Below are 57671 nucleotides of genomic sequence, written 5' to 3'. Positions count from 1 at the left end.
ATTGAAGCATACGTGTCTATTATGGCAAATGACTATACAGATGGATTGGCCTTAAAAGCCATTGATCTAGTATTTAAATATTTACCAAGAGCATATAAAAATGGAAATGATGAAGAAGCACGTGAGAAAATGCATAATGCTTCTGCAATTGCAGGTATGGCTTTTGCAAATGCATTTCTTGGTATTAATCATAGTTTGGCGCATAAGCTTGGACCAGAATTTCACATTCCACATGGACGCGCTAACGCAATCTTAATGCCGCATGTAATTCGCTATAATGCTATTAAGCCGAGAAAACATGCATTGTTCCCAAAATATGAGCATTTTGTGGCAGATGAACGTTATGCATATATTGCAAGAACATTGGGGTTGCCAGCAAGTACAGTAGAAGAAGGGGTAGAATCTCTGGTACAAGCAATTATCAGCCTTGGAAAAGAATTGAATATTAATATGAGTATTGCAGGACAAGGAGTAAAACAAGAAGCATTTGAAAATGTTGTGGATGTCTTATCGGAAAGAGCATTTGAAGATCAATGTACACCAGCAAATCCGAAACTCCCATTGATTTCAGAATTAAAAGAAGTCTATAAACAAGCATATAAAGGTGTGTAATAAGTTAAGTAGGTATAACTTTTTAAGTTCATAGATTTTGTATTTGATATTTGTAAATATATTGTATATGGGTGTTAAGGGGAATATATATTATAAACAGCATTGTTTTAAATAGAACATCTAACAAAAATGCTGCCTAGATGACCTGTATGAAGGTAAGATGGGAGTGTACAAAGCTATGTCTAATTATAAGAAGTTAAATCAAGTAATTGAAAAAAAAGAGGAATTAATATCGCTTGTTAAGCAGTATGGATTCACTCATGAAAAGGTAATTTGTTATAGTAGAGAATTAGATTTATTACTAGATGACTTGATGAAATCTAATAGAAATAATAAATAAATAAAATTTATATAAAAAAAATATAAAATATAAATTTTTAAGATATTTTTAAAATAAAAAGCACTCTCCTACTTATAGGTGAGTGCTTTTTTATCTTAATTTGATTTATTTGGTGAGGGATTTTTAATTGCTAAAAACTTATGCGTGATAAATCTCACAACATAAATGAACATATAATTTTACAATATAGTATGTAAGTTGATGGGAGGCTTTCGTTTTGACAAATCGTGATTATAATAAAAACCCATTTATTGTAATATGGGAGTTAACAAGAGCATGTGAATTAAAATGTCTACATTGTCGTGCCGAAGCTCAGCATTATCGCGATCCTTTTGAGTTAACATTAGAAGAAGGAAAAAAACTAATTGATGATATATATGAAATGGATAATCCGATGCTAGTTTTTACTGGTGGGGATCCATTAATGCGTTCGGATATATATGATATTGCTGAATACGCAGTGAAGAAAGGTATTCGGGTTTCCATGACACCCAGTGCTACTCCAAAGGTTACTAAAGAAGCGATTAAAAAAGCAAAAGATGTTGGGATTGCTAGATGGGCATTTAGTATAGATGGACCAACAGCTGAAGTACACGATCATTTTAGAGGAACAGAGGGATCATTTAAATTAACAATGGATGCAATTCATCATTTAAATGAATTAAAAATCCCTATTCAAATTAATACAGTTGTGTCTAATTATAATTTGAGTGTACTTAAAGATATCGCAAATTTAGTAGAAGAATTAGGTTGTGTGTTGTGGAGTGTATTTTTCTTAGTCCCAACAGGACGTGGTAAAGAGAAAGATATGATTTCACCAATTCAACATGAAAGAGTGTTCCGCTGGCTATATCAGCTTAGTAAAACTGTTTCTTTTGATATAAAAACCACAGCTGCTCAGCACTATAGACGCGTTGTTCTTCAAGAAAAAATGAAGGGAATTAAAAAGATAGATCAAATTATTCAATATAGAGATGTACTGATGGAAGGGATGACGGACGGAGTTAATGAATTTGGACGCGCTCCAAAAGGAGTAAATGATGGAAATGGAGTTGTATTTATTTCTCATATTGGAGATGTATACCCAAGTGGGCTATTGCCGATTAAAACCGGGAATATTAAATCAACACCGATAGCTGAAATTTATCGAAACTCTCCTGTTTTTCAAAGTCTTCGTAATCCAGACAATTATAAAGGCAAATGCGGTGTTTGTGAGTTTCGATATGTTTGTGGGGGATCTCGTTCTAGGGCATTTGCGATGACGGGGGATTACATGGAAAGCGAACCTTTTTGTGTATATGTTCCAAGAGCATTGCAAAAAAAGTGTAAGAATTGAGCATATCCCTCTTTTATAACCTGTTTTTATAAATTGTCTTATTGTATATTTCCAGTATTTATGAGCAGATACTTTCCGCTCATAAATACTGGGTTAGTGATGACTAATAATTGAAAAAAAGCAAGGGAATTATACTTATTTTAGGCGTATAATACGTTGATTTGAGCTTCCGCGAAATGGAAGAGTCAAATCTCTTTTTTGGATTTCAAATCTTCCATCAACTAAAACATCTCCATAATGTAACAGCTCAATCATATCTTTGTTTTGTGAGTTTTGTATCTCTTCTAGTGTATAGCCAGTGTAAATCCAAAGATTTTTGTTTAAACTTTTTACAGCCTTTGCAACTTCTTTGACCTCGATAGCTTGAAAAAATGGGTCACCACCTGAAAATGTTACATCAGTTAGAGGATTTGTGGAAATTTCTTTTATAATTTCTTTCACACTCATCTCGGTACCATTATAAAGATTCCATGATTTGGGGTTATGGCAACCTAAACAATGATGCGGACAACCGGCAAAAAACACAACTGTCCGTAATCCTTCACCATCTACTACACTATCATGAATAATATTCATTACCTTCATTTATGTTTCACACGATCTGCTTCTTCACTACGCTTTGCATTGTTCCATTTTGACATGTCCCCTACAAGATATCCAGTAATACGGCGAATTCTTTCAATATGATGATCTTCTATATTTCCACAGCTAGGGCACTCATTTTCAATCACTCCATTATAGTCACAACATTTACAACGATCCACTGGGTGATTAATTGAACCATATCCTACTTCATACTGTGCCATTGCTTGAACAATTTGTTTTAAAGCCATTTGATTATGCGCTGCCGCCCCATCTAGTTCAATATACGTAATATGACCACCGTTACAAAGAGCATGAAACGGTCCTTCTAAACGTATTTTATTAATTGCTTGAATAGGATAATAAACTGGAATATGAAATGAATTTGTATAGTAATCATGATCGGTTACACCTGTAATAGTTCCAAACTCAGCACAATCCTTTTTGATAAACTTCCCTGATAGTCCCTCGGCAGGAGTTGCAATTAAAGTGAAATTCAAGCAATGTTCTTCTGTTGCTTGGTCCATCTTATTTCTCATAAAGGTAACAATTTCTTTTCCAAGTTGCCATGAATCTTTATCTTCCCCATGGTGTTTTCCTGTTAAGGCAACCAAGCATTCCGCAAGTCCAATAAAACCAAGGCTCAATGTTCCTTGCTTTAAAATCTCAGTAACTGAGTCTTCCGGTTGGAGTTTTTCTCCATTGCGCCAAATCCCTTGTGAATATAGGAATTGAAAGTCTCTTGCCTTTTTTGTGCATTGATATGAATATCTTTCTAGCAATTGACGAATGCCAAGTTTGATATAATGATTTAACGATTCGAAAAATCCCTCTTTTGAATCATTCATTAAAGCCAATTTTACTAGATTAATAGAGGTAAATGATAGATTTCCCCTGCCAATTGCTGTCTCCTCACCATGAATATTAGACATCACACGAGTACGACAACCCATATAACATACTTCACTTTCTGGGTGCCCATTATAATACGCTGCATTAAATGGCGCATCTAAAAATGAAAAGTTAGGGAACAATCGCTTTGCTGTTGTTTCTAATGCAAGTTCAAATAAATCATAATTTGGATCTTTTTCTTCAAAATTCACACCTTTTTTTAACTTGAAAATTTGAATGGGGAAAATAGGAGTTTCACTTTTTCCTAATCCCGCTTGTGTTGCCTGTAGTAATTGTTTAATTAATAGCCTTCCTTCCTTTGATGTATCTGTTCCGTAATTAATTGAAATAAACGGAACTTGTCCACCACCACGGCTATGCATACTATTGGAATTATGAATAAATGCTTCACATGCTTGATATGTATCGTTTTCTGTTTCTTTCCATGCAAACACTTCGATTTGTTCCTTTGTTAGCGGATAGTCTTTTAACTTTTTCTTATTTTTTTCAAATGTTTTCCTCACATATGGTGCTAAATCTATATCAAACATGGCAAGAGATTGCCCACCATGCTGCATATTTTGATTAGCTTGAAGAATAATAGACGAGAGTGCTAATGCACTTTTAATATCTTGTGGTTGTCTCATATGGCCATGTCCAGTGTGGAACCCTTTTTTTAGCAATTGTGCTAAAGGAATTTGTGAACAAGTGGTTGTTCCTGTTGCATAAAAATCTAAATCGTGTGGGTATAAAATATTTTGATTAATAGCTTGTTTTACTTGTTTAGAAAGCAAATGTTCCTTTACATAAAGTTTTGCGCTCTCTGATGCAAATGTTCCCATCATTCCCATTGGAGATCGACCATCAACATTTGCATTTTCTTGCATTAAGTCTTGATCGTTACTGTTTATAATTTTATCAAAAGTTGTCCATAAAGTATTTTTTTGCTGTTTTACATTGTCTGAGTTGTTCATAAAATTCACTCCTGCTCAATATATAGTATCTAACATCGATAAATAATACTATATACAGTGCGTTTCTGCAATGGTACTAATAAATGAAGTATGTAATCTTTTCTGTTTAGAAGAGACTAAATCTAGAAGTATATCGTATTACCTTGCTCATAAAAAATAAAAAGATATAGAATGATTCAATTATTTATAGATAAAAATTCTTTTGTTTTAGGTTCAAAGAGTGAGGATATGAATAGAGAGTAAAAACACACTGAACAATGTTTTATTTTATCATTTTAGCCAAGAAGACTCCTTCCTCAAGGAGCGTGAAGGGTCACAGCACAGTGAGTAGATGGGAGATGAATTGTTCGACATATAGAAAGTGTTACTCCACTATCTATCGAATATACGTTCGGTGTATAATGGTCATATACCGAAATGGAGGTGAATGAAATGATGATTAATAAAGCCTATAAGTTTCGTATCTATCCAAATCAAGCACAAGCAATTCTAATCAACAAAACGATTGGTTGTTCTCGCTTTGTATTCAATCATTTCCTATCCTTATGGGATCACGCATACAAAGAGACAGGAAAAGGCTTGACCTATGGTACATGCTCTGCCAAACTACCTGCCATGAAGAAAGAGTTTGTTTGGCTAAAAGAAGTGGATAGTATTGCGATTCAGTCGTCTGTCCGCAACCTTGCGGATGCCTATACACGCTTTTTCAAAAAACAAAACAGCGCCCCGCGCTTTAAATCTAAGAAAAACAACGTACAATCTTATACCACAAAACAAACAAATGAAAACATTGCTGTTATAGAAAACAAAATTAAATTGCCAAAACTAGGGCTTGTTCGATTTGCCAAAAGTAGTGAAGTAAAGGGACGTATTGTAAATGCTACAGTTAGACGGAACCCTTCTGGTAGATATTTTGTGTCATTGTTAGTTGAAACAGAAGTACAAGAACTTCCGAAAACAAATTCTTACATTGGAATAGATGTAGGACTAAAAGATTTCGCTATTTTGTCAGATGGAAGACCCTATAAAAATCCGAAGTTTTTCCGATCATTAGAAGCTAAGTTGGCGAAAGCACAGCGTGTTCTTTCTAGAAGAATGAAAGGATCTTCTCGCTGGAATAAGCAACGAGTAAAGGTAGCTAGAATTCATGAATACATTTCAAATGCTAGAAAAGATTACTTAGACAAAATCTCAACTGAAATCATCAAAAACCACGATGTTATCGGTATTGAGAATTTGCAAGTATCGAATATGTTAAAGAATCATAAGTTAGCAAAAGCAATTAGTGAAGTGTCTTGGTCGCAATTTCGATACATGTTAGAATACAAAGCAAAATGGTACGGCAAACAAGTCATTGTCGTATCGAAAACATTTGCTTCCAGCCAATTATGTTCTTGTTGTGGATATCAGAACAAAGACGTTAAAAATCTAAACCTACGTGAATGGGACTGTCCTTCTTGTCGTACACACCATGATAGGGATATTAACGCAAGTATCAATATAAAAAATGAAGCGATAAGGCTTCTAACCGCAAGGACTGCGGGGTTAGCCTAATCAACTAGAGTTCGATAGAACTCTTTACTTAGGAATCCCTCACTTCTAAACGAAGTGAAAGTGGGGGTAGTTCAAAAAATAAAAGGTATAAAAATAAAATGCAGTGATTTCACTCACAGTATTTTTTTAAAACATGGTTTATCTTATAAGAGAAGAGTGAGTATGAGAAATTCATTATATTTTACTATTTGGGATGGGTATTCCCTAAATTGGTGGAGTATGATTACCAGTGGGGGGGATTCTCTCACTGGTAAAGTTTTTTATCTATAAATTTAATGATATACATGCTAATTCTTATCATTCTTACGTAACATTTTGATAAAAAATTAAATGTGAGGTGCGGAAGAATGAAGTTAATTATTCCAAAGCAGCATGGAGCCTGGGGAATGCTGCTTATTCCATTTGTTTTAGGTATTTTAACTGGTAAATGGACATGGTATCATATACCTCTTTTTTTAGCGTGGTTTTTTGTGTATTTAGCTACATATCCCTTATTAATGTATGTAAAACAGCCGCGAAAGAAGTATTATTTGTATTATTTTTTTCTGTACTTTGGTGAGGCTTGTATATGTACAGCTATTGCTCTTAGTTATGAATGGCGTATAGTTTACTTTTCTATTATTATGCTCCCGTTTTTTTGTATAAACATTTATTTTTCTAGCAAAAAAAATGAACGAGCCTTATTAAATGATGTATGTGCAATTCTTTTGTTTTGTATAGGGGGCATTATAAGTTATTACTTCACAATGAAAACAGTCGATAAAAATATATTGATAATAGCGACTATAACATTTTTATATTTTATAGGAAGTACGTTTTATGTAAAAACAATGATACGTGAAAAAAAGAATCCAACGTATCGCATTCTGTCATGGTGGTACCATCTATTACTTGTGATTGTTACACTTATTTTATCACCAACGATTACCATTATTTTTATCCCAAGTTTGATACGGTCTATAGTACTGTATGGAAGGAATATTTCAATCTTAAAAGTGGGGATTTTAGAGAGTATAAATGCTATTTACGTTTTTATTACAACAATAATAGTATTTAAATATTTTGTCTCGTAAAGACTAATAATGATTCATATTGTTTATGTTATATTCATATATTAATTTGTTTGGATTAATTGTTGTATTAATGTTTTCTCCAATCCTGGATGTAGAAAGGAATGTATAAATAATGACTTTTTACCAAAAATTAATGCCGTATTATGATGAAATTTTTCCAGAAAATGAAAAACAATTGAATTTTATTGCTTCATATTTACAAGAGGGGGACTCCGTAATTGATGTAGGTGCGGCAACAGGGAATGTGGCTAATGCATTAGTTGAAAAAGGAATGATTGTAACTGCGATGGAACCAGAGAAGAAAATGGCTGATAAAATTTCTGAGAAGGCTATAGCCCATAAGGGAAGACTTTTTGTAAATACACTTAGAATGCAGCAAATAGACGATGTGCCTGGGATATTTGATGGTATTTATTGTATTGGAAATACGTTGGTTCATTTGGACAATGTACAGGAAATTACTGATTTCATTCAACGTTCTTTTAAAAAACTTAAGAAAAATGGAAAGTTCATAGTTCAAATTGTAAACTATGAAAAAGTATTAAATCAAAAAAATTTCATATTTCCAGTAATTACGAAAGAACATTTCTCATTCAAACGAGATTATGCAATAGTGAGAAAAAAGGTACTATTTACTGTAACATTAAATACAAATGGTGAAGAATTCTCAAATAGTATAGAGTTATATCCAATTACAAAAAAACAATTACTTCCCATATTAATAGATTGTGGATTTGAGTCAGTAGAAACTTACGCTAATTTTGATAAAAAAATATATTCACTTGATGGTCCGGCATTAGTAATTGTAGCAACAAAATAAATTTTAAAAACACCTGAGTAGAAAGCTGTTACTCAGGTGTTTTTTTATTAATTTTTTTAAAATGTGATTCTAGTCCTCTTTTAATTATAAAAAAGTTTATATAATTCAGTGGTAAATCGAATCTGATTGAGGAGGAATTGAGTTATATGGGCAAAGAAATTCAGTTAACTAAAGATATATATTGGGTAGGAAAAGTTGATAATAGAGAAGTTCCATTTCATCGTTTAATCTTAGCAAAAGGAACAACTTATAACGCGTACTTGCTAAAAACGGAAAAACCAACAGTGATCGATACAGTTGATATAGAGTTTGGAAGAGAATTTGTAGAATCATTAAGTAAATTAATTGATCCACAAGAAATTCAGTATATCGTAGTGAATCATACAGAACCCGACCATTCAGGGGGATTGGCAGCATTAGCATCAAGAGCTACTAATGCAACGATTGTATGTACAGAAATTGCAGTACCAGAAATACAAGAGATGTATAAACTGCATAATCGAAAGTTTTTAGTAGTAAAAGACGGTGATACATTAGATATTGGTGGAAAAACATTGAAATTTAAAGAAACGCCATACCTTCATACTGAAGAAACAATGATTACCTACTGTGTAGAGGATAAAATTTTATTTCCTTGTGATATTTTTAGTACTCATATAGCAAATGACGAGATTTTCAGTGATAAAGCGAATGTAGATATTACGGAAGACTTTATTGGTTATTATAATGCCATTATCCATCCACATAGAAGATATGTAAGAACATTAATAGAAGCTCTAAAAGATTTGGATGTACAAATGATTGCACCATCTCATGGCTACATTTTACGTCAGGATATACAGAAGTATATTAAATTATATGCGGATATGAGTAGAGATACGAATCAAGATAAGAAAGTAACAATTGTATATACAACAATTAAAAATAATACAAAAAAAGTGGCAAATATTATTAAAGAAACTTTAGAAGCAGATAATATTCATGTAACAGTATTTAACGCTGATAAATCAAAAAAATTAGAGGTTTTAAAGAGTATCCAAGAAGCAGATGCAGTCTTCATAGGATCTTCAACTAGATATGCAGATATAATTGGTAATTTAGAAGACATTTTAAAAGAAATCACAGAAATGAACCTAGAAGGGAAAATTGCAGCTTCATTCGGTTCATATGGTTGGAGTGGAGAGGCAATTGAAGTGATACAAGATTACCTCAATGAAACAAATATGAATGTACAAAGCACATCAAAAGTTATCAAATCTACAGGTATGACTCATGTTGAATTTCCTATTCGGATTAGATTCTCTCCAAGAGATGAGGAGAAAGTAAAAAAAATCCAACATGCAACAACATTTGTTACAGATTTATTATTGAGTTCTATTTAATAGAAAAATGGAGGTGAAAACATGGAAAAGAATTTTGTTATTATTGGGAGTGGTGTAGCGGCTGTAAATGCCGCTAAAACTATTAGAGAGTATGATAAAGGATCAAATATATTTATTTTTGGTGAGGAGCCATCACTACCTTATAAAAGAATTAAATTATCAAAGGATCTGTATTCAGATTTACACAGTGAAAAAGTGTTAATTAAAAAGAAAAAGTGGTATCAAGATAATCACATATCAGTTTTTATAAACACAAAGGTGGTAAAAATTAATACAGATGAGCAATTTATTGTTACATCCAATGAAGCGGTATTTTCTTATCATAAACTATTAATTTGTACAGGAGCGAATAATAGAAGATTAGAGATAAATGGAATTAATAAAAAAAATATTTTTACTATTAGAGACATGAAAGAAGCAGATGAGCTTAAAGGTCATTTAGAGGACAAAGAAAGTGTTGTGACCATTGGTGGGGGTGTACAAGGGTTAGAAACAGCATGGTCTATTCTGAAAGCTGGTAAAAAGGTATCCATTGTAGAAGTAGCTCCTTTATTAATGAGAAGACAATTAGATACAAAATCTTCGCTTCTCTTGAAACGAAGAATTGAAAAGGAAGGAGTAAAGGTGTATTTAAATACTTCTATTGATTCTATTCTCGGGAAAGAATCTGTAACTGGCATAAAGATGAACGACAATTCTCAAATTAATTGTGATAGTATTGTTTACTCAATTGGCGTTACTCCGAATACTAAACTTGTACATGATACGGCTATTAAATTAAATAGAGGAATTGTTGTGGATGAGGAGATGAGAACAAATATAGACTCCGTATACGCCGCGGGAGATGTTGCAGAAGTAAATAATGAAATTGAAGGCTTATGGGGGACTGCCTTGGAACAAGGCAGAGTAGCAGGTAGTAATATGGTCTCTAAAACTGCTATTTATAAAAAAGAAATTCCAACCACTATTTTTAACGCATTCAATGTATCTTTATTTTCAATTGGAGTTGTTAATGAAGAGCAATGTGATACAACAATTGTTGAAGAAGACGGTAAGGAGAAGTATACAAGGTTATTTATTAAGGATAATAAAATAGTCGGTGTGATTTCATTAGAAGGAGTTGCTGCATCTATTTCTTACAAATCTGCGATTGAAAAGCATGTGTCGTTAGAAGGAATAGATTTATTAAATACAAACATAAGTGAAATAATGAACAAGTTAAAAGAAAAAATATAAATCTGTACAAAAAGGAGAGGAAATCATGAAAAAATACATTTGTTTACCATGTGGATATATATATAACCCAGAGGTAGGGGATCCAGATGAGGATATAGAACCAGGAACAAGTTTCGAAGATTTACCAGAGGACTGGGTTTGTCCTGTGTGCGGAGAAGATAAAAATCATTTTGCACCACTAGATGAATAAGAAGGAAAAAACAATGAGAATACTGCACAGTATTCTCATTGTTTTTTATATTTTTGAATGTGATTCTGGTCACAGAAATATTCTTAAAAAAATTCTATAATAATTATGTAGCAGATACTTATACCGATTCAGCCATTCTCGGTACACTCTATATGGCCCTGACACCACCCTTTCTCCTCAGGGCCATATTTTTCTATGCCATATCAAAATATGTTTATGAAGATAGTGTATATCACTGTCTTCATAAACATATAGTTGTGATTTGGGTCACTGCAATATTTGATAAAAATGTCTATAATAACCTTGGATATCAGTATATTTTTAATTCTATAGTTAAAGTAAGGTGAGAAAGTATGGACGATAATCATAAAAAATCAAGAGAGCTTTGCCCAAGAAAAGTACTAATTTTTAAGACCCTTTCCGAAGAGGAAATTAGTAATATAGCTTCAATGACAAAACATAGGAAGTTTAAAAAGGGTCAGCCATTAATTCTTGAGGGAGATAAATCAGATACATTATTTATTATTAATAGTGGACAAGTAAAGCTATGTACATTAACTCTTCAAGGGAAAGAGCAAATATTGCATATACTAACAAGTGGTGAATCCTTTTGTGAATTAAATATATTTAATTATGATGAAAAAAGTAATTTTAGTGCGTATGCTATAGAAGATACTCATATCTGTATGCTAAAAAAAGAAAATATGGATTATATAATGGAACGAAATCCAAGTATTGCATTAAAGTTGTTAAAAGTTGTCACAAAACGTTTAGCTAAGATAGAGAATTTAGTGCAAAATTTAGCGACAAACAATCCTGAAGTTAGAATTGCTCATATACTATTGGAGTTTTGTGATAAATATGGCAAAAGTACAGAGGATGGAATACTTATTAACTTGCCATTGACACGAGAGGAATTGGCAAATTATGCGGGGGTAACAAGAGAGACTATTAGTCGTAAATTGAATAAGTTTGAAAGTTTAGGGCTCATGGCCTCTGTTGGAAATAAGAAAATAATAATAAAAAATCAGTTAGCTATTAGAAGACTTATCAGTTTCTGACAAAAGACCCCTTTCTCAGAATATAAAAGAGGAGTTATTACAAATTAGTAAGTATTTTAATTATATGAATTCTTAAAATTATTATATATGAGTAAATCACAAAAAGGGAATATGTGTTACCAATCGGTTTAATTGATAAGGTATGGATTTTTTGAGCCGCAAAATATCACATGCCTTATAATCAAACTTAAAAAATAAATTTCAAATTATTTTATCTTATATTTTTGATTTATGCGAGGGACACACCTTAGGTACCACTCCAATGGTATAGGTGTGTCCTTTAATTTTATATAATTAAATAACGTTAGTGATTCTCGTGTAAACTAGGGATTATTATATAATAATTATATAATGAGAAATTAGTAATTTAAAGTTTATCTCAAATCTTATAGCTCTGTGTTTTTTTAAGGAATGATAGTTAGGGCTTGTCTGCCTAATTGAACCCATGCTTCTTCAAAATCCTTCTTATCAATTCTTTTATTTTTTTCCGTATCTAATGGATCATTAATGTATACATATTGATCGGTGTATCCAGTTAGTAAAACACTATGTTGACGGTATGTAACCTGTCTCTCACCCATATTTGTTTTCCAAGTACGAAATTCATAATCAGGTAGTTTGCGAAAGCTCGCGTTTGTTAAAATCCAAACAGGGTGTTCTTTATCAATTGCCTTATATAAATCCTCAGGATTACTTCCGGTTAAGTCTATAATACAATTCTCTGATATGTATAATTTGGCTAACTCTAAAATCGGCTTAATATGCACACCTAAACCAGGCATATCTATGTCATACATATCTCCAACAAATCCTTCGTCCATATTTCCCATAAATCCATTGTTTTGAAAAGGTACATATTTAATATTTTCAGCTAACTCTAATTTATCAACGGATAGACTGTTAAAATTTAAAAGCATTGCTAAACTTGTAACTTCGCATCCACGTTCTAATTCTGGATTTTGTAAAATCAAAGGGACTTCTAAAGGATTATTCTCTTTAGAAGATAGTTTTTTTTCATCAATTTTAACAAGTTTATCCATCTCATATGTTGTATTTTTAACGCTATTATTTTCACCTTTATGGACTAGAGTTATTATACATAATACCGTGCATAAAATAATTAATAGATAAATATTTTTGTGTCGTTGCATTTTAGTATGTCTCCTTAATTAAATTAATACTTTAATTTAATACGTAACGGGGTTGCAAATGTGTCAATATTACAGTGTTCTCTTTAACACGTTTTCAAAGGTTTAAAACTCTTCTTAAACAATTATTAAGAAGAGTTTTTTAGATAAAAGTTATAAAGAATTAGTTTTAATTAACTAAGAAATTATGCAAAAAGAGTATTTGTCTGTACATTTGTTATATGCTCGGCTAATACAGTAGCTTGTGCGTGGAGGGGGGCTGGAAATCCTAATGTAATACCATTGTGTTCAGTGCATTCACCAATTGCATAAATTAATTTATCATTTGTTTGCATATACTTATTAACAACTATGCCACGTTTAACATATAAGCCAGCTTTTTTTGCTAAATGTGTATTAGGTCGCCTACCAATAGGTATTACAATTAAATCGTATTTTTTAATAGTGCCATCTTCGAATTGGATCCCCTCTGCATAGTCTGTACCTAGGATTTTAACCGTGTTTTTTTCCATGAGAAATTGAATCCCTTTTGCTTTTAGCTTGTTACATAGTAATGAACAAGCCAAGATATCTTGTTTTGCCATTAAGTGTGAACTGAAATGAACTACGTGGACGTCTATTCCAAAATCAAATAATTTTTGTGCAATTTTTAGACCGAGCAGGCCATTGCCAATAATAATAGCTTTCTTTGCATGCTTCTTAATATTTAATAGAAATTGGATTTCTTCAGTTGTTCTAAGTTTATTTACTCCAAATAATTGCAGTCCTTTAACGGGAAAAATAAAAGCAGTAGATCCTATTGCAATGATGAGTTTATCGTAGAAAACAATACGGCGTTTATCTGTCACAATGACCTCGTCCTCACGATCAATTTCTATTACCTTTTCGTTTGTAAAAAGCTTAATATTATGTTGTTTGTACCAATCATATTGCTTTTGCATTCTATTTTTAATATCTAATTTTAATGAGATAGTGTTTATTTGATTGTAGAGAGGATAGAGTTCATCACTGAAAATAGAAATGCTATACATATTAGGATTTTGTATTAAAATCTGTTCAATACAGCGTAAACTAGATATACTATTACCGATTATTACTAAGCGTTTTCGTTTTCTCATATCAATTTCTCCTTTTTGATTGTGAAGTATTGAGCAATGATGTTTGCTCATATTATATCAATTTTAAAAAAAGAGTGCTTGATATGTAGTTTATTTTAAAATATGTCACAAATTATCTTTATTCGAGTATTGGGATACAAATTGGATTCCATTAAATTCATAGGTTAGAGCCAAATTTTTAACGAATTTCCCGAAAGAATTCTCCTTCCACAAGCGTGTGAAGGGCGTAGCCAAAAGGTTTTCCTTTTTATTTTACCTCTGATATAATCAGTCTTATAAATTATAAAGGCTGGTATATAAATGAAATTAGATAGTAATAATCATTCAGTATTCTTGTTATATTATCACCTTGTGTTGGTTGTGAAATACAGAAAAAATGTATTTGATGATGATATGTCAGACTATGCAAAAGATATGTTTGTTCGACTATCTGAAAACTATAACATCACGTTAGTTGAATGGAATCATGATGTAGACCACGTTCATATTTTGTTCAAGGCACATCCTAATACAGAAATGACAAAATTCATTAATGCTTATAAAAGTGCAAGTTCTCGACTTATTAAAAGAGACTTTCCACAAGTGAAAAAGAAACTTTGGAAAGAGATGTTTTGGGCAAGAAGTTTTTGCTTGCTAACTACTGGTGGTTCGCCAATAGACGTAGTAAAAACATATATTGAAAATCAAAGTGAAAAGTGAGGTGAAATGATATGACAAAGCAGAATAAAGCATATAAATTCCGTATGTATCCAACAGAAGACCAAGCACATCTTATGCGTAAAACCTTCGGTTGTGTACGTTTCGTGTATAACAGAATGTTAGCTGAACGGAAAGAAGCGTATGAAAAACATAAAGATGATAAGGATCAACTAAAGAAACAAAAGCTTCCCACTCCTGCAAAATACAAAGCAGAATTTGAGTGGTTAAAAGAAGTTGATTCATTAGCTTTGGCAAATGCTCAACTAAACTTGCAAACTGCCTATAAAAATTTCTTTCGTGGTCAAAATGACTTCCCAACATTCAAAAGCAAAAAAGACAGAAAGTCTTATACAACGAATGTAGTGAACGGAAATATTATGTTGCTTAATGGTCATATCAAATTGCCAAAACTGAAAATGGTACGTATCAAACAGCATAGAGAAATACCACAAGACCATATAATCAAGTCATGTACGATTTCTATGACACCTACTGGTAAATACTATGTGTCCATTTTGACTGAATACGAAAAAGAGATCGTACAAAGAGAAGTAGAAACAGTTGTTGGATTAGACTTTGCGATGGATCAATTATACGTCAGTTCTGAGGATGAGAGAGCCAATTATCCTAAGTTCTATCGTGAAATGTTAGACCGATTAGCAAAGGCGCAACGAGTATTATCAAGACGTACAAAAGGTTCAGGGCGTTGGAATAAACAACGTATCCGTGTAGCTAAGCTGCATGAAAAAGTAGCAAACCAACGTAAGAACTTCCTTCATCATAAGTCTAAAGAGTTAGCTACTCATTTTGATGTTGTAGCTATTGAAGATCTAAATATGAAGGGAATATCGCAAGCATTTCATTTTGGAAAAAGCGTCGCTGATAATGCTTGGGGTATGTTCACTTCTTTCTTAGCTTACAAACTAAATGAACAAGGCAAACAGCTTGTGAAAATAGACAAATGGTTTCCTTCCACAAAAACATGTAGCAGTTGTGGAAATGTGAAAAATATGTCATTGTCTGAGCGAGTCTATTCTTGTATATGCGGTGTAAATCTCGATAGAGATTATAACGCAGCTATCAATATCAAAAATGAAGCAATACGCCTATTGGCGTTAGCATAGATAGCAATAAAATAACCCTTGGAACAAGGGAGTTAGCTCGGCTGTCTTAGGACGAATTCGTTAGCTACCAAAAGTAACGACTAACCGAGAAGCCCCCACTTCAAACAGTCCGTTAGGACGTTAAGTGGCGGGTAGTTCACATTACGTACAGTTGTTTTATATGAAATGGTTCTGCAATATTTGTATCATCTATGCGAACAATATAATGCATTAAGGGCTAAAGGGAATTTTCATCCGCTCCTACTAATTCCTCAATTTATCTTAAATTTCCTATGTATTTATCCATTTAATAAAGGGAATGGCAAGTTAGCAATAATATTAATTCAATGGTTATTAATTGAAAGTGGATTTACATTTGTAAAATATACATGTATAGATAAATATTTCAAAGAATATGAATCAGATTATTATGATGCTCTGTATAAATCTGCAGCTCACTGGTATCAAGGCGATCATAACGTAGTTTTCTGGATGAAAAATTTTTTAGATATTGTTTTAGTTGCATATAAAGAATTGAATTATGTAATAAAAAATTGTATTAGCACTCATACTAAAAGAAAAAGAATTGAAAAATACATAGACAGACAAGATAATCCTTTTACTAAAGAAAATATTCGAAACATGTATCCAGACATAAGTGAAAGTACTATAAATAAAACATTACACGCTTTAAATTCACAGGGATACATTAAATTAGTTTCTAAAGGTAGAAATGCAACATGGATAAAGCATAAATTAACTTAGGGTAAAGAACTAGAACACTGGCAAATAATAAACAAGGAGAACCCAAAAAGGGTTCTCCTTGTTTATTATTTGTTAGACTAATGTATCTCTTAGAAGGATAAAGAAGTAAAATAGACTATTTATTAATTGCAATCTAATCATAAAATTTTGTATCACATCTTTAAGAAAGACTGATCTACTCGTTATGATTTTCTAAACCAAATTGTCCCTTTTTACGCATAGTGTAATAAATAGGGAGGCCGAGTGCAGTTAGACCTATTCCACATAAAGCTAGCAGAGGTTGGGTGAATAAGGTATTAATAACAATGAACAATCCGCCAATAATAGCAACTAATGGTATAAAAGGATACAATGGAACTTTATAAGGTCGCACAAGTTCGGGTTCCCTTTTTCGTAAGATGAATACAGCAAGGAATGTCATTGTGTAGAATATCCATATTACAAATACCAACATATCAGTAAGAGTATTGAATCCGCCGACGGCCATCATAATAATTGAAATAAATAGCATAAATAGACCAGAATTATAAGGGACCCGACTAGTTTTAGATAATGTAGCAAACCATTTACTAAATGGTAGTTTGTTCTCAATAGCCATGGCATAAGGAATTCGCATTCCTGTCATAATATAACCATTAATCGTTCCAAATACGGAAATTAAAATGCCAATGGTAACTAGTTTGCCTCCCATAGCTCCAAAAAGAATTGTAGCTACTTGAGAAGCGGGTGTATCAGTACCTGCGAGCGATGTTGCAGACATGACCATTAGAAACGCGACATTAATTAATAAATAAACAACCATTACTGTTGATAATCCTAATACGATTGCTTTAGGCAAGTCTTTTTTAGGGTTTTTCATTTCTCCAGCAATATTGCCTACATGAATCCATCCATCATAGGCGAACATTGTTGCGAGTAAACCAGATCCAAGGGCAGATATCATAGATTTGTTCGGCCCTGCCTCAATTGGAAAAAGCTGAAAAGTAACGTCACTTTTGTGTAGTAATCCAAAAATAATAATCAATGCTAATGGAACCAATTTGCATATAGTCGAAGCCATTTGGATTCCACCAGCTGCTTTAGCTCCTAAAAAGTTCATAAGAGTTACAAATGTTGCTGTGATAATTGCAATTGCGATAATTAGTATTTTGTGTTCATTAACATTTAGGCCAAATAAACTAACCGTTTGTGTCCCGAAAATAATAGCAAGAGCTGCAATATTTGCAGGGAAGTATATGACAGTTTGTGCCCAGCCAAGCAAGAAAGCAGTTAAGTTTCCATAAGTCCTCTTTAAATATGCCATCATTCCCCCCGTTTCAGGAATAGCGGCAGATAGTTCAGCAGCAGTTAGTCCTGCGCAAACGGTCAAGATACCACCAATTACCCATGCAAGTAATCCTAGGCTAGCTGTTCCTGTTACTCCATATAATGCAGTGGGCTTGAAAAATACTCCGGCGCCGATAACGGTACCAATAACTGTGGTTAATGCTGCAAAGAAACCAATATCCTTTTTTAGTTGTTGTTGTGACAAAATAATCACTCCCAATTAGAAAAATATATAAATTCTCTTATGAATTCTTTATCCTGTTTGTTAAATTATTTGATAGTATATCCTGTATCCATACAAATAGCCGCCCCTCATCCTTACCAGCTAGAGAATTTGAATACATTTCAGATACTAAATAAAAAAGAAATTAAACGTATAAGTAAAGAAAGTTTAATTTCGCCTCAAATCATGTGAAAATTTTCACATGATTTGAGGCGAGTAAAATTCCATGAATTATACATTAAAAGAAATTCTTTAATTTAACCCGAAACATGAAGTTAAAAACGAGATTTCTTTTATATGAATAATAAGAATAAATGAGGTATTTTAATATTTTGATATAGTAAAATGGTAAATCGAAATTCAAAAGAGAAGATATATTCTTGTGAAGAATATCACAAAGTGTTGAGGGGTTCAATCATATTTTCGATATAAAATATAGAAAATCAACTAAATAAAACATTTTGTGAAATGTTTCACAAAATTGTTGACCTCTTATTTTTACTAATGGTATCTTGTAGGTGCAATCCAATGTTATAAATTAAATTATATTTGAAAAATATTGTAAGGGTGAATATTTAGAATCTTATTTTTATCTGACAATAATTAATTTAATTTATAACTCACTCTAAAAAAGGATGTGTAGATATGAAAATTGGTGTAGTGAAAGAGATAAAAAAAGGGGAAGCTCGTGTAGGGATGACTCCAGAAAATGTTCAAAAATTAGTTTCAGCTGGAAATGAAGTTTTAGTACAAAAAGATGCTGGATTAGGTTCTGGTTATACAAATGATGAATATATAAATGCAGGAGCAAGCATAGTAAATCAAGGCCAGGCATGGGATGTTGATATGGTAGTAAAGGTAAAAGAACCACTACCTGCAGAATACCATTACTTTAAAAAGGATCTAATCGTTTGGGGATTTTTACATCTGGCTGCGTCGAAAGAGTGTGTAGAAGCAATGAGAAATGCTGGTACTACTGCGATTGCTGGTGAAACTATTAGTGAGGATGGAAATTTAGCATTATTAAAACCTATGAGTGCAATTGCTGGAAGACGTGCTGTATTTATGGGAGCATATTATTTAGAAAAACAACATCAAGGAGAGGGGATTTTATTATCAGGTATTGAGGGAATCCCAGCCGGAAAAGTTGTAATCCTAGGTGGAGGGAATGCTGCAACTAATGCCTGTGATATGGCAATTGGAATTGGATGTAGTGTTACAATCCTAGAGGTTAATCAAGAAAGAATTGCATATTTAAGAAAGCAATACGCAACAGAAGAAGTAAATATAATTGAATCTAATACTGAAAATCTAGAGCGAACGATTAAAGAAGCAGATTTATTTATTTCAACAATTTTAATACCAGGATCTCGCCCTCCTAAAATTGTTAAAGAGTATATGGTTCAATCTATGAAGCCAGGAAGTGTCATTGTGGATATCGCAATAGATCAAGGTGGTACAGTAGAAACTATTGATCATTATACAACTCATGATAATCCTGTATTTATTAAACATGACGTAATTCATTATGCAGTACCAAATATGCCTGGTGCCACCCCACGTACTTCAACTATGGCGTTGGCAAATGGAAATATTGAGTATTTATTAGCAATTTCTAAAGATGGATTAGAAATTGCAATTCAAAATAAATCATCATTAGCATCTGGGGTAAATGTATATAAAGGTATTATTACCTACGAAAATTTAGGTATGACGCTAGGTTTGGACTTTAAAGAATTGAAAGAAGTGTTAGTATGATTACCAAAAACGTATTGTTAGATATCACTGACATTAAAAAAGCCAAAGAAATTCTTGATGTAAATGCCCGAAAAACACCTTTGGTTAAATCTTTCTATTTAACTAGTAAAGCGGGTGGAGAAATTTATTTAAAGCTGGAAAACATGCAGTTAACGGGTTCATTCAAATTTCGTGGTGCATTTAATAAAATTTCCCAACTAACAAATGAAGAGAAAGAACGTGGTGTAATCGCTTGTTCAGCTGGAAATCATGCACAAGGTGTTGCATTATCTTCCCATTTACTAGGAATTAAAAGTAAAATTGTGATGCCAACCTCTGCACCGCAAGCTAAAGTGGATGCGACGAGAGGATATGGTTCTGAAGTTATTTTATACGGTGATACATTTGATGATGCAAAAGCGAAGTGTGAAGAGATTATAAAAGAAACAGGCGAAACATACCTACATCCATATGATGATGTAGAAGTAATGGCTGGCCAAGGGACAATTGGGTTAGATATTCTGGATGATATGTGGGATGTTGATACTGTTATTGTACCTATTGGTGGAGGAGGAATTATTTCAGGAATTGCTGTAGCGCTGAAATCATTTAATCCTTCCATTAATATTATTGGGGTTCAAGCAGATAATGTTCATGGAATGAAAGCTTCTTATGATGCGGGGAGAATTTTAGAACACTATGAAGCACCAACAATAGCGGATGGTTGTGCGGTAAAAATACCAGGGAATTTAACTTTTGAAATTGTAAAAGACCTAGTAGATGATATTGTAACTGTATCGGAAGAAGAATTAGAAGTAGCAATGAAAGACTTACTGCAACGCGGAAAAGCTGTCGTAGAAGGCGCGGGAGCATTAGCCACAGCCGCTCTTCTAGCAGGCAAAGTTGATAAATATGTACAGGGTAAAAAAGTAGTAGCGGTTATTTCAGGTGGCAATGTGGATTTAAAACGTATTTCAAGTGTATGTGAGCATTTCTTTGTTGCCAATGAGGTAAAATAACGATTGAATAATCTTATAAAATAAAATTATTTACTTAAGGGGAGCTAGGAGACGATATCTTAGCTCCTTTTTAAATAAATGGAGGCGTGTGTTATGGCCAACTTATTTAGGAAAAAATCAGTAAGGAAATTGTTGCAAGATAGTGAAAGTAAGACTTTGACAAAAACATTGGGCGCATTTGACCTTACCATGCTAGGGATAGGTGCAATAATTGGTACAGGAGTACTTGTATTAACTGGATTAGTAGCCGCAAGAGATGCGGGTCCAGCAGTTATTTTTTCATTTATGATTGCCGCAATTGTTTGTGGGTTTGCAGCCCTATGTTATGCGGAAATCGCATCTGCTCTTCCAGTCTCGGGTAGTGTATACACCTATTCATATGCGACGATTGGTGAGTTTGTAGCCTACTTAATGGGATGGACTTTATTGTCTGTATATATAGTTACAACTGCCGCAGTAGCGGGTGGATGGACAGGCTATTTTCAAAACTTATTAAACGGGTTTGGGATTGAGATACCAAAATCACTTTTAAAAATTCCAACACAAGGTGGAATCGTTAACTTACCAGCAGTAATCATTACTTTGGTATTAACTTGGTTATTATCAAAAGGCACGAAAGAAAGTAAGCGAGTGAATAACGCAATGGTATTAATAAAAATTGGTATTGTTGTTTTATTCATTTCAGTTGGTATATTTTACGTAAAACCAGAAAACTGGATCCCGTTTGCACCTTATGGTATAAGCGGAATCTTTGCCGGAGGAGCTGCAGTATTTTTTGCCTTTTTAGGATTTGATGCGTTAGCAACATCTGCTGAAGAAGTAAAAAATCCACAACGTGATTTACCGATTGGTATTATTGCTTCGCTAGTTATTTGTACAATTATTTATGTTATAGTTTGTCTTGTTATGACTGGTATGGTTTCTTATAAGGAATTAGATGTACCAGAAGCAATGGCCTACGTATTAGAAGTTGTAGGACAAGATAAAGTAGCGGGTATAATCGCAGTTGGAGCTGTAATTGGTATTATGGCTGTAATTTTCGCTTACATTTATGCGACAACACGTGTATTCTTTGCGATGAGTCGTGACGGTTTATTACCAAAATCGTTTGCGAAAATTAATAAGAAGACAGAAGCACCAGTATTCTCAACTTGGTTAACAGGCATTGGTAGTGCTTTAATTGCTGGATTTATCGATTTAAAAGAATTATCGAATTTAGCGAATATTGGAGCGTTATTAACATTTGCGATGGTTGGTGTGTCAGTTATTATTCTTCGTAAAACACATCCAAATTTAAAACGTGGTTTCATGGTACCACTGGTACCAATCTTACCGATTATTTCAATAACATGTTGCTTATTTTTAATGGTAAATCTACCTTTAAAAACCTGGGTTTATTTCGGTATTTGGTTATTTATAGGGATAATAGTATATTTTATGTATTCTAAAAGACATAGTCAATTAAACAAACTATAAATGAGATATATCAGAGAAAAAGGTTATCACGACCTACATGTTTGAGCAAGTAGGATCCTTCTCTTTTGGGAAGTACCTTTTCTTTTTATAAAAAATTCAATTAAAAGAACTTGAAAGTTTATGTTATACGTAAAAAAGCGAATCTATTTTCAAAATAGATTCGCTTTTTTATCTCCTAATAACTTAAAAATTAAACTGAAATAGAAAAAGGAATTAATTATTCGGATGATAGTAAATGTCTTAGTGATTTCAATGTATATATGACAAATCAATTTGTATTTATTTCATTGATAGGATTTTACATAATATTAATTTTTTGTGAATTATTAATCTGAAAATAATTTGATTTAAAGTATTATTCATACGAAATGAATACCTTTATGTAATTTATTTGATTTATAAGATAGTTAAGCATACCAAATCAAAACATAAAAGCTCATTATTGATTGATATTTTATAAAGTTGTATTAATATGTGTCATAAAATAATATCAAAATATAATTATAAATAGAATAAGGGAGGACTATGTAAAAAAGTAATAAATACAAGTTCATGAACTGTTTTTGCACGTAAATACATGCTAAAGAAACCAAAACTATTAAATTGATCAAGGAAATGAGAGGGAGATACTATGGGGAATAAATCAAAGTATAAAACCAAAAGAATACTAGTAGCTACTGCAACATTAACTATAATTGCTTCTGGAATGGCTTCTTCATCAGATGTCTTTGCAGAGGAAACGCAGCAACAAAAAAATTTATCGACATCACTGCAAAGTGAAAAATCAGTTAAATCAGAAAATAGAACATTTACAGTCCCAGGAAAAGGGGATGTTGAGATACTGAAACAACAGGAAAGAAAAAGTATGGCATTTAGTCCATATGAACCAACTGGTTTATATGCAAAGCCAAATGAACAAATAACGATTAATGTGGAAGGTAATCAAGATATTCAGGTATATATTGGAACGTATTCGTATGATGCTTCTTGGAGAGAAGATTCAAAGATAAAATCATTTACATTAAAACCTGGTATAAACACAATCCAATCTCCAAATGGGGGGATGATTTATTTTTATAATAAACAACAAGGGGGTACCATTCGAACAACAATCACAACAGGTGGAACGACTATGCCTTTCTTTGAACTAGGAAAGCATACGAAACAAGATTTAATAAACATGCTGGACCAGTATCCTAATGCACATGCAGTGGAGTTAAAAGGCGAACGTGTATTAATTACGGCCAGCCCTGCACGTGTTAAGAAATATTTGTTGGGTTCTAATACAGATCCTGTACAACTCTTAAAAAAGATGGATGAAGCTACTCGAATTCAAGACAAAGTAGCTGGATTATCTGAAGAACAAGTAGATAAACATTATGTTCATTACGTAGAAGAAAATCATTCTCCTGATTATTATATGTATGCAACTTCTTATCGAACAGCATATGTAGGAGATGCAATCCAATACGTGCTAGATATTAATAAATTTGTAACAGATGGCTGGGGCCCTTGGCATGAGGCAGGACATTTGAGACAACAATCGCCCTGGAAGTTTTATAATATGACAGAAGTACAAAATAATATATACAGCCTTTCTGTAGAAAAAGCATTTAATCAACCATCCAACTTAGAGAAAAGTGGAATTTATCCAAAAGCATTTCAATATCTAGAACAAGGGAATAAAAATTATGATGAAATTAGCGATGTTTTTGTAAAGCTTGTTATGCTTTGGCAACTACAGTTAGCGTATGGAGAGGATTTCTATCCTAAATTGCATCAATTGTATAGAGACATGCCTTCAAGTGAACTTCCACAAACCGATGAAAATAAAAAACAATTATTTATGATTTCAGCATCAAAAGTAGCCAAACAAAATTTGATTCCTTTCTTTGAGAAGTGGGGATTACGTCCAAATAACGATACCATTCAAAAAGTAGCTGCATTAGGATATCCAATTTTAACAGCAGAGATTTGGAAGGGGACGGATTCTAATCCAATTAAACCAGATATACCTAATGTAAATAATATTTTAGAAGGAAACCAGTTTGCATGGTCGCTGAAAGGGATTGGAGATTTTGAATTCGCAAAAGTAAATTTAAATAAATCAACAGAAGAAATGCAAATTGATTTAAAAGCAGGTGTACCACATAACTACTTTGATAGTACATATGCAAGTATTAAAGTGCAAAACACATCAGGTAAAGTGGTCTATAATAAAGAGATTTATGGAAACAAACAACAAAATGCTGAATCGCAAAAAGTTTCGGTCAAGGTAGGAGACTATATAGAGTTAACACATCTAGAAGGTGTGCATAGAGCTACTCTCACAAATGTAGATAATAGTAAACAAGAGAGCTTTGGAAAAAAAGCCATATACGAAGTTACAAAAGAAGGTCTAAAGAAAGTAGAAAAAATGCCAGAAACAACAGTTTTAGATGGAAATCAATTTGCATGGTCATTAAAAGGATATAGTGATAGAGAAATTGCAAAAGTAAATTATGATAAAACAGTAGAAGAGATGAAGGTAAAACTAGAAGCAGGTGTACCCCATTCCTACTTTACTAGTACGTATGCGAGTATTAAGGTCCAGAATGCTTCTGGCAACGTTCTGTACAATAAGGAAATCGTGGGAAATAAACAACAAAATGCTGAAAGCCAAACTGTGCCCGTTAAAATAGGGGATTACATTGAACTTACTCATATAGAAGGGGAAGCAACAAAGGAAAAGACGCGAGCGACTTTAATTAACCTTGAAAATAACAAAAATGAAACCATTGGAAAGACAGCAAGATATCAAGTTACAAAAGAAGGCCTGAAGAAAGTAGAAAAAATGCCAGAAACAACAGTTTTAGATGGAAATCAATTTAACTGGTCTTTAAAGGGATATAATGATCGAGAAATCGCAAAAGTAGAGTATAACAAAGCAACAGAAAAAATGCAGATTAAATTAGAAGCGGGTATCCCCCATTCCTATTTTACTAGTACGTATGCAAGCATTAAAGTTCAAAACTCATCGGGCAATATATTGTACAATAAAGAAATTGTAGGAAATAGACAACAAAATGCTGAAAGCCAAACCGTTCCAGTTAAGGTAGGGGATTATATCGAGTTTACTCATATAGAGGGAGAAGCACAGAAGGAAAAGACCCGTGCCACACTTACTAATCTTGAGAATAGTAAACAGGAATTTGTAGGCAAGAAAAAAACATATCAAGTTACTCCTACAGGATTATTAATAAAATAGATAAAAAGGATGTCTAAAAAAATAGAATTTTTTTAGACATCCTTTTTTATTATTAAAAAATGCTAATTATTAATAGTGATATAGGATGAATTCTATAGCCCACTAACTATTATATATACTCAAAAAATCAAGTTATAGCTAATGTTCCAAGGATTGACACATCTATTCTTAGTTAATCATGTTATACTTTTCACAAGTGAAATGCTACAATATCAAATCCTAGTTTTATGACATCCTTCTGTTGCCACGGTTTATAAAAGGTCAATTCCAATGGGATTGACTTTTTATAGTTGTAGCACAAAGTTATAAACGCCCATATTTATTATAAGATAAATGTTGTAATTTCACGTACCGTATTTATGAATGTATAAATAATTACAATATGAAGAACTAAGGTATATGATTGTGATTTTTTTCACAAATATATACCTTAGTTCTTCAAAATTATTTCAAAAGGAGGTTATAAACAATGAAAAGAATTATAACACTGAGCACTTGTAAACTGCAAGATACTATAAAACATGGTGGGTGTGGTGCATGTCAGACATCTTGTCAGTCTGCTTGTAAAACCTCATGTGGAGTTGCAAATCAAAAGTGTGAAAATACAATAAATAGATAGGAAACAAGTAGTATTGTACTCAGTTATATTTTATATGGGCGGCAATCTTTATGAAAAAGGAGTTTGATTATCCAGTATGATTCATCAATATAAATTAAATGGATACAATATCGTGTTAGATACTTATAGCGGTTCGGTACATGTCGTTGACGATCTTGCTTATGAAATAATTATGCTATATGAGAATACTCCTATGGTAGAAATCCTGTCAATGATGCAGGAAAAGTATAAATATGATTTCCACGTTTCCGAGAAGGAAATTCGAGAAACAATTGCAGATATTGAAGAACTAAAAAGAGATGGGAAGCTTTTTACCGATGATGATTATAAGGACCTTTCAATTGATTTGATAAATCGTCCCACTTATGTGAAGGCTCTTTGCCTTAATGTTGCGCATACATGTAATCTGTCGTGTGAATACTGCTTTGCTAGCCAAGGAAAATACAATGGAAATAGGGCCATCATGAGTTATGAAGTTGGAAAAAGAGCCATCGATTTTCTATTAGAAAACTCAGGTAATCATCAAAATCTCGATGTTGATTTTTTTGGTGGGGAGCCACTCATGGCGTGGAAGACTGTCAAACAGATTGTCGCCTATGCAAGAAATAAAGAAAAAGAGTACAAAAAAACTTTTCGTTTTACCTTTACTACAAATGGTATGCTGCTTAATGATGAAATTACTGACTTCTTGAATCAGGAAATGCACAATGTTGTATTAAGCCTTGATGGAAGAAAAAAAGTTCATGATTATCTACGTAAAACTGTCAATGGGAAGGGTAGCTACAATCATATTGTTCCAAAGTTTCAGGAATTTGTTGAGAAGCGTGGAGATAAAGAATATTATGTACGTGGAACCTATACCCATAATAATGTCGATTTTACCAATGATATTTATCACATCGCTGATCTAGGTTTTAATAAGATATCAATGGAACCCGTTATCTGTAATCCAAGAGAACCATATGCGCTCGGTGAAGAAGATCTTTTGGAAATTTACAATCAATATGAAATTCTCTCGAAGGAAATGCTAAACCGTGAGGAAAAAGGAAGCGGTTTTACTTTCTATCATTACATGCTTGACCTTTCAGAAGGTCCATGCGTTCAAAAAAGAATTTCTGGTTGTGGTTCTGGGACTGAATACCTTGCTATTACCCCATGGGGGGAGATATTTCCTTGTCATCAGTTTGTTGGGGAAGAAGAATATAGTATGGGGAATATCTGGGATGGCATTACAAAAACAGAGATACAGTCTCAATTTAAGAAGAGTAATTGCTATTCAAAAACGGAATGTCAGGAATGTTGGGCACAGCTTTACTGTAGCGGCGGTTGCCCAGCTAATACAATACATGCAACGGGTTCCCTTAAGGGAACACATGAGTTCAGCTGTAAAATCTTCCGCAAGAGGATAGAATGTTCTATGATGGTTAAAGTAGCTCAATCCATTAGAGCTATGAAGAAGGAAGAACAAGCCATAGTTCAGTAAATACAAAAGTGCACAAGCGTTGTTATAGCATAAATTTATAAAGATAGTTACAAACAAAACTTCTTTAGTCCAATTTAGAATAAATGAGTTTAAAAGAAGATAGCCATTTGTAAGGGCTATCTTCTTTTGTAAAAAATATACAATTTATTCAATTATTTTTTCGATAACAGGCATAACAGCGATTGGTGGAATAGAGTGAGTCCATCCTACGGAAAATATATTTAGTTTTTCACCTACGCTATAGTTATCTTTGCTAGTAATAGGAACACGTAAAATTTTATTCTGAGAAGCTAATTCCCACCAATTATTTTGATAAGAAAGTGCCTCCTCTTTTGTATTAGTGTCAGCTACAACCAAATAATTATCATCTGCTGAAATAACATATCCAGTGAAAGGTATTTGTATTCTTACTTGTTCTTCCTTAATAGGAGTAGGATTACTTATAGAATCTGCCGAAGTAGGAGTTAATCCGAAAGCTAATCCACATCCTAGCGTCAGAGTGGTAACCACTGTTACTAATTTTTGTTTTTTTGAAAACATAATATAAATCCCCCTTATATTTTATCCGTACACCATCACCTTTCTATTTTTTTATATAGAAAGCCTTTTTAAATCCCTACATTTAACAATTATGTCACAAATAATCCATTATTTTTTTGAATAGGTATTATTTAAAGATAATATATGTTATAATTCACCAAATTAACTATTAATTGTACCTTTATCTTCTAGTGAACCTATATTTTTGAAAAGAATGATAGCGTTATCTTTTGTAAATGTTCCTATTTGCATGATTACCTAATTTTTATGTACAATAAAGAAAAGAGAGTTTCTTAGACAGGAAGAGGAAAGTCATGACCAAGTCATTAGTAAATTTACGAATTGATTTTGCTTTTAAGCAATTATTTGGGACAAGTGGTAGTGAGGATATTCTTATCACATTTTTAAATGCCATGCTAAAGAATTCATTAGAATCACCTATTATGTCACTACAATTAGAGGATCCACATTTACATCGAGAACACGAGGATGATAAATTATCAATTTTAGATGTCTCAGCCACATTAGACACAGGTACTAAAGTAAACGTAGAAATTCAGCTGAATAATAATCACGACATGATTAAACGAAGTTTGTATTACTGGGGTAAATTATATACTTCACAGTTACAAAAAGGGATGCCTTACAGCTCTCTTAGTAAAACAATTACTATTAATTTGTTAAACTTCGTACTTTTTCCCGAATATGAGGAATTTCATACAACGGGAAAGCTATGGAATGTACAACAGCAAAAGCAGTTTAGTGATGATATAGAGATTCATGTTATAGAGCTTCCTAAATTAATGGAACAATGGCGGGAAGAGAAGGTTAATCCGTGGGAAGATTCATTTGTTCGTTGGCTGTTATTACTTCCGGCAAATGAAGATGAACACTTAACTCAAACATTGGAGGACATTGCGATGAATCAAGATCCGATTTTACAAAAAGCAATGAATAAGTGGGAGCGAATGAGTCAAGATTCGACTTTCAGACAAGCCTATGAAGCGAGGGAAAAAACCCTAATGGATGAAGCTGCAAAGTTTGCTCATGCAGAGGAGCAAGGAATCAAAAAAGGTATTGAAAAGGGTATTGAAGAAGGGAAAAAAGCCGAGCGTATACAATTGGTATGTGGTATGTATAAAAACGGAATGTCTGTAGAGGATATTGCGAAATTTACGAAGTTACCTATAGAAGAAATAAGAGAAATTATCCAATTATAAATAAAAAAGAACACCTACAGCATTTTTAGGTGTTCTTTTTTATGATCAATAATGCCCATAATTATTAGTTGATGTATCGTCAGGAAAATAAGAATTTACAACATTAAATATTTTTTAAAGAACTATACATGGATGCTACGCTAAATACATGCTCTATATTCCATCATAATATTGTTAATAATTGTTTGGACGGGCAAAATCTCTTTGACTTCATTTACTCGTGCACCTGCGAAAACAAGACCATTTTCACAATCACCATCCATAGAGGTTATCAAAGAATCTAGCGTGCAGAAACGATAAGAACAGTTTTTTAAGCAATTTATACACTTTTTTATTTTTATTTTTTTATTATTATCAGCTATTAATTTAGTAAAGTTATTTTTTACCGCACGACCTTGGAGACCGACAGTTGTTTTGACTAATATAGTATCTTCTAATCGAGCATTTATATATTTTTCCTTAAAGGATAGTGGTGCGTCACACTCATTACTTGCAACGAATCTTGTCCCCATTTGCACACCAGATGCACCCATTTTTAAGGCACGAGCAATATCTTTCCCGGTCATAATTCCTCCAGCAGCAATTACGGGAATTTCGACTGCTGCAACTACTTCCGGTAAGATATCGAATAAAGGTCGCTCGGTACCCAGATGTCCTCCTGCTTCATGCCCCTCTACTACAACAGCGGCTGCACCTAATCGTTCAGATAATTTAGCGAGTTTGGCTGAGGAAACTATTGAAATAACTGGTATGCCGGCATTTTTCCCCCAAGTATACATATCTCGCGAAATGCCAGCACCAGATATGATGAAATCAACTTTTTCCTCAATGGCTGCTTTCATTTTTTCAGCAAAATCATTCATTGCAAAAAGGACATTTACTCCAATATAACCAGTATTCCGAATCTTTTCTTTCGCCTTCCTAATATGCATTCTCATTTCATCTATGGAAATACCAGTTCCTGATATTATCCCAATTCCTCCAGCATTTGCAACTGCAGATGCAAGTTTACTTAATGAAATGCCTACGCCCATTCCTCCCTGTAGAATTGGGACCTTTGGCATCATATGCCCGATTTTTAATTGTGGAAAGTTCAAGTAAATACCCCATTTCATTAATGTTATTAGAGTAGATCTGTTAAACCCCTTCAGTTTAACACGGTGTTTGGAACAAACACAGGAAATTAATACCTACTACTAGTAGTTTGTGATGTTTTTTGGTGGTTTTCACAAAATGTTCGAATAGTGCGCTATAAATTTTAGAATAATATCAAATGTATATTAAGGCTTCTGGATAAAAAACAACGAAATTTAGAATTTCTAATAAAAATGTCTTTAAAGAATTGATTTGTCAAAAATGAAGTGGGATGTAATCATTAATTATTTTAAGCGGGGATATGAACAGAGCTAAATAGAAATTTATCTCCTTTTTAATAAAAGTAATTTTTGTATTATAAGTGTTAAATAATCAATAGTTATAAAGGGGAAAATCTATGTTTTTAGTAATCTACACGATTGGATTAGAGACAATTAGATGTGTAGTACATTCTAGAAGTTTTAAATATCAATATTCCAAAAATCCTGATAATCAATATGCTTATCAAATTTTTTTAGTATTCTAATGATTTTAGTTGCAGATGTTAAAGTGGGAATACGATCCTTTTTATTTGCTAAATCACTTATCAGAGATTTACTTAATCCAGTTCTTTGTACAAGCCATTGTTGTTTGATTCCTCTGTGATCTAAATAATCACCAAATGGAGTTCTTTTTTTTCCTAGACCAAACATAAAGAATCCCTCCTAATTAAGAATGATGTATAAATAGCTTGTACAAAATTCCATAAATTTAAACTTTTGTCCATAAATATGGAATTATAATTTAGAACAAAGCATAGAATAATATAAATATAATGAAAAAATATGGAATAATTTTGAGGAATCTAGCATTCATAGTAATAGCTACAAGTTGCTGATACACTATCCTAATGGCAACTTGTTGCAAAGGGTATTACTAAAATAAAAAAATCTGAAACTCCTTATGCCAGAAGGGGTTTCAGATTTTTTCTTTTTTAGGTCTTTGATTTGTAGATACGTATTTTATAGATTATGATGCATAATATGGCGAATGATTAGAATGGATTAGCCGCTTATATAGTTTGATCGACCTTGTCACTAAGAAAATAGCTCTGTTTTAGATATGATGAAAGGAAATACTAACAAAAAATGTGAAATAAACAGATCAAATAATGGACGTTTAAAAATTTAGCCGCCTTTCGGTGGTTTTTTATTTGTGCTTACCGTGTGGGGACTAGATGTATTGGGAGTGGTAAATGTGAAGAAGAAAAATAACCACATTGTTATTCCATGAAAGAGGCTTATTTTCCAGTTATAGTTTTTCATCCTATACTGTGGTTATAAATGGAAGGTGTTATCCCATGTTTGTATGCATTTCCCTAGTTAATCAAGTTGGTGACTAAATTTATTCTATTAGTATTTCGTTTGTCCTCATTCACTATTAAATGGACTACTTCTTATCAATCTTCAAAATAAATTAAGTATTTTAACTTGTATTCCAGTTTTTCTTACCTATTTTAACGAAACACCACATATACACTCCAGATAAGCCCTAATATCTCTAGATAAACTCCAGATAAGCTTCATATAGACTCTAGATAACCTATATAAAATACAAATTATCAAGGAGGTAAGGAAAAATGAACTTTATGAAACGTGCAATTCTCAGTATGAAAAAAAGAGTCGGGACATCATTAATTTTGATGGCGGTCTTTCTGATTGTTACAAATTTAGTATTGGCCGGATTCGCAATTCAAAATGCATCAAAAAAAGCTGCGGATGCAGCAAGAAAAAAATTAGGTGCAGATGTCACTTTAGGTCTTGATTTTGATAAATTAGGTCAACAAACTAGGGAAACTGGAGAGATGCCTAAGCCACCAAAGCTCAACATTAAAGAAGCAGATCAATTAGCGAAGTCCAAGTATGTAAAAGATTATAATTACATAACCAATACTTTCGGAATTTCGGATGGATTTAAACTAGTAGGTGCTTCAGAAGGAGAAGATGAAGGAAAAGGTAGAGTTGGAATGGTGGCAGCAGCGGGTGGATCAGGTTCGGGCTCAGAAATAGATATGAATTCTTCTCTTATGATAGAAGGAGTTCGTAAAACTGTATTACAAGAAAATTTTAAAAATGGAAAAAGTAAAATCATTGATGGGAAACCAATTACAGAAAAGATGAAAGATCAGAATGTAACTTTAATGGAAAAACGATTAGCGGAACAAAACAATTTGAAAGTAGGAGATAAGATTAAAATTCAATCAGGGGATAAGAAGCAAACTCTTGAATTTGAAATTATTGGTATTTATGAAACAAATGAGCAACCAATGGGTCAGCATGCTCCTCCTATGATGGATCCAGCTAATAAGCTATATATGCCTTACTCTACTTTAAAAAAATTAGAAACAGATGACGGTATGGGTAATAGTTTTCAAGCCGTGTACTTCTTGAACGATCCACAATACATTGATGGATTTAAAAAAGAAGCAAAAAAATCTGATATTGATTTTAATTATTTTAAGTTAGATGCACATGATTCGTTGTACAAACAAATGATTGGTCCTATCGAAAATATCGCTTCTACTTCTCAAATGATTATCTATATGGTATCTATTGCAGGTGCAATTATCTTAGGATTAATTATTATGTTATCGATTAAAGCACGTCGTAAGGAAATGGGAATTTTATTGTCCATTGGAGAGAAAAAATGGAAACTGATGGCGCAGTTCATAGTAGAAGTAGTATGTATCGCTATTTTAGCATTTGGATTATCTCTAACAACAGGAGCTAAAGTTTCTCAATTCGTAGGGGATAATTTACTTTCGAGTGAAGTTGCTACAGCAGGCGAAGAAACAGACACTTCACAAAATGGGGCTGTAATGGTGGCTGGACCAGGTGGAACTGTACAAAATCAAAAAGAGGATCCAATAGATAAAATTAACGTAAGTGTAACAGGAGAAGACGTAGGGAAAATGGGAGGGATTGGACTAGCTATTGCTATATTAGCAACTATTTTGCCAGCATTATCTATTCTACGCTTAAATCCAAAACAAATTCTTTTAAAAGATGAATAAGGAGGCTCGATATGGAGACGATTTTACAATTTAAAAACTTAGATTATTATTATGAAAGTAACGGAAAAAAAGTAAAGATACTAGATAATGTTAATTTTTCTTTTCAAAAAGGGCATTTCTACACGATTTTAGGACCATCTGGATCTGGTAAAACCACCACGCTTAGCTTAGGTTGTGGGCTTGATATACCTAAAAATGGTTATGTACTTTATAATGGCAAGGATATTCGAAAAATTGGTTTGGATCGATACCGTAATCAAAATGTATCCGTAATTTTCCAATCCTATAATTTAATTACCTATATGACTGCCATTCAGAATGTACTAACGGCAATGGAAATTACAGGTGTAAAGGTGAAAAATAAAAAAGCAAGAGCATTAGAATTATTAGAGAAGGTAGGACTCACAGAAGTAGAAGCGAAAAGAAATGTCTTACAACTAAGCGGTGGACAACAACAACGTGTAGCAATTGCCCGAGCACTATCTTGTAATGTTGATTTATTGATTGCGGATGAGCCGACAGGAAACCTTGATGAAGAAACAGCAAATGACATTATTGATTTGTTCCAGGAGCTCGCTCATCAAGAAAATAAATGTGTAATTGTTGTAACGCATTCTCAGGAAGTTGCAAAAAAATCGGATCGAGCTGTTTATTTAAGTCAGAAAAAATTAGCAGTAAAAGATGCACCTAGCATCTAAAAAACAAATACCACGACTAGAAGAGTGTGTGGGGTATGGAAATCGTGAAAATGATAAATAACTAGTTAATTATTTTCCGAAAAAATATATGATTAATTTAAAAAGGAATGGAGATAAAAATCTCCATTCCTTTTTAGATAGATAATTAAACCTTATTTAACAGCCTCTTTTAAAGCTTTTCCAGCTTTAAATCCAGGTACTTTTCCTCCTGGGATATGCATTTCTTCGCCCGTTTGGGGATTGCGACCAGTACGTGCAGAACGCTTACGTACTTCAAATGTACCAAATCCAATTAACTGTACGGATTGCTCTTTTTGAAGAGATTGCGTAATTTGATCTAGGATAGCTTGTACAGATACGGTAGCCTCTTTTTTAGTAAGTGATGTTTTCTCAGATACTTGGTTAATTAGTTCTGTTTTATTCATTATGAACCTCCATTAAATAATATTTGTTAATTTAATTTTATAGTATAGTATGTTTTCAAGAAAGGGAAACTTCTATATAAATATAATATAAAAAATGAAGATACTTTTAGAGTTTTGTATGGGGGATTAGGTAATCTATACAATATAAATAGTTAAATAGGGGGGATTGTATTGTAGAGAAGATACAGGCTACCCATTTGCATAATTTTAAACTAGAAATAAAAATTAATTAATTGAAGTAGTAACACTTAATTATAAATTTAAGAGGAAATAGACCCAAACAAAAAATTCACACCTTTTAATTAAAAGTGTGTGAATTTCTTGTTTTGGGTGCTTAAAATTTTTAAGTCAATGATTAAACGTCGGAAATTAAGTTATATATTAGACTTCTCAGCAATATTAAACATATATGGCGTAAAGATTAAAAAGAAACCCAATATCACCATCAAAGAATTTAATGAAAATAAAGAAGAGTTGTTAATGAAAGATGATCCAAAAATAATTACAAAAGTCATACCAGTTCCACGCAAAATAGATTTAAAAGAAACAGAATTTGTCATCATTTCAAATGATTTCAATTGTAAATTTTGAATTGATTTAGCTACTTTGGTTTTCGTGTTCAATCCTTCTTTCTAAAAAATAAGGTATATACTATATTCATTGTATTCCTGGGTGTTTTGAAATTCAAATTTTTATTTTTGTGTAACAAATCAGTGGGTATTAGGAAGCAGGGTAAATTGCTTTATATGTAGGAGGGAACCGAAAGATATCTATATCTTCTTTAAGATAATGACTTAGCTTTATAGAAAAAGAAGAACGCTTTCTCTTAAACTGAATCTCTCTAATTTCGACTTGATAGTAATAGGATTTTCTCTTTAATTTAGTGAAGAAATAGACGTTCTCTTGTATGAAAAGAAGCGAGCTTGATATAATCTATAAAATTAACCGATTGTACTTGTAAATAAAAATAGCATGATAGCAATTGATAAAAACAGGTATATTATATAAATTGTCAGCAATATATATCATCCCTTTCTATTGATATACGTATCATACAAACATAATCTGTAGTATATATGGAGTTTATGGGTAGTTAGTGTAATGATTATTATAATAATTTTTTAGTTGTGAGAAAGAATAGGAGAATCAACTATTACTTATTGATTTTATATCGTTATTTTAAGAAAACAGAATATGTTTTACAGTCAGTTTTTCTATGCTATAAGTATCATTAAGATACGGTAGTTACTGCTCATTGGTCATAAGTAGTTATTTGAAATCAAGAAGGAACGCCTTTACTATAAATAAATTATATATAGAAAGGTGATATGATTATGTATTTATATGAAAGTAACGGGGAACGAAACCAAGAAATGTTATTTTCTATATAATGTGTTTCCGCGAATAAAGTTGAAATAAATCAATTACCAACATGGAATGAAATTGTAGTTATTGTACTTTTACTTTTAGGACGTTCAGCGGTTTGTTAATTTGTATTTTAATTATTTTTATAAAATAAAACATTTTAATCTAAATATGAATTGTTTCCAAAAACAAAAAAGAATCTAGTGGAATTTCTAGATTCTTTTTTATTTTATAATCCTAAAGATATGTCACATGAAATTTTTTTAAGTTCACTGGATTCTTTATTTCCTTTAATATAGCATACCTGGAGAGACTGCTCTTTTGATACATAAGGTAATTGAACTTCTTAAGCCGAAGGAGGGATAAAGAAATCCTTTAAAAAATTTAATTGGTGATAGCATATACTTTTACTGTAAATGGGTGATTCACACCACTTGGATTTGCGATATAATATTTAGAATTTGTATCTGCTGCAGTCCTGGACTCATTTGAAATATTGCTCCAACTAACACGATCTAGACCCAGAGAAACATCGACCATAATATTGAAAGAGATACTGTCAGAAGTCTCTCCCTGGGTAGGTTCAATAATCCATTTTAAACCGATTGTCCCTGGGGGTAAATTATTTATACTAAAGTTTTGGCTGGATCGGTTCTTTTCTCCAGGCAATGGCTTAGAGTCAGAAGAAATTTGGGAAATTAATATCTCTTTTTCATTAACGTTTATCCCATTTAATTTAATGATACTATCTATTAAACCTGGACCTGGAAAATCAGCTGCAATGATACCAGAATGTCTGATACCACCTTGTAGTATGAAATCTGTCCCCATTGTATTCATTCCACCATAAAATACTTGACCGTTTGTATCACGAGGGAAGTCTTTCCATTCATTTGTTGTGTTTTTTTGAATTAACTGTGGGTTACTACCAGTATCTCGATTTTCCTTTCCACTTGCAACAAACCAAGGATAATAATTATTCCATAATGCTGTAGCGCCACCTGTACCACTAAAATGGTTGAGATAGATATGATTATTGTTAGAGTCGTTATTTGCCTTTAGAAGCTGGTTTTTTACTGCACTCCATTTTTCATACATTCCATCCGGTCCAGCGCTAACTTCAAAATTATCTTGGATATTTAATGATTCATAATTAATACCGTATTCTTGAGATGCTGCGAAGTTTTGTAGTATTACAATTTTTCCGCGGATATCTCCTAACTTAGGGTTATTTCTTTCTGAAAATGGAACAGAATTAGGTTCCCAAAAGTAGGACACATTACGGTCTTTATAACTTTTAAATATCTCCTCGAATGACTGTGAGCCGTTCTCTGGATCAGTTTCCTCTTTTAAGCGCATTAAAATTGTTTCATGAGGGTTGTCTCTTAAAAATTGGATTGTTTCTTTTAATACATCTTCAAACATTGCTTTTTGATTTACAATACCATGCTGCATGGCAAAAGAATTTTTCACACGTTTAACACGCATGTCTACATACCGTATTCCTGCATTGAACTGCTGAGGTAGGGGCATTGTTTGATTTCTTGTCAAATTCTCATCAATAAAACTCGCTCCATGTAAAGCCATAGAACCATGAGTACCTGGAATAGATAATTCGCTTATTCTTTTTGTATCTTCCAATTTTGACATCCAGTTTGGATTTCGATAACCTAAATCGGAGTCATATGAATAACCTGAATGTCTATCAGCAAATACTATTGAAGTTGTACATAAACTCGCTAGTGTAAAACAAGTAAGAATCCCGAATTTTAAGTGTTTTATAATCTTTATTTTCTTCATTATATCTCTCCTGATTTTAAACAGATTAGTCTTATATAATAATTTAGGTGCTTTTACCATATGCATAAAGTCCAGCATGAGAATAATAGACTGTATTAATTTGAAAATTTAGTTTTTATAAATAGTGCCAAATTTATAATAGGTACCAAAAGGTTTGTAAAGTTAAAAAGAAAGTAAGTCAAATAAGATAATATGTTAGCTACCATCAGATTTACTATTTTCATTTGCCTTAAAATATTGTGTTAGGTTTAAAATTTAGAGTGGGATATTCTCATTTAGATTTGCTCAAAAGCCATCGTGCACTGGGAACATAAGTTTAGAAATGTAATCATAAAAGGGTGGAAAGGCCAAAATAATCATGTGCAAGTTTAGTGAAATGATGACAAAGTATATTATCATACTTCATGTACTTTATAAGGCATACAATTCAAATCTAATATTATACAAAGAAAACAGAAGTCTTAAACTAGACGTCTGTTTTCCGAAGTACAATGAATTATTAAAATTGGTAATGTTTACATAATTATTAATGTAAATTTTTATTTGTTAAGATATTATGTGACAAAATTATATGAATTCCATATCTGAGATCAAAAGACTTTTGGGGAGAGTCTCTCTCTTATTACTGCATTGAATTTAGAAATGGATTTGTTACATATAATATCATTTTAGAAAAACTTACGAATAATACTTCTCTGTAACCCTAAATAATGCCTGTAAGCTTATTTCTCATTAAAGCTTAAACTAACTGCAGTAGCAATAGATTGTCCTGCATGTTCCCAACTACCATCGATAACTTTTCCAAGTTGTTGACCGAGTGAATTTAAATCATTTGGATTAACAGGAATTCCGTTATATGCAGCAAGAATTGATAAAAGTGGAGCTACAATCGGTGTCCAGCCCCCTCTATCAATATGGAATTCGAATCCCGTTACCTCACCATCTTTTTTTGTGAATTTATAGTAAAGTTGATCATCTGGACGGAAGCTTAAATGATGAGAGATTTGTCCGTATACATCTTTACCAGCTGCACCTCGATCCACAACTTCAATTTCTTTTACATTAAATTCATGCTCAAATACTTTTATTTTTTTTACTTCGGGGCCATTTAATGCAGCTTGAACAGCCGTTTCTAGATTACTTTGTGCAAACGGTTGAATACTAACTTGTGATTCCTGTTGTTGGATAGGAGCAACTGTCTCAGCAGCAAATACTGATGTTGTAGGTAATGCAGCTGTAGCTAATGTTGCAGCCAGAGCAGTTGCTGTAATGATTTGCTTCTTCATAATTTTACTTCCTCCTTTTTAATATATGATAATTAACTATAAATTACTGACAGATAAATTATTTCTATACATAGATAGAAAAACATTATTGTGGGTAATGGAAGTTAGACTGACAGATAATTTATATGATAATAGTATCAATATGCATTTGATTTCTCAATTTTCAGTCAATGTATTCAATACTAACCAATTTTAAGTAAGTTTTAGAAGGTAAATCTCTAATAGCAATCTACAAACATGGTAATATTAGAGTGAAAATGCAATGATAATAATAAAATATTTTATGATTATCAAAAAAAATATAAAAAATTTCACATATATTTTTATTTTTATATTATTTTTATTATAATGTATAGAAATTAACATGTTTATGTAAATTAAAAATGAAGAATATTAAAATAATCGTTAAAATTAACGAAATGTTCAAGGTTTCAATCTCAAAATATGAATATTAGTTATATAATCATTTTAAAGGGATAATTCACCCTTCCTTTAATGTTGTTGTTTACAAGTCTATAGTTCCAATGTGTTGAAGCTACGATAAAAAGAACTTGTAATTATATATTACAAGTTCTTTTTGTTTTGATTTTTTTGAAAGGTACCTTAACTAGTTATGTTTTTCATATTTTATTAAGAGAACGGTAGAATTCTATCGGAAGCATATGTACATTATCGTAAAATAAATAGTAATGTGTATATAAACTAAGTGATTCTTAATCGTATTCTAATAACAAAAGGAAAGACCAACTAAAAATATAGTTGGTCTTTCCTTTAAGTTGGTGTAAAAACAAATAAATAAAAGATAGGTGAGAATTAATGCTGCTAAGCAGTATTGATTCTGAATTAACTATAACACACTTCCTAAGAAGTAGTTGTGTCGGTTGATTGAACATTCATCCTTCCTTTTTTAACAAATAAGTATCTAAAATACATCACTTAATTGACAAGGGATGCATTTTAATCGAGACATAGATCAATGCTCAAGATTTAGAAAGTAAATAACGAAATGTTCGAAGTGACAGATACCTGCGAACATCGACGTATTTACCAGCTTTCTTAGTAGGTTTTGTCAGTAGTTCCTACGCTGAGAACTGAAGTATCTTGTGCGTTGACGTAACTTCGATAAGTATGGGACGATAAAACATATTTTTTAAAATGCCCCTTAAACTAATTATAAATCTTTTTTTGCATATATCTTCAGTGAAATTATCATTGATATAATGCTAATAACTATTGAAATGAGACAAGGCATCCATGCCATGATAATTGATGGAAATGGAAGAGGGAGTGTAAAATTTAGATGGCTCAACTGAATTTCTTTTATAAGAGTAGGAGCTACAAAAGGTGTCAAAAAGACAACAATAAAAGAAATCATTTTTGTTTTATCAAGACCAAATTTAAATTGGAAAGGGAGTAATATTCCAAACAAAATACTAACAACTAAGAATGTTATTCCGAGAGCGTTTATACTAAGATTCTCGATACCAGATGGTATAATAATTGAAATTATCATTCGAATAATTGAGGCACAAAGAAAAACTACCAATAGAAAGAGATATTTTGCTTTTACAAAGGCACTTCTAGTATATGGTGTTGCACAAAGTAAAGCTGCTCCTTTGTATTGGTCTTCGAATTTCGATATTGTACCAAACAAAATATGCTCCATAAAAACTACTGTTAAAAGAAAACCAATAAGTCCACCATCGTTGAGGTGTAACTGAGTAGAAAGATAGATTGGTGCAATAGCTGCGAAAACGAGTAAAATAAAAAAATATCTTTTTACTAATAGTATGTCTTTTACAACAAGATTAATAAGCATATGTATTTCCTCCAATATAAGAAAGCATTATATCTTCTATAGTTGGTCTTTCCATCAAAACACCAGGCATAAGCCGGCACACATCATCTATTTTATGAGTAATCCCTTCAAATCCATATTTAGTTTGACTCAAATTCAAAAAGAGTTTTTCTGTTTGATTATTAATCAATTGATTATCACCTTTTACTAATGCATGTGTTTCCACTAGTGCATCTTTTTCTTCATCAATTAATATTTGACCATCATCTATCAAAATAATCATGTCTGCTATTTTATCTAGATCTGAGGTAATATGAGTAGAAAAAAAGACACTCTTTCCTGGTTCTTTCATAAAATCTAGAAGTATGTCTATTAGTTCACTTCGAACCAATGGATCAAGTCCACTTGTGGGTTCATCCATTATTAATAGATCTGCGTGGTGGGATAAAGCTAGAGCAACTGCAAATTTCATTCGCATTCCTTTGGAGAGGGTAGAAATTTTTTGTCCTAGATTTAAATTAAATCGTTTAATATACTTTAAAAAAACTTGCTCATCCCATTCAGTATAGGAAGGGGCGATTACATTCTTCATTTCTTTTAATGTTAATTCATCGTAAAAGTACCCTTCGTCTAACACGACACCAATTTTATTTTTGGATTTTCGTTCATGTTTATCTATATCCTTTTCTAAAAAATTAATTTTACCCGAATCTTTGAGTACGAGCCCGAGGATAGCTTTAATAGTAGTAGTTTTCCCAGAACCATTAGTACCAATAAAACCAGTTATACAGTCCTGGTTAAGTGAAAATGTCACGTCTTTTAATGAAAAATTCTCATAAGCTTTGTTTAGATTCTTCACTTCTAACACTGCATTCATTCTTCATTTTCCTCCTTTAAGATTAAATCTAACATCGAATAGAGTTCCTCATTATGGATTCCAATACTTCGAGCCATTTTGCACACTTCTGTCAATTTTACTTCAACCATATGACGCTTAGATTCCATTAATAATTCCAAGTTTGTAGATGCTACATAAGTACCTTTTCCAACCCTGGTAACGATAAAACCTTCGGATTCTAGTTCCGCATAAACTCTTTTTGTGGTTAACATACTTACATGTAAATCATTAGCCAATACACGGATTGATGGTAATTGTTCACCTTCCGTCAATTCATTATTAAATATAGAATCTTTAATTTGTTCCTTTATTTGTTGATATAAAGGTTGATTTGATGCATTATTTAAAATAATTTTCATTTAAATACCTCTCAATCGACAAGTGTGACTGTCTATGATGCACACCATACACACCATACACAGTTAAGATTATAAGTTATTGAAAATGGTTTAACAAGTTATCTTGTTATAAAGTTCACAAAATTTTCATTTTAGAAAAATCTATAACGAAATCCTCATATAAATTTCTTACTTTTTTTATTAATATAATGCTAAAATCTTAAGTTTTAGATACTGGGGCAGAAGAGCTTAAATGGTGGAATTATATTAATGACTTGTGAGACATATGAAAAGGAGTAATAAATATGTAAAAATGGGGGGGAAGGATAGATGAAAACAAGCTATTGCTTCATTGCTGAAGTTGCTAGCTTGTTTTCATCTATAAAACTTTGTTTTTTAAAATATTTCTAGTGAACCTTTCAAGAATGAAAGGAATTGAAAAATAGAGATAAGATAATTGATGTGTAAAATAAAAGAGAAGAAATAAGATAACTATTGCTAATAGCCTAATCACTTTAAAAATAAATAGAATTTTTTTTGCTTGCATAAATATCCTCCTCTAAAACCTTAAATTCATTTTTAAACCAATAGCATTTTTTACTGTTTTTCTATTGTTATTAATCGTGCCAATTAGTTATTAGATATTTCTCCCATCAAGAAAATATAGTTTGCTGTTTATCAAGTTAAGCTTTCATTTTAATTAAGTTAAGTTTAATAATATTAAGCTTTATTTATATATCCTCTGAATGAACTTTTTATATATTTATTTGGATATAAATCATTAATCATTGCGTATGGGCTTCCATTCCAGTATCTTACTACAGGTGTCCATAGTCTATGGCTTTTAAGCCACTGCATTGTGTATTGCTGTAATAATTGATTATCTGTCAGCTTTTCTTTTTCTTCAATTGTCCACTGTAATGCATCTAGCGCTTTTTCTCTCGTCCAAAAACCACTAGGTGTCATCTTAAATTCCCATTCTTTAAATTGATTTGGATATAAATCATTAATCATTGCATATGGACTATCATTCCAATATAATTGACAGGCTCCACGCAATCCTGATTGGGCTAACCATTTATGTTCGTATATATTCTTCAATTGATCCAGATTTAATTTTTCTTTTTCTTCAATTGTCCATTTTAGTGCTTGTAATGTTTTTTCTTTCGTCCAAAACTTATTAGGAGCCTTATTAAATTCCCATTCTTTAAATCGATTTGGATATAAATCATTAATCATCGCATACGGGCTTCCATTCCAAATCACCCTTAGAGGTGCACTTAGTCGATGTTCAATTAACCATTTTTGCCCATAAATTTGCAAGAGTTTTTGAGGTGGTAATTTCTCCTCTTCTTCAATTAACCATTTTAATAATTGTAGGGCCTTTTCTTTCGTCCAAAAATTTAATGGTGTCATTCTAAATTCCCATTCTTTAAATTGATTCGGATATAAATCATTAATCATCGCATATGGACTATTATTATATTTGTGCTTCAATACACCACGTAATCGATACTTTGCAATCAATTTGTTATTCCAATTCTGTTTTATCTCTTCTTCATTCCAATTCAAAATTTTTGTTACTAAATACTTTGTTACTCTTCTGGCCATTTGATTATTTCTATCTAATTTCCAAGTATTTGGTGGAAATCTATTTCTTTTTCCATTTAATATCTCCTGATAGATGTCTTCTATAGTATTAGTGTTCGTCTGCATCTTAAAACCTTCTTTTAATTATATATATAGTTAAAAAGATTTAAATGTTAGGACTTTCGTCCGAACTATTAATAATGTAAACTTTGTCTTAACTTAGAAAATATGATGCTTAATCAAATCATAGTAATGTAAAATAAGAATTACCTATAGAAAATATATAGTCTAGGGCAAATGAAAGAATAGATTTGTAAAATATAAATTTCAATTCATAAAAGACATCAATCTGAAAAGAAAGATGTCTTTTATTTAATAGTATTACGGTTTATTTAATTACTTTCCATAAAGCTAATGAGAAAATCCAATTTGGATCACCGTATCCTTGATAACTTTGTACTGCTTCATAAATTTTACCTTGATGTTCTACTCTATCTCCTTTTTTATATGCAGCATACGAATCCCATGCCTTATACTCAGAAGAGGGGGTATCTTTTGTTGTGATTTTGATTTCATTACTCGCAACTGAAACTTTTCCTTGAGTATCTATAGCTTTTACCATATAGCTATATTCAGTACTAGCCAGTAAATTTTCATCTGTATAGTAAGTTGAAGGACTTGTAGCTATTTTCGTACCGTTACGATAAATCTCATACTCTTTTATACCAACATTACTTATGGATTCTTCCCATATTAAATGAACACTGTTTGTAGTAGTTTCTGATGCTTGTAATCCAGTTGGAGCTGTTGGAGCTGTTTGTTCTGGATTCTCTTCCTTTGTTGTAACTGAAACTTCATTGCTACTTTTTGACTTATTTCCTGCAGCATCTGTAGCTTTAATTGTATAATTATATTTTGTATTGGCTTGTAATCCCGCATCTTCATAACGTGTTGTTTTTGTTGTTCCTACTTTTTTTCCATCACGATAAACTTCATATTCTTTCACACCAATATTATCTGTGGAAGCCTCCCACTGTAGCTCAACAGTTGTTGTTGTTTTACTAACAGAGCGTAGGTTAGAAGGAGCTGTTGGAGCGATTACGTCAATTTCAGTACTACTATTAAAAGCAGAAAATAGTTTAGAAAAGGCACCGTCGTCTACATCGGGTAATCCAGAAGCATCTCCAGTTGCCTGACCAATTTGCCAACTTTCAGTAGCCTTTTTATCACGATACACTGACCACATACTAATTTCCCCAATACCTTTTTCTTTGGCAAATTGGAACAATTCTTTTGCATTATTTAATGTGAAAGTTTCATTTTGAGTATCATTTTTTCCTATCATAGGTGTAACAGCAATCATTTTCCAAATGTCAGAATCTTTAATAGTACCTTTATATAAATTAGTTAACTGTCCATGCAAGCTATTAATAGCATCTATTGCAGCTTGTCCCATTTGTTGGTTTTGTTGTCCGTAATCCATAGTCATAATATTAATAGAATTTAAATCTACATCATGTTTTATAGCGCTTTGAATCACATTTATCCCATCATTAGTTAGGCCATAAGGCATTACTGGTAAGGTATAACCAATTTTTACATCTTTACCTTCAGCTTTTAATTCCTTTTGTAATAACGCAATTGCTTTTGATCTTCTTTCGATAGATTCTGGGTGAGCGACTAAGACTCCTTCAATATCAAAATCCATGTGTGTTAAATGTAATGTGTTAATTACACTTTTATAAGCATCTTTTAATTTATTTACATCTGTAATAGCTGCGGCAAGATCTGCACCTAATCCAGGGATATTACCGGCATTTGCTCCACCAAAAGATACTTTAACATCTCCACCTATTTTTCTAATTTGTTTAATTTGATCATCTAAGTTACCATCTCCAATAGGGGTATGACTTCCTCCCCATACTGGATTTCCATTTTTATCAGCCACTATAAAGGAAAGCGTGAAGAAACTAGTATTTGTTTCTTGGGCATATTTTAATAGATTTTGAGGATTCATGCCGTTATCTACATATGGTGCAAAAACATGAGTTGGCCAAGTGATTCCTTCACCAAATAAATCATTTGGATCGCTATTGTCAGGTATATATTCTGAACCAGTATATAATTCCCAACCGCTAAATTGTTGGGTAGGTAGTGTACCTGCATTTACCCAATATAAAGAATGATAAATCTTACCTTCATATGTAACGTAAGATTCACCTGGATAATCTTTGTTTTTATTCCAAAATGTTGCTACTTGTTGTTGAGATTTGGTTATATTTTCTTGAGCATACGCAAACGGTTGGCTAATGGCTTGGGATGTAGGAATAATAATAGTTAATGCAACAGCTGTTTTTGCTAGAGTACGAAATGGGTGTTTTTTTATAATCATAATAATATCTCCTCACTTCTGATTTATAATTTTAAAAAAATTATATTTGGCAATATAAAAATCCTTTTAAAATATATTCTGAAGAATTATTGCCGTAACCTCCGATACTGATATAAAAATTATGAATGTCTTTGATATTTTTAGTTAATGCTAATTTTTATATGTGATGATTACCCTCATTTAGTAGGATAACAACTTACAAAAAATGAAACAAATTAGGGGGAAATGTAATGATATTCATTCAAAAATAGTATATTTCTTCTCATAAACTACAGGAAATCGAATTAAAATGTATATATATATACCATTTTTGTAAGGTGAGAAATAATAGTAAGCTAGAAGTAATAGAAATGTACACAAAAGTGTCAATTCTAATAATCTAGTTTAGCTAAAAAATTGTTATCTTAAGTAGAAGACTAACTACTATTTTGACTGAATCTAAACAATATGTTGTATTTTTTAGTAATAAAATGAGATTATTCTTTCTAGATCTTCTAAAACTGTCTTAATTTAGTTAAATAGGTAAACTGGAAACAGCATAAATTAAGTCTATTACTTCTCCTACATTTTTTATTAGTTATATCTTTTTAGTATTCTCATATAAACTATAGGGAGTTTGAAAAATTGACACATAGACTTTTTGTTTTTATATGTTAAGATGGTGTTGCTAACCTATTGTTTATAATAAAAACAGCTTATTTTATTATTAAAAGTATAGGACTAGAAAAAACCTCATAAAGAGGTTTTTTCTTATTTCTATATTTATCTTTGATGTGAAAGTTCAGTTATAAAATTAATTTTGACATAATGCTATGATTCATTTAAATATTTCGTGCTCTTATATGTTGGATGAAGTCTTCAGATTATTTCATGATATATACAATTTTAATGCTTATTTAGTTTCTAATATATAGTATTGTAATTTTGCTAAATTCTTAAAAGGACACATACAAAATTAAATAATGTGTAATATACACTTAATTAATTTTTTGGATTGTAATTTTGAACTAATTTTTTTAATTTATACTCAGTAGCATAAGCATCAGCAGCAATAATTGCATCAAAGACCATTTCTGGTGAAATTTCAAATGGCATATTATGTATAGTTTCACCATCTTGACAGGCAGCTTCAGCCACTTTCATCAATTCTTCTTTACTTGCATCACCTAGGTTCAAATCTTCAAGTGTAGTAGGTAAGCCAAGCTTGATACAGAAATCAATGTAGTTATATAGTTCTTCAGTTGTCCAAGATTCCAATGCCATTTGTACTAATGTGCCAAATGCAACCTTTTCTCCATGCATCAAATCATGAGTCTTATCATGTAAAACAGTAAAACCATTATGGATGGCATGAGCTGCAGCTAACCCCACACTTTCAAATCCAAGGCCACTAAGCAAGGTGTTTGCCTCTATTACGGCTTCAACTGCTGGAGTAACAGTTTTTTGTTTAACTGCTAAAAGAGCAGCTTCTCCATATTGAAATAAGGTATCCCAACAGAGTTCTGCAATCTTAGCAGCTGCTAGGGTAGAGAGTCCTCCAGCCATAGCGGGTTTTCGAGATTCTAAATTTGCTCTAGCTTCAATCCATGTAGCCATTCCGTCTCCAATCCCAGCAGCTAAAAATCTGGATGGAGCTTGTGCAATGACTTGGGAATCTACTAAAATAATATCCGGATTTTTTAAATAAAATTTGTATTTCTCAAATACTCCATCATCAGAGTAAATAACAGAAAGAGAACTGGTTGGTGCATCTGTTGAGGCAATAGTGGGAACGCTTACAACTTTGGCCGAAAGAATTTCTCCTACCGCTTTTGCTGTGTCTACTGATTTACCACCACCAATACCAATGATTACATCAGCACCAAATTCTTTTCCTATTTTCTCAATTCTTGCAATTTCATTTTCAGAACTTTCACCATTAAAACCGACTTTTTCAAAGCTTAGATTTTGTTTATGAAAGCTTTCCATAACTTTTTCACCAACAAGATGCCAAACACATTCATCTACAATAACTAATAAATTGGTTCCTAGAGGTTTTACATACTCTCCAATTTTTTTAATTACATTTCTTCCCTGAATATATTTTTGCGGGCTAATTAGGATACGTTCCATGATAATCACTCCTTGATTTTTTTGTAAGTAAGCTGAAAATCTAGCCTTGAATCTAATGTTATCAAAATTCTGAGTACAGAATTATGAATATTTTATGTATATTTTTCGTCTGTTATATGACGGATTAAAAGATAGTGTTATGATTATCAAAAATCAAATACTATTTCTTAAGAAAGGTGAAATGGGAAAATTAGTATTAAAAACCTATATTATCAGGTTTTGTATAAAAAATCTTATTATGTAATAGTTAGAGTTTTAATAATGAAAATAAAAATACATAAAATTCACTGGTTGAATTTTATGTATTTTTATGCACATATTATTATGAAATAGGTTCTTATGATACAAAGGATTGAAATTAATATTCATACTAAAAATGGTCCACATGCTCGAGCCGTAGCTACACTTATAGCAAAATTGAGCGGAATACTTTTAACGATGAATCTATTCATGAAACACAATCATTATTAGACCAATTGACTCTTGAAAAGAAAAGAATAAAGTATTTAGAATGTGAATTGTCGAAATATAAAAAACTAAACAACTCTTTTCCAGACATTATTATTTATAGTGACACTTTAATGAAGACGCTCTTTGTTGCGAATGAAGTGGCAGAATTAGATTCTACGATTCTTATTACTGGAGAGAGTGAAACAGGAAAAGAACTTATAGGTAAAGGTATCCATAAAGCTGTTTTCAGAAAGGATAAGTCGTTTATTCTAGTAAATTGTGCGGCTATCCCCCCTAATTTAATTGAAAGTGAGCTATTTGAGCATGAAAAAGGAGTATTCACTGGAGCACTTCACATGAGGAAAGGGAAATTTGAGCAAGCAAACATTGGAAGAATCTTTTTAGATGAAATTGGAGGCTTAAAGCTAAATGTCCAAGTGAAATCATTATAGGTTTTTATAATAAAAGGGAATTGTAGGAGGGAATAAAATTATAAAATTAAATGTTAGGGTACTAGCGGCGACTAATGGAAAGGAATAGATGCCATGAAAAAATTTATTAATAATCCAGAAAAAGTAGTTAGGGATATGATTGACGGAATGTTGTTTGCACATTCTGATAAACTACAAAATATGGCTGAAACAAATATAATTATTCGAGCTAATAGTCCATTTCCAGGAAAAGTGGCAATTGTCAGCGGAGGCGGGAGTGGTCATGAACCAGCGCATATTGGATTTGTTGGTAAAGGAATGCTTGATGCTGCTGTAATTGGCGAAATTTTTACTTCTCCTACACCAGACCAGATTTTGAAAGCAATTCAAAAGGTGGATACTGGAAGTGGGGTTTTGTTAATTGTAAAAAACTACTCAGGAGACATAATGAATTTTGAAATGGCTGCTGAAATGGCTGAAGCACAGGGAATTCCGATTGCTACAGTCATTGTTAATGATGATATTGCTATTGATAATAGTTCACACACTATGAGAAGAAGAGGAATTTCTGGAACAATATTTGTACATAAAATAGCTGGAGCAATGGCTGAGAAAGGGGCATCGCTTAAAGAAGTAGAAGATGTTGCAAATAAAGTAATTGCTAATATACGTAGTATGGGCATGGCATTAAAAACGTGTACTATACCTGGAGCTGGTACAGTTGGTTATAAAATTGATGAAAATGAAGTAGAGGTTGGTATAGGTATCCACGGTGAACCTGGAACTCATCGTATTAGTATGATAGCAGCTAATAAAATGGCTGAACTCCTTTTAGAGCATATTTTAAGTGATATGCAATTGAAGATTGGTGACAAAGTTGCAGTAATGGTAAACGGCTTAGGTGGAACGCCGTTAATGGAATTATATATTTTAAATAAGATGATTAACATAATATTAAACAAAATTGGTATCGATATCTGTAAAACATATGTTGGGGAATACATGACAGCGATTGATATGGCCGGTTTTTCTATTACTTTATTAAAACTAGATGAACAATTAACTGCTTTGCTTAATGATCCAGCAAATACGACTAACTGGCGTGTACAATAGGAGGGCCAACATGTATATTACACCAAGACATATCATCAATTGGATGCAACTTACTGCAAAACAACTTGAGTATCAAAAAAAAAACCTAACGCAACTTGATCAATTCATAGGTGATGGAGATCATGGTATTAATATGAATAGAGGGTTTAAAGAGGTTGAAAAAAAGATATCATATACAGCCTATGATGATATTGGAAATGTATTTCATGATATTGGAATGATACTTATTTCAAAGGTTGGAGGTGCATCAGGTCCTTTATATGGAACAGCATTTTTAAGGGCTGGTAGTGTTTTAAAAGGGAAAAATAAAATTACAATCAATGAATTAGGACTTGCTTTTCAAGAATCTGTAAATGGCATTTGTCTAAGAGGAAAAACTCAGATTGGAGATAAAACAATGCTTGATGTTTGGGATCCTGTTTTGAAGTATATCCAAAGAAATGGAGAAAAAATAAAACCTATTGGTCTTATCATTTTTGCAAGAGAACAAATGGAAAAAACTAAGCCATTATTAGCTAAAAAAGGACGTGCTTCTTTTCTAGGAGAAAGGTCTATTGGTCATTTAGATCCAGGAGCAGTCTCATCTTTTATTATCTTTGAAACTCTATGTTTATCTCTTATAGGTGAAAAAGAAATTGTTAATGAACTTAGGGAGCAATTGTGATGACTAATGCAGGAATTGCTTTAGTTTCTCATGTTTATCTACTAGTTAAGAGATTTAAAAGCTTTACTCGCCCGATTAAGTTCCAATGTTTTTAAAGTTTCTGCAGGAGTAGTAGATAACGATAAGTAGGTAGAAGCGTCAGATAAATTCAAGAGGTTATTTATAATGAACGAGTTGTAATTGTATTCCTAAATTTGGGAGGCGCTCTAATTAAGAGTGATTAAATCAAAATAGCAGATTCACTATTAATAGAGGGTCCTACGTAGCACTTGTTGAATTAGGGATTGGCAAAACTTTAGAAGAAATCTTTAAGATTTAAGGCTGTACTTGAAGCGAAAACCATTATAAAAATATAAAAGGAGCTAATCTTATGAGAATCGAAAGAAAATTGATTGTAACTCGTAAGGATGGAATTCATGCAAAATCAGCAAGTGAAATTGTAGATGGCTTAAGGGATTATGATTGTTCGGTTAAGTTTATATTTAAAGATAAAAAAGTTAATGCAAAAAGCACTCTTCAATTAATCGGTTTAGCAGTAAAAAGAGGAGCGGAAATACATGTAATTCTTGATGGGGAAGATGCTGATGATGCCCTTGTGTTTATACAATGGTATTTGAAATAACAAAAGGGGGTCATAAATATGTCTTCATTTATGGGGGAATTAATTGGAACCTTAGTTCTTATTTTATTAGGAAACGGCGTTGTAGCAGGTACTTTACTAAAAAAATCCAAAGCACAAAATTCCGGATGGATTGCAATTACTCTTGGCTGGGGATTAGCAGTTACATTTGCTATATATATAGTAGATAACATAAGTGGAGCACATTTGAATCCTGCAGTTACAATTGCTTTTGCTTGTATAGGGTTATTTCCTTGGAGTGAAGTTCCTTCCTATATTGGTGCACAGTTGATGGGGGCTTTTTTAGGTTCAATATTTGTCTGGCTCCAGTATTTTCCGCATTGGAAAGAAACTAAAAATCAAGAAATTATATTGTCGGTGTTTTCTACAAGCCCTGCAATAAAAAGTTGGCCGTCCAATTTGTTAAGTGAAATTATTGGCACTGCAGTATTTGTATTTTCAATTTTAGCTATGAGTCATAATAAAGTTACAGATGGACTACTTCCAATAATAATAGGAGCGTTAATAGTATCTATAGGTTTATCTCTTGGTGGAACAACTGGATTTGCTTTAAATCCAGCTCGAGATTTTGGCCCAAGACTAGCACATCAAATCTTACCAATATGTAATAAAGGCTCTTCGGATTGGGGATACGCATGGATTCCCATAATTGGTAGTACCATAGGAGGAATCATAGGAGCTATATGTTTTCAATTGATTTATTAAGCAATTAATATATTAAACTTCAATTAGAAATCAATTAGTTAACTACGTTTACTATCGATCATATAATACAAAGGGGTATTTAAGTAAAAAATGTATGCTAAAAAAAACACTATATATTCCTTATAATGTGGAATTGTTTTATTCATAAAATGTTCAATTTATATCCATTGTGAAAAAATTCACAATGGATATAATGAATATATAACCGTTGTAGAGGGTGATAGTGGTTTTATTCATTTGAGAACTGATAAACGAGCTGCTTTTATATTGTTATATTCATGTGTTTTTTTATAAATATTATTATTATTTGATACATACTCTCTTTAAAGTTGAGCAAATATCCAATCTAACCAAGATCAAAAATACCAATGCCAAATATTCTTTTTGCGACGAATCAACTCTTTTATCAAATTTCTGTCTACAACTACAAACTGTTTTCTAAATAGCTATCTTTAGCAAACTTCTGACTCGTAAGAGGGGGTTATTGTTTTTTTGTTTGTTATTTTGTATGCAGGCGATATAAATCATCTTCTCAGATAGAACGGCAATGTTTTTAGTAAGTGGAATCGATTTCATTATACGAATAACAGTGCTTTTCTTTATTTGGGAAAAGGATAAATATGTATAGTCTGTCATTCCATTGAACTTTTGGTGAGTAACATATGCGTAATTAAAAACTTGCATGGTATTTTTATCATTCGAAAGAACTTTAAATTGATTTCTGTCATGTTCGTTTGCATTGATAATCATGTTTTTCGAGATAAACGCTTTCCTTATCAATGAGGCAATTCGCAAGTGGAGTTTTACTCCTATTTTGGTTTGACGCAACTCAGTCTATTTATAGTTGATTAGGTTTAGAGTAAGTGTATTTGAAACAACGATTTTCAACGGTATGTTCTTTCTATATTTTGAAAGCGTTTTCTTGTATTGGGTTGTTTTATAAGATTATGAACCTTTTACCTAAGAAATTATGTGTTTTAAGTAATGATTTGAAAAATGATGAATTGGAGATTCACAAACTCATTTTTAGTAGTAAACAAAATTTTATAAAAGAAGTGAGATTTAAATAGCCTAGGAGGTGGTTTTCTCAAGGATAGAAAAAGTTGGTTTTTAATAGTTAAAGATTGATGAAATGAAGAAGAAAAGTTGTATTGGTTGCGTCAATTCAGAAAAAATTAGGATGAAATATTTAGGAGGTAGAGAGATGGTAGGGATTATCCTAGCAAGCCATGGCCAATTTGCTGAAGGCATTTTACAATCTGGCGCAATGATTTTTGGAGAGCAAGAGAATGTTAAGGCTGTTACCTTAATGCCAAACGAAGGGCCAGACGATTTGAGAGCAAAAATGGAAGCAGCAGTTGCATCTTTTGATAATCAAGATGAAGTATTATTTTTAGTCGATCTATGGGGCGGTACTCCATTCAATCAAGCTAATGGCTTGTATGAAGAACACAAAGAAAATTGGGCGATCGTTGCTGGTATGAGCTTACCAATGGTGATTGAAGCTTATGCATCTCGTTTATCAATAACATCCGCTCAAGAAATCGCAGCACAAATCGTTAAAACAGCAAAAGAAGGGATCAGGATTAAACCTGAAGAGCTGGAACCCAAAGAAAATACTGATACTGCAGTTGCTAAAGATGGAAAAGCAAAAGGCAGACTTGCTCCCGGTACAGTAGTTGGTGATGGGAAAATCAAGTTTGTTTTAGTCCGTGTGGATTCTCGTTTATTGCATGGTCAGGTAGCGACTGCATGGACAAGGTCTACACAACCAAATCGTATTATCGTAGTTTCAGATGCAGTGTCTAAAGACGATCTTCGTAAGAAATTAATCGAACAGGCGGCACCACCAGGGGTTAAGGCCAATGTTATTCCAATCAGCAAAATGATTGAAGTTGAAAAAGATCCCCGTTTTGGTAATACTAATGCACTGGTATTATTTGAAAACCCACTAGATGTCCTGAGAGTTATAGAGGGTGGTGTGGATATTAAAGAAGTTAACGTTGGTTCTATGGCTCATTCAACTGGAAAGGTTGTTGTTAATAAGGTTCTTTCTATGGGAAGAGAAGATGTTGAGGCTTTCGAGAAAATGAAAGCAAAAGGCATTCATTTTGATGTACGTAAAGTACCTAATGATTCTCGTGCAAACATGGATGATATTCTAAAAAAAGCGAAGGTTGAATTATCGTAGTTACATAGCAAATTTAAATGAAATGGGGGATTATAATGTCTACTATAGAAATAATTTTAGTGATACTAATTGCATTTCTAGCCGGTATGGAAGGAATATTAGATGAATTTCAATTCCATCAACCGCTAGTGGCATGTACACTAATCGGTTTAGTAACAGGTAACCTGGAGGCTGGTATTGTTCTTGGCGGTACACTTCAAATGATTGCACTTGGATGGGCAAATATTGGAGCAGCCGTAGCGCCAGATGCTGCATTGGCATCAGTTGCATCAGCGATTATTTTAGTATTAGGCGGGCAAGGTGTTAGCGGTGTTGCATCAGCAATTGCAGTAGCGGTACCACTTGCAGTAGCAGGACTTTTCTTAACAATGATTGTTCGTACACTTGCTGTTCCTATTGTACACATGATGGATACGGCAGCTGAAGAAGGAAATATAAAAAAAATTGAAGTGTTACACATCGCTGCGGTGTGTTTACAAGGTATCCGAATTGCAATTCCTGCCGGAGCACTTTTATTTATCCCTGCACAAAGCGTTCAAGGATTCTTGGAATCAATGCCTGCATGGTTAACTGATGGAATGGCTATTGGTGGCGGAATGGTTGTTGCTGTTGGTTATGCATTAGTTATTAATATGATGGCAACAAAAGAAGTATGGCCATTCTTCATTATTGGTTTCGTAATAGCTGCGATTTCTCAATTAACACTTATTGCTCTTGGTGCATTGGGTGTGGCTTTAGCTCTTATTTATTTGAGCCTTTCTAAAATGGGTGGTTCTTCAAATGGTGGTGGAGGTAACTCTGGTGACCCGCTTGACGATATCTTAAACGATTATTAATTCAGGAGGAGGAGAAGACAAATGGCAGAAAAAATTCAATTAACAAAAAGAGATCGTTTAGCCGTTGCATGGCGATCTACATTTATTCAGGGTTCTTGGAACTACGAACGTATGCAGAATGGTGGTTGGGCCTTCTCGATGATTCCAGCGATTAAAAAGTTATATAAATCAAAAGAAGATCGAAAAGCAGCATTAAAACGTCACTTGGAATTCTTTAATACACACCCTTATATTGCTTCACCAATTCTAGGAGTTACATTAGCACTTGAAGAAGAACGCGCTAATGGTGCAGAAGTTGATGATGTGGCAATTCAAGGGGTTAAAGTTGGGATGATGGGTCCTTTAGCCGGTGTTGGTGATCCGGTATTCTGGTTTACTTTACGTCCCATGTTAGGTGCTTTAGGGGCATCATTAGCAATGGGGGGGAATATCCTTGGGCCAATCCTTTTCTTCTTAGCTTGGAACTTGGTTCGTTGGGGATTTATGTGGTATACACAAGAATTTGGTTATAAAGCTGGTTCTAAAATTACTGATGATCTTTCAGGTGGGTTATTACAAGATATTACAAAAGGTGCATCAATCCTTGGTATGTTTGTACTTGCAGCCTTAGTGGAACGGTGGGTATCAATTAAATTTAAGCCAGTTGTATCTGAAGTTCAGTTAGATAAAGGTGCGTATATTGAGTGGGACAAACTTCCTGGAAATGGTGAAGGGATTCGTCAATCTTTCGAACAAGTAAACTCAGGAATGGCCCTGTCACCTACAAAAGTGACTACCTTGCAAGATAACTTAGATCAATTAATTCCTGGTTTGGCTGCATTGCTTCTGACATTCTTCTGTATGTGGTTACTTAAGAAAAAAGTTAGCCCAATTGTTATTATTCTTTCATTATTCGTAGTAGGGGTAGTTGGTCACGTAATCGGACTATTATAATTTAAGTTTTTGACGTTTTCAATTCTTAAGGTTTATTATTTAGGAATTGTTGAGGTTGAAGTGTAGATTAGTAGCCTGTAAATCGATAATAGTTCGTATACAAAAGTGGCTGTCGATTATCGTTTCAGCCACTTTTTGTATTGACTTAATTGTTTGAAGCAACGAATTATTAATAGCATAAATGAAATGGAGCGGATATGATGGTTCAATCAATTAATACAAAGGTAGATTTAGTAATAGATGCTACCGCTTTTACGGGACTTACGGACTATGGGAAAATTATGATTGGTGATAAAGGGTTTGAATTTTATAACTCTCGTGATACGCGTAAATTTATTCAAATTCCGTGGGAGGAGGTAGATTACGTTATAGCTTCTGTAATGTTTAAGGGGAAATGGATTCCACGTTATGCTATTGAAACCAAGAGAAATGGAATCTTCACCTTTTCTTCTAAGGAACCTAAGAAAGTTCTTCGGGCTATACGAGAATATGTAGATCCAGGTCATATGGCACAATCTCTAAGTTTCTATGATGTTATTAAACGTGGTCTTAAATCGCTAGGTAAAAAGAAATAATAAAATGAAAAGAAGGGGTGTATTTTTTATATAGGAGCTAACATGGTTTTGGTGTAAAAATAGATTAACTGATTATGCTCCTTTTTAGAGTCATACTATCAGTATGTTCAAGATTAAGATATTAGTTGTAAGAGCCTTGGGATTTTTGCAATCGTGCTGTGTTATAATTCTGAAATACTGATATATCTAGTAGGACTTAAAGATTTCGGTTTATCATATGAAGTGGAAAATTAATCCATTATATTTGAGGGTCAGGCTATGATTATTTAAACTATTATTTAGACTAAAAGAAGTACAAGGAGGAAGGTATATCTATTAAAGTAGTGAGATATACCAAATTCAAAATGAATATTAAATTTAATAAAAAAGTAGTAGCATTTACGGCAGGATTAACGGTATTATCTTCACCATTGGTATCGTTTGCAGAGGAACAACAATCAGTAAACAATAAGCAATCTACAAGCCTTCAAGTGCAAGGTAACACAGACCAACTTCAAACAACAGATGAAC

Annotated in this window: 49 protein-coding genes and 1 pseudogene (1 of these 50 running past the window's edge); 33 read left to right on the top strand and 17 right to left on the bottom strand. The window is 32.5% G+C overall.

Features of this window, described 5'->3' with window-relative positions:
• The 3 genes from adhE to ACTFRY_RS24535 form a co-directional block, all read left to right on the top strand.
• Nucleotides 1–612 carry the final stretch of a bifunctional acetaldehyde-CoA/alcohol dehydrogenase gene (gene adhE, locus ACTFRY_RS24545; protein WP_074596623.1) on the top strand. 1986 nt of this gene lie to the left of the window's left edge, so 612 of the gene's 2598 nt are visible here — the last part of the coding sequence; its start codon lies beyond the left edge, outside the window; the stop codon is at nt 610–612.
• Between the two features lie 178 nt (nt 613–790).
• Nucleotides 791–952, top strand: coding sequence for a Spo0E family sporulation regulatory protein-aspartic acid phosphatase (locus ACTFRY_RS24540; protein WP_002099070.1), 162 nt, complete (start codon nt 791–793; stop codon nt 950–952).
• Nucleotides 953–1169: 217 nt separating this feature from the next.
• Nucleotides 1170–2288: a TIGR04053 family radical SAM/SPASM domain-containing protein gene (locus ACTFRY_RS24535; RefSeq protein WP_098537039.1), complete on the top strand. Its 1119-nt coding sequence runs from the start codon at nt 1170–1172 to the stop codon at nt 2286–2288.
• Nucleotides 2289–2423: 135 nt separating this feature from the next.
• On the opposite strand, the gene nrdG is transcribed toward ACTFRY_RS24535, so the two are convergent.
• Together nrdG and ACTFRY_RS24525 are read right to left on the bottom strand one after the other, a co-directional pair.
• Nucleotides 2424–2873 (bottom strand): anaerobic ribonucleoside-triphosphate reductase activating protein, encoded by a 450-nt coding sequence (nrdG, locus tag ACTFRY_RS24530; protein WP_000867052.1) that lies wholly within the window; start codon nt 2871–2873, stop codon nt 2424–2426.
• Nucleotides 2870–4735, bottom strand: coding sequence for an anaerobic ribonucleoside triphosphate reductase (locus ACTFRY_RS24525; protein WP_137074025.1), 1866 nt, complete (start codon nt 4733–4735; stop codon nt 2870–2872). The genes nrdG and ACTFRY_RS24525 overlap by 4 nt, the downstream gene beginning before the upstream one ends.
• Nucleotides 4736–5170: 435 nt before the next feature.
• Here ACTFRY_RS24525 and tnpB point away from each other — a divergent pair, with 435 nt between their 5' ends.
• From tnpB to ACTFRY_RS24490, 7 genes are all read left to right on the top strand, one after another.
• A complete protein-coding gene (tnpB, locus tag ACTFRY_RS24520; protein WP_326037749.1) occupies nt 5171–6289 on the top strand; it encodes an IS200/IS605 family element RNA-guided endonuclease TnpB in 1119 nt (372 codons plus the stop codon).
• A gap of 347 nt (nt 6290–6636) precedes the next feature.
• Nucleotides 6637–7362: a YwiC-like family protein gene (locus ACTFRY_RS24515; RefSeq protein WP_000766863.1), complete on the top strand. Its 726-nt coding sequence runs from the start codon at nt 6637–6639 to the stop codon at nt 7360–7362.
• A 112-nt stretch (nt 7363–7474) separates the two neighbouring features.
• Nucleotides 7475–8182, top strand: coding sequence for a class I SAM-dependent methyltransferase (locus ACTFRY_RS24510; protein WP_000145189.1), 708 nt, complete (start codon nt 7475–7477; stop codon nt 8180–8182).
• Nucleotides 8183–8328: 146 nt separating this feature from the next.
• Nucleotides 8329–9564 (top strand): FprA family A-type flavoprotein, encoded by a 1236-nt coding sequence (locus ACTFRY_RS24505; RefSeq protein ID WP_000513994.1) that lies wholly within the window; start codon nt 8329–8331, stop codon nt 9562–9564.
• Between the two features lie 21 nt (nt 9565–9585).
• The gene (locus tag ACTFRY_RS24500) at nt 9586–10800 is read left to right on the top strand and encodes an NAD(P)/FAD-dependent oxidoreductase (RefSeq protein WP_050822663.1); all 1215 of its coding nucleotides are present in this window, start codon (nt 9586–9588) and stop codon (nt 10798–10800) included.
• A gap of 25 nt (nt 10801–10825) precedes the next feature.
• Nucleotides 10826–10990, top strand: a complete 165-nt coding sequence (gene rd / locus ACTFRY_RS24495; RefSeq protein ID WP_000759867.1) for a rubredoxin — start codon at nt 10826–10828, stop codon at nt 10988–10990.
• Nucleotides 10991–11343: 353 nt separating this feature from the next.
• Complete coding sequence (locus tag ACTFRY_RS24490) at nt 11344–12051, top strand: Crp/Fnr family transcriptional regulator (RefSeq protein WP_000342564.1); 708 nt, start codon at nt 11344–11346, stop codon at nt 12049–12051.
• A 404-nt stretch (nt 12052–12455) separates the two neighbouring features.
• On the opposite strand, the gene ACTFRY_RS24485 is transcribed toward ACTFRY_RS24490, so the two are convergent.
• A complete protein-coding gene (locus ACTFRY_RS24485) occupies nt 12456–13202 on the bottom strand; it encodes a C39 family peptidase (RefSeq protein ID WP_050822662.1) in 747 nt (248 codons plus the stop codon).
• A gap of 182 nt (nt 13203–13384) precedes the next feature.
• The gene (locus ACTFRY_RS24480) at nt 13385–14317 is read right to left on the bottom strand and encodes an FAD-dependent oxidoreductase (protein ID WP_070861318.1); all 933 of its coding nucleotides are present in this window, start codon (nt 14315–14317) and stop codon (nt 13385–13387) included.
• A 300-nt stretch (nt 14318–14617) separates the two neighbouring features.
• On the opposite strand from ACTFRY_RS24480, the gene tnpA reads away from it, so the two are divergent.
• The 3 genes from tnpA (at nt 14618) to ACTFRY_RS24465 (ending at nt 16884) form a co-directional block, all read left to right on the top strand.
• Nucleotides 14618–15016, top strand: coding sequence for an IS200/IS605 family transposase (gene tnpA, locus ACTFRY_RS24475; protein ID WP_369622718.1), 399 nt, complete (start codon nt 14618–14620; stop codon nt 15014–15016).
• Between the two features lie 11 nt (nt 15017–15027).
• The gene (locus tag ACTFRY_RS24470) at nt 15028–16140 is read left to right on the top strand and encodes an RNA-guided endonuclease TnpB family protein (RefSeq protein WP_369622719.1); all 1113 of its coding nucleotides are present in this window, start codon (nt 15028–15030) and stop codon (nt 16138–16140) included.
• Nucleotides 16141–16305: 165 nt separating this feature from the next.
• On the top strand, nt 16306–16884 hold the full coding sequence (locus tag ACTFRY_RS24465) for a Fic family protein (protein ID WP_241675162.1): 579 nt from the start codon (nt 16306–16308) through the stop codon (nt 16882–16884).
• Between the two features lie 175 nt (nt 16885–17059).
• Here the strand turns inward: ACTFRY_RS24465 and ACTFRY_RS24460 are convergent, their stop codons facing one another.
• Entirely contained in the window at nt 17060–18415 is a 1356-nt protein-coding gene (locus tag ACTFRY_RS24460) for an APC family permease (protein ID WP_000082756.1), read from the bottom strand.
• Nucleotides 18416–19078: 663 nt separating this feature from the next.
• On the opposite strand from ACTFRY_RS24460, the gene ald reads away from it, so the two are divergent.
• The 6 genes from ald (at nt 19079) to scfB (ending at nt 28014) form a co-directional block, all read left to right on the top strand.
• Nucleotides 19079–20191 (top strand): alanine dehydrogenase, encoded by a 1113-nt coding sequence (ald, locus tag ACTFRY_RS24455; protein ID WP_000690460.1) that lies wholly within the window; start codon nt 19079–19081, stop codon nt 20189–20191.
• Entirely contained in the window at nt 20188–21189 is a 1002-nt protein-coding gene (gene tdcB, locus ACTFRY_RS24450) for a bifunctional threonine ammonia-lyase/L-serine ammonia-lyase TdcB (protein ID WP_000628977.1), read from the top strand. Before ald ends, tdcB begins: the two co-directional genes overlap by 4 nt.
• 93 nt (nt 21190–21282) lie before the next feature.
• Complete coding sequence (locus ACTFRY_RS24445) at nt 21283–22665, top strand: amino acid permease (RefSeq protein ID WP_001284908.1); 1383 nt, start codon at nt 21283–21285, stop codon at nt 22663–22665.
• A gap of 631 nt (nt 22666–23296) precedes the next feature.
• Nucleotides 23297–25912, top strand: coding sequence for a putative mucin/carbohydrate-binding domain-containing protein (locus ACTFRY_RS24440; protein ID WP_368970758.1), 2616 nt, complete (start codon nt 23297–23299; stop codon nt 25910–25912).
• A 469-nt stretch (nt 25913–26381) separates the two neighbouring features.
• Nucleotides 26382–26531: a six-cysteine ranthipeptide SCIFF gene (gene scfA, locus ACTFRY_RS24435; RefSeq protein WP_000821352.1), complete on the top strand. Its 150-nt coding sequence runs from the start codon at nt 26382–26384 to the stop codon at nt 26529–26531.
• 76 nt (nt 26532–26607) lie between these two features.
• Nucleotides 26608–28014 (top strand): thioether cross-link-forming SCIFF peptide maturase, encoded by a 1407-nt coding sequence (gene scfB / locus ACTFRY_RS24430; protein WP_000581826.1) that lies wholly within the window; start codon nt 26608–26610, stop codon nt 28012–28014.
• A gap of 144 nt (nt 28015–28158) precedes the next feature.
• On the opposite strand, the gene ACTFRY_RS24425 is transcribed toward scfB, so the two are convergent.
• Nucleotides 28159–28554, bottom strand: coding sequence for a DUF3221 domain-containing protein (locus tag ACTFRY_RS24425; RefSeq protein ID WP_000491772.1), 396 nt, complete (start codon nt 28552–28554; stop codon nt 28159–28161).
• A 314-nt stretch (nt 28555–28868) separates the two neighbouring features.
• Between ACTFRY_RS24425 and ACTFRY_RS24420 the strand changes: the two genes are divergently transcribed.
• Nucleotides 28869–29774 (top strand): Rpn family recombination-promoting nuclease/putative transposase, encoded by a 906-nt coding sequence (locus ACTFRY_RS24420; RefSeq protein ID WP_000167466.1) that lies wholly within the window; start codon nt 28869–28871, stop codon nt 29772–29774.
• Between the two features lie 140 nt (nt 29775–29914).
• On the opposite strand, the gene ACTFRY_RS24415 is transcribed toward ACTFRY_RS24420, so the two are convergent.
• Nucleotides 29915–30889, bottom strand: a complete 975-nt coding sequence (locus ACTFRY_RS24415; RefSeq protein WP_000871005.1) for an NAD(P)H-dependent flavin oxidoreductase — start codon at nt 30887–30889, stop codon at nt 29915–29917.
• 441 nt (nt 30890–31330) lie between these two features.
• On the bottom strand, nt 31331–31561 hold the full coding sequence (locus tag ACTFRY_RS24410; protein WP_000467331.1) for a helix-turn-helix domain-containing protein: 231 nt from the start codon (nt 31559–31561) through the stop codon (nt 31331–31333).
• A gap of 926 nt (nt 31562–32487) precedes the next feature.
• Between ACTFRY_RS24410 and ACTFRY_RS24405 the strand changes: the two genes are divergently transcribed.
• Nucleotides 32488–33921 (top strand): ABC transporter permease, encoded by a 1434-nt coding sequence (locus ACTFRY_RS24405; protein WP_025966272.1) that lies wholly within the window; start codon nt 32488–32490, stop codon nt 33919–33921.
• Between the two features lie 11 nt (nt 33922–33932).
• Nucleotides 33933–34619, top strand: a complete 687-nt coding sequence (locus tag ACTFRY_RS24400; RefSeq protein WP_000447832.1) for an ABC transporter ATP-binding protein — start codon at nt 33933–33935, stop codon at nt 34617–34619.
• A 152-nt stretch (nt 34620–34771) separates the two neighbouring features.
• Here ACTFRY_RS24400 and ACTFRY_RS24395 read toward each other — a convergent pair whose 3' ends face one another.
• Entirely contained in the window at nt 34772–35044 is a 273-nt protein-coding gene (locus ACTFRY_RS24395; RefSeq protein ID WP_001043922.1) for an HU family DNA-binding protein, read from the bottom strand.
• A 321-nt stretch (nt 35045–35365) separates the two neighbouring features.
• Between ACTFRY_RS24395 and ACTFRY_RS24390 the strand changes: the two genes are divergently transcribed.
• Nucleotides 35366–35635, top strand: a complete 270-nt coding sequence (locus tag ACTFRY_RS24390) for a hypothetical protein (protein ID WP_000498950.1) — start codon at nt 35366–35368, stop codon at nt 35633–35635.
• Nucleotides 35636–36793: 1158 nt separating this feature from the next.
• Here the strand turns inward: ACTFRY_RS24390 and ACTFRY_RS24385 are convergent.
• The 8 genes from ACTFRY_RS24385 to ACTFRY_RS24350 all read right to left on the bottom strand — a co-directional run bounded on the left by ACTFRY_RS24385 (nt 36794) and on the right by ACTFRY_RS24350 (nt 48623).
• Nucleotides 36794–38209, bottom strand: a complete 1416-nt coding sequence (locus tag ACTFRY_RS24385) for a phosphatidylinositol-specific phospholipase C (protein WP_000721291.1) — start codon at nt 38207–38209, stop codon at nt 36794–36796.
• Between the two features lie 722 nt (nt 38210–38931).
• Nucleotides 38932–39495 (bottom strand): hypothetical protein, encoded by a 564-nt coding sequence (locus ACTFRY_RS24380; protein WP_000744122.1) that lies wholly within the window; start codon nt 39493–39495, stop codon nt 38932–38934.
• Between the two features lie 1171 nt (nt 39496–40666).
• A complete protein-coding gene (locus ACTFRY_RS24375) occupies nt 40667–41314 on the bottom strand; it encodes an ABC-2 transporter permease (RefSeq protein ID WP_440032426.1) in 648 nt (215 codons plus the stop codon).
• Nucleotides 41304–42170, bottom strand: a complete 867-nt coding sequence (locus tag ACTFRY_RS24370; RefSeq protein WP_000994767.1) for an ABC transporter ATP-binding protein — start codon at nt 42168–42170, stop codon at nt 41304–41306. The genes ACTFRY_RS24375 and ACTFRY_RS24370 overlap by 11 nt, the downstream gene beginning before the upstream one ends.
• Complete coding sequence (locus ACTFRY_RS24365; protein WP_000691660.1) at nt 42167–42550, bottom strand: GntR family transcriptional regulator; 384 nt, start codon at nt 42548–42550, stop codon at nt 42167–42169. Before ACTFRY_RS24365 ends, ACTFRY_RS24370 begins: the two co-directional genes overlap by 4 nt.
• A 699-nt stretch (nt 42551–43249) precedes the next feature.
• On the bottom strand, nt 43250–44245 hold the full coding sequence (locus ACTFRY_RS24360; RefSeq protein ID WP_050822643.1) for a DUF4046 domain-containing protein: 996 nt from the start codon (nt 44243–44245) through the stop codon (nt 43250–43252).
• A 262-nt stretch (nt 44246–44507) separates the two neighbouring features.
• Entirely contained in the window at nt 44508–46511 is a 2004-nt protein-coding gene (locus ACTFRY_RS24355) for a fibronectin type III domain-containing protein (protein WP_086423715.1), read from the bottom strand.
• 981 nt (nt 46512–47492) lie between these two features.
• A complete protein-coding gene (locus ACTFRY_RS24350) occupies nt 47493–48623 on the bottom strand; it encodes a glycerol dehydrogenase (protein ID WP_086423714.1) in 1131 nt (376 codons plus the stop codon).
• 581 nt (nt 48624–49204) lie between these two features.
• Here ACTFRY_RS24350 and ACTFRY_RS24345 point away from each other — a divergent pair.
• The 10 genes and pseudogenes from ACTFRY_RS24345 to ACTFRY_RS24300 form a co-directional block, all read left to right on the top strand.
• Entirely contained in the window at nt 49205–49525 is a 321-nt protein-coding gene (locus ACTFRY_RS24345) for a sigma 54-interacting transcriptional regulator (protein WP_242318435.1), read from the top strand.
• A gap of 93 nt (nt 49526–49618) precedes the next feature.
• Nucleotides 49619–50617 carry a dihydroxyacetone kinase subunit DhaK gene (dhaK, locus tag ACTFRY_RS24340; protein ID WP_000713539.1) on the top strand — a complete coding sequence of 333 codons (999 nt, stop codon included), beginning with the start codon at nt 49619–49621 and terminating at the stop codon, nt 50615–50617.
• Between the two features lie 10 nt (nt 50618–50627).
• A complete protein-coding gene (dhaL, locus tag ACTFRY_RS24335) occupies nt 50628–51281 on the top strand; it encodes a dihydroxyacetone kinase subunit DhaL (protein WP_025966275.1) in 654 nt (217 codons plus the stop codon).
• 370 nt (nt 51282–51651) lie between these two features.
• Nucleotides 51652–51903 (top strand): HPr family phosphocarrier protein, encoded by a 252-nt coding sequence (locus tag ACTFRY_RS24330; RefSeq protein ID WP_086423712.1) that lies wholly within the window; start codon nt 51652–51654, stop codon nt 51901–51903.
• Nucleotides 51904–51921: 18 nt separating this feature from the next.
• Nucleotides 51922–52626: an MIP/aquaporin family protein gene (locus ACTFRY_RS24325; RefSeq protein WP_440032425.1), complete on the top strand. Its 705-nt coding sequence runs from the start codon at nt 51922–51924 to the stop codon at nt 52624–52626.
• A gap of 1204 nt (nt 52627–53830) precedes the next feature.
• Nucleotides 53831–54817, top strand: coding sequence for a mannose/fructose/sorbose PTS transporter subunit IIA (locus tag ACTFRY_RS24320; protein ID WP_440032424.1), 987 nt, complete (start codon nt 53831–53833; stop codon nt 54815–54817).
• 35 nt (nt 54818–54852) lie between these two features.
• On the top strand, nt 54853–55653 hold the full coding sequence (locus ACTFRY_RS24315; protein ID WP_000103758.1) for a PTS mannose/fructose/sorbose transporter subunit IIC: 801 nt from the start codon (nt 54853–54855) through the stop codon (nt 55651–55653).
• 21 nt (nt 55654–55674) lie between these two features.
• Nucleotides 55675–56586 (top strand): PTS system mannose/fructose/sorbose family transporter subunit IID, encoded by a 912-nt coding sequence (locus tag ACTFRY_RS24310; protein ID WP_086422663.1) that lies wholly within the window; start codon nt 55675–55677, stop codon nt 56584–56586.
• A 197-nt stretch (nt 56587–56783) separates the two neighbouring features.
• The gene (locus tag ACTFRY_RS24305) at nt 56784–57161 is read left to right on the top strand and encodes a DUF956 family protein (protein ID WP_003308796.1); all 378 of its coding nucleotides are present in this window, start codon (nt 56784–56786) and stop codon (nt 57159–57161) included.
• Nucleotides 57162–57505: 344 nt separating this feature from the next.
• A pseudogene (locus ACTFRY_RS24300) lies at nt 57506–57671 on the top strand (S-layer homology domain-containing protein); the annotation flags it as partial.

This window comes from Bacillus cereus group sp. MYBK195-1, assembly GCF_051916605.1.
Lineage (GTDB): Bacteria > Bacillota > Bacilli > Bacillales > Bacillaceae_G > Bacillus_A > Bacillus_A cereus.
Note: the sequence above shows the minus strand (reverse complement) of the source record. Positions and strands in the feature narration are given on the sequence as shown.

What these genes read in the sequence shown, in the direction of transcription:
- ACTFRY_RS24315 (WP_000103758.1), top strand. Translation starts at nt 54,853, where the DNA reads ATGTCTACTATAGAAATAATTTTAGTGATACTAATTGCATTTCTAGCC.
- tdcB (WP_000628977.1), top strand. Translation starts at nt 20,188, where the DNA reads ATGATTACCAAAAACGTATTGTTAGATATCACTGACATTAAAAAAGCC.
- ACTFRY_RS24320 (WP_440032424.1), top strand. Translation starts at nt 53,831, where the DNA reads ATGGTAGGGATTATCCTAGCAAGCCATGGCCAATTTGCTGAAGGCATT.
- rd (WP_000759867.1), top strand. Translation starts at nt 10,826, where the DNA reads ATGAAAAAATACATTTGTTTACCATGTGGATATATATATAACCCAGAG.
- ACTFRY_RS24440 (WP_368970758.1), top strand. Translation starts at nt 23,297, where the DNA reads ATGGGGAATAAATCAAAGTATAAAACCAAAAGAATACTAGTAGCTACT.
- ACTFRY_RS24360 (WP_050822643.1), bottom strand. Translation starts at nt 44,245, where the DNA reads ATGCAGACGAACACTAATACTATAGAAGACATCTATCAGGAGATATTA.
- ald (WP_000690460.1), top strand. Translation starts at nt 19,079, where the DNA reads ATGAAAATTGGTGTAGTGAAAGAGATAAAAAAAGGGGAAGCTCGTGTA.
- ACTFRY_RS24505 (WP_000513994.1), top strand. Translation starts at nt 8,329, where the DNA reads ATGGGCAAAGAAATTCAGTTAACTAAAGATATATATTGGGTAGGAAAA.
- tnpB (WP_326037749.1), top strand. Translation starts at nt 5,171, where the DNA reads ATGATTAATAAAGCCTATAAGTTTCGTATCTATCCAAATCAAGCACAA.
- ACTFRY_RS24465 (WP_241675162.1), top strand. Translation starts at nt 16,306, where the DNA reads ATGGTTCTGCAATATTTGTATCATCTATGCGAACAATATAATGCATTA.
- ACTFRY_RS24470 (WP_369622719.1), top strand. Translation starts at nt 15,028, where the DNA reads ATGACAAAGCAGAATAAAGCATATAAATTCCGTATGTATCCAACAGAA.
- dhaL (WP_025966275.1), top strand. Translation starts at nt 50,628, where the DNA reads ATGTATATTACACCAAGACATATCATCAATTGGATGCAACTTACTGCA.
- tnpA (WP_369622718.1), top strand. Translation starts at nt 14,618, where the DNA reads ATGAAATTAGATAGTAATAATCATTCAGTATTCTTGTTATATTATCAC.
- ACTFRY_RS24485 (WP_050822662.1), bottom strand. Translation starts at nt 13,202, where the DNA reads ATGCAACGACACAAAAATATTTATCTATTAATTATTTTATGCACGGTA.
- ACTFRY_RS24330 (WP_086423712.1), top strand. Translation starts at nt 51,652, where the DNA reads ATGAGAATCGAAAGAAAATTGATTGTAACTCGTAAGGATGGAATTCAT.
- ACTFRY_RS24540 (WP_002099070.1), top strand. Translation starts at nt 791, where the DNA reads ATGTCTAATTATAAGAAGTTAAATCAAGTAATTGAAAAAAAAGAGGAA.
- scfB (WP_000581826.1), top strand. Translation starts at nt 26,608, where the DNA reads ATGATTCATCAATATAAATTAAATGGATACAATATCGTGTTAGATACT.
- ACTFRY_RS24380 (WP_000744122.1), bottom strand. Translation starts at nt 39,495, where the DNA reads ATGAAGAAGCAAATCATTACAGCAACTGCTCTGGCTGCAACATTAGCT.
- ACTFRY_RS24325 (WP_440032425.1), top strand. Translation starts at nt 51,922, where the DNA reads ATGTCTTCATTTATGGGGGAATTAATTGGAACCTTAGTTCTTATTTTA.
- ACTFRY_RS24500 (WP_050822663.1), top strand. Translation starts at nt 9,586, where the DNA reads ATGGAAAAGAATTTTGTTATTATTGGGAGTGGTGTAGCGGCTGTAAAT.
- ACTFRY_RS24400 (WP_000447832.1), top strand. Translation starts at nt 33,933, where the DNA reads ATGGAGACGATTTTACAATTTAAAAACTTAGATTATTATTATGAAAGT.
- ACTFRY_RS24410 (WP_000467331.1), bottom strand. Translation starts at nt 31,561, where the DNA reads ATGTTTGGTCTAGGAAAAAAAAGAACTCCATTTGGTGATTATTTAGAT.
- ACTFRY_RS24445 (WP_001284908.1), top strand. Translation starts at nt 21,283, where the DNA reads ATGGCCAACTTATTTAGGAAAAAATCAGTAAGGAAATTGTTGCAAGAT.
- ACTFRY_RS24480 (WP_070861318.1), bottom strand. Translation starts at nt 14,317, where the DNA reads ATGAGAAAACGAAAACGCTTAGTAATAATCGGTAATAGTATATCTAGT.
- ACTFRY_RS24425 (WP_000491772.1), bottom strand. Translation starts at nt 28,554, where the DNA reads ATGTTTTCAAAAAAACAAAAATTAGTAACAGTGGTTACCACTCTGACG.
- ACTFRY_RS24355 (WP_086423715.1), bottom strand. Translation starts at nt 46,511, where the DNA reads ATGATTATAAAAAAACACCCATTTCGTACTCTAGCAAAAACAGCTGTT.
- ACTFRY_RS24525 (WP_137074025.1), bottom strand. Translation starts at nt 4,735, where the DNA reads ATGAACAACTCAGACAATGTAAAACAGCAAAAAAATACTTTATGGACA.
- ACTFRY_RS24375 (WP_440032426.1), bottom strand. Translation starts at nt 41,314, where the DNA reads ATGCTTATTAATCTTGTTGTAAAAGACATACTATTAGTAAAAAGATAT.
- ACTFRY_RS24515 (WP_000766863.1), top strand. Translation starts at nt 6,637, where the DNA reads ATGAAGTTAATTATTCCAAAGCAGCATGGAGCCTGGGGAATGCTGCTT.
- dhaK (WP_000713539.1), top strand. Translation starts at nt 49,619, where the DNA reads ATGAAAAAATTTATTAATAATCCAGAAAAAGTAGTTAGGGATATGATT.
- ACTFRY_RS24510 (WP_000145189.1), top strand. Translation starts at nt 7,475, where the DNA reads ATGACTTTTTACCAAAAATTAATGCCGTATTATGATGAAATTTTTCCA.
- ACTFRY_RS24395 (WP_001043922.1), bottom strand. Translation starts at nt 35,044, where the DNA reads ATGAATAAAACAGAACTAATTAACCAAGTATCTGAGAAAACATCACTT.
- ACTFRY_RS24420 (WP_000167466.1), top strand. Translation starts at nt 28,869, where the DNA reads ATGACCAAGTCATTAGTAAATTTACGAATTGATTTTGCTTTTAAGCAA.
- ACTFRY_RS24350 (WP_086423714.1), bottom strand. Translation starts at nt 48,623, where the DNA reads ATGGAACGTATCCTAATTAGCCCGCAAAAATATATTCAGGGAAGAAAT.
- ACTFRY_RS24415 (WP_000871005.1), bottom strand. Translation starts at nt 30,889, where the DNA reads ATGAAATGGGGTATTTACTTGAACTTTCCACAATTAAAAATCGGGCAT.
- ACTFRY_RS24405 (WP_025966272.1), top strand. Translation starts at nt 32,488, where the DNA reads ATGAACTTTATGAAACGTGCAATTCTCAGTATGAAAAAAAGAGTCGGG.
- ACTFRY_RS24310 (WP_086422663.1), top strand. Translation starts at nt 55,675, where the DNA reads ATGGCAGAAAAAATTCAATTAACAAAAAGAGATCGTTTAGCCGTTGCA.
- ACTFRY_RS24490 (WP_000342564.1), top strand. Translation starts at nt 11,344, where the DNA reads ATGGACGATAATCATAAAAAATCAAGAGAGCTTTGCCCAAGAAAAGTA.
- ACTFRY_RS24370 (WP_000994767.1), bottom strand. Translation starts at nt 42,170, where the DNA reads ATGAATGCAGTGTTAGAAGTGAAGAATCTAAACAAAGCTTATGAGAAT.
- ACTFRY_RS24365 (WP_000691660.1), bottom strand. Translation starts at nt 42,550, where the DNA reads ATGAAAATTATTTTAAATAATGCATCAAATCAACCTTTATATCAACAA.
- ACTFRY_RS24385 (WP_000721291.1), bottom strand. Translation starts at nt 38,209, where the DNA reads ATGAAGAAAATAAAGATTATAAAACACTTAAAATTCGGGATTCTTACT.
- ACTFRY_RS24345 (WP_242318435.1), top strand. Translation starts at nt 49,205, where the DNA reads ATGAAGACGCTCTTTGTTGCGAATGAAGTGGCAGAATTAGATTCTACG.
- ACTFRY_RS24305 (WP_003308796.1), top strand. Translation starts at nt 56,784, where the DNA reads ATGATGGTTCAATCAATTAATACAAAGGTAGATTTAGTAATAGATGCT.
- nrdG (WP_000867052.1), bottom strand. Translation starts at nt 2,873, where the DNA reads ATGAAGGTAATGAATATTATTCATGATAGTGTAGTAGATGGTGAAGGA.
- scfA (WP_000821352.1), top strand. Translation starts at nt 26,382, where the DNA reads ATGAAAAGAATTATAACACTGAGCACTTGTAAACTGCAAGATACTATA.